Genomic DNA, 52,847 nt, shown 5'->3' on the forward strand with positions numbered 1-52,847 from the left:
CTACGGAGAACGGATTCGGCTCTGACTCGTCGGTAAATCACACTTCAGCGCCGGTTAGCTGAGACTGATTTGTGAGGTACTGAGACTGGCAGTTACCGTCCGTCGAACTCCGGCTCCCGGTCCTCGCCGAACGCGGCCGCTCCCTCCTCGTGGTCCTCCGTCGCGAGCAGCCTCGAGAACAGTTCCCGATCGTGGCGAATGCCTTCCTCGAGCCCGGTCTGGACGGCCATCTGCGCGGATTCCTTGATTGCCTGGACGGCGAGCGGGGCCTGTCCGGCGAGCTCCGTGACGAACTCGTCGACTTCGTCCTCGAACTCCGGGGCGGGGTAGACGCGGTTGACGATGCCCTCCTCTGCGGCGCGTTCGGCCGAGATGTGCTCGCCGGTCATCGCCAGTTCCTTCGCGACGGCGGGACCGGCCAGCTTCGAAACGTACTGGACGCCGCCGGCCCCGGGAAGGAGTCCCAGGTTGACCTCGGGGAAGCCGAAGGCGCTGTCGTCGCTCGCCAGCCGGAGATCACAGGCGAGGGCCGTCTCGAGGCCGCCGCCCAGACAGTAGCCGTCGATCTTCGCGATGACCGGCGTTGGGAAGTCCTTGATGACCTCGTAGTGAGAGCGATCGCCGGAGCCGCCGGCGGAGTCGTCCGAAAAGCCGCCGACGTCCGCGCCAGCACAGAAGGCCTTGTCGCCCGCCCCCTCGAGCACGACGGCTCGCAGCGCGACGCCGTCCGCGTCCTCGTTTTCGGCCTCGAGTCGCTGTAGTCCCGCGATGATGTCGTCCCTGAGTTGTCCGTTGAGCGCGTTGAGCGCATCGGGACGGTTCATCGTGATCGTCCCGATACCGGTCTCGCTATCGAACGTCACCAGGGCCGTTTCGAACGCTTCGTCCATGGCTGTGGATTACTATCGACCACCAAATAAGTACACGCATCGGATCGACGGCCGGCTCGAGGACGGCGCATTACCGGTCTCGTCGTCCCGTTTTCCAGGTGCTGAAACTGATCGCGGTCGGGATCGTCGTGGGTCGTCACGGTCGAATCGATCGACGACAAGGGCGAGCGACCGCCTACCGGGCGGAAATCCTATCACGCTCGTGGTGCTAGTACCGGGAACGCATGCACAACGCAGTTATCGTCGACGCGGTCCGGACGCCCTTCGGTAAACGGGACGGCTCGTTCCGGGACACGCACCCGCAGGATCTGGCGGCGAAACCGCTCGAGGCGCTCGAAGAGCGAAACGGGTTCGAGCCCGAGACGATCGAGGACGTCGTCTACGGCTGCGTCACGCCCATCGACGAGCAGGGACTCAACATCGGCCGCATCGCGCCGATGGTCGCCGGCTGGGGCGACGTCGTTCCCGGCGTTCAGCTCAACCGAATGTGCGGCTCCGGCCAGCAGGCGGTCAACTTCGCGACGGCGAACGTCATGGCCGGCCAACACGACGTGCTGGTCGCCGGCGGCGTCGAGCACATGACCCGCGTCCCGATGGGGTCGGACGGCGCCGACGGCGTCTCGGGGGCCGACGCCGTCACCGACACCTACTTCGAACACTTCGACGAGCTAACCCACCAGGGCGAGGGCGCAGAACGGATCGCCGAGGAGTACGACTTCACGCGCGAGGAACTCGACGAACTCGTCGTCGACTCCCAGCAGCGCTGGGGCGAAGCGTGGGAGGAGGGACGCTACGACGACCAGATCGTGCCCGTCGAGACGGAGTTAGATGACGAACCGGTCACCGTCGAACAGGACGAGCATCCCCGGCCCAAAACCGACCTCGAGACCCTGTCGAACCTGCCGCTGTCCTTCCGCGAGGAGGGCGAGGGCGTCCACCATCCCGGTAACGCCTCGGGCATCGTCGACGGCTCGTCGGCTCTGCTGATCGCCAGCGAGGACGTGGCACGGGAACGCGGCTGGGAGCCCATGGCCCGGATCGTCCAGACGGAAGTCGTCGGCGTCGATCCCGTGACGATGCTCACCGGCCCGATACCGGCGACGGAGCAGGTACTCGAGAAGACCGACCTCGAACTCGCGGACATCGACCTGTTCGAGGTCAACGAGGCGTTCGCGTCGGTTGTCGCCGCCTGGCTCGAGGAGACCGGCGTCTCCTGGGAGAACGTCAACGTCAACGGCGGCGCCATCGCACACGGCCACCCGCTGGGGGCGACCGGCGCGGCGCTGCTGACGAAGTTAGCGCACGAACTCGAGCGCACGGGTCAAGAGCGGGCGCTCTCGACGATGTGTATCGGCTTCGGGCAGGGCGTCGCGACGATCATCGAGCGGGTTTGAGTCGTCTTCGGGCGGTTTCGCAGCTGGACGGAGACGAGATTTCGATCTTTGATCACCGATTTCGGGAGTCGAATGACGAGAACGTGCGCTGCTAGAAAAACCCCTAACACGGACGACAGCAGTTACTCGTCTAACGCGTCGATACGCAGGTCCTCGTCGAACTGCAGGGCGTTCTCGATCTCCGCGTCGTTGACGTCCTCGAACGCCCAGCGGGCGATCGACCGGCGGTGGACCTCGTCGGCCCCGTCGACGATGCGGAACGCACGGACGTTCTCGTAGAAGTGGGCGATCGGCAGGTCCTTTCCGATCCCGTTGCCGCCACAGCACTGCAGCGCGAGGTCGATGGTCTCGTTCGTCACGTTCGCGGTGAACATTTTCGACATCGCGACCTCGATACGGGCGTCGCTGCGGTCGAGTTCGCGGGCGGCGTGACGGACCATACAGCGCGCGGCGTGCAGTCGCGTCTCGGCATCGGCGATCCGGTGGCGCAGGGCCTGTTTCTCCTCGAGTGTGGTGCCGAAGGCCTCGCGCTCCTGGAGGTAGGCCTTCGCGATCTCGAGCGACCGTTGGGCCATCCCGGAGTAGCGCATACAGTGGGTGAGTCGGCCGCCGCCGAGGCGCATCTGGGCGATGCGGAACCCTTCGTTCTCCTCGCCGATCGTGTTCTCGACGGGCACGCGAACGTTGTCGAACTTCATCTCGGCGTGACCACCCTCGCGTTCGGTGATCCCGTGGCCGCCGAGGTGGGGAACGTTTCGCACGACTTCGACGCCGTCGGCGTCGGCGGGGACGAGGATGATCGACGTTCCTTCGTAGGGGTGGGCGTCCAGATCGGTCCGGGCCATCACCAGATAGAAGTCCGCGTCGAGTCCGTCCGAGGTCCACCACTTGTGGGCGTTGACGACCCACTCGTCGCCGTCCTTGACGGCGGTGCTCTGGAGCATCTTGGGGTCCGAGCCGCCGCCCTGTTTCGGTTCGGTCATCGCGAAGGCCGACGAGATCTCACCCTGTACGAGCGGCCGGAGCCACTCCTCTTTCTGGTCTTCGGTGCCGACCATCTCTAGGGTGTGCATGTTCCCTTCCTGGGGTGCGTTCGCACGGATCGCGTGGGCGCCGATGAGCGACCGACCGACCTGCTCGAAGGACGGCAGCATGTCGCTGAAGTCGAGCCCCTGCCCGCCGTACTCCTCGGGAACCTGCGGGGCGAACAGATCGCGCTCTTTGGCCTGCTCCCAGAAGTCCTCGAGTTCGTCCGTCGTGATCTGCTCGCCCGTCGCGAGTGCCTCGCGCTCGCGGGGGAGGACGACGTCCTCCATGAACGCCGCTACCCGCCCGGCGATCTCGTTCGCTTTCTCGGAGTCGTGGTACTCCATAGCGGGCTATTCACACACAACATTGTAAATGTACAACAAAGCGGTCAGATACAACGTTGTGAAATAAATTGTTTGGCTGTGGTCCGAGTCAACAACACGCAGTCGAAAAACCTGTCTTGGAGTAGGGTACTGGATGGATTGCCCAGATCCGCTATATTACTCGAGATAGATAGAGACAAACCGAAATTGGCTGTTGGCCCGGTATAAAGACCGCTCTTGAGCAATTTGACCCAAACACGATAATACGAGTAGAATAGTCAAGATAACTCGCTACATACGCTTTCAGTGCCGCAGAAGATAGCTCTACCGCGATGACGAGTATACTCGCACAACGTAGTATAGGTATTATAAGTATTATAGCGAACCGGTAGTTCCTGGAATTGCCTTCGGTCGATGGTCGACTTCGAACCACTGAGAAGCAATTGGTGGCCCTCGACCGACGGCACTGCTCCTCGACTCGCGTGTCACGAATACCGCAAGTACACACGTAGTCAGAAACCTATCTTCCGTTTACTACTGTTTCAAAACCTGAGGTCCGAATTACTGATCCTCGTCATCGGATCACATGTCGCACACTTTTGTATAATCAGGAAGAATCGTGACGTATGCGAGCTGCCGTAATCGAGGAACACGGAGAACCGCTCGAGATCGAAGACGTCGAGTATCCGGAACCGCGGCCGGATCAGGTGATCGTCGAGACGGAAGCCTGCGGCGTCTGCCGCAGCGACTGGCACGCCTGGCAGGGGGACTGGAGCTGGATCGGGGCCGGGGTCCCCGAAGGGCAGATTCTCGGCCACGAACCCGCCGGCATCGTCTCCGAAGTCGGCGACGACGTCGAGACGCTCGAGGCGGGCGACCGGGTCGCCGTTCCGTTCCACCTCGGTGACGGCACCTGTCCCCACTGTCGCGAAGGGCGGGCGAACAACTGCGACTCGGTGCTCCCGCTCGGACTCTCGGAGTACTCCCAGGGCGCGTTCGCGGAGGCGTTTGCGGTCCGCGAAGCCGACTTCAACTGCGTGAAGCTGCCCGAGGAAGTCGATTTCACCGAGATGGCCGGTCTCGGCTGCCGGTTCATGACGGCCTACCACGCGCTAGCCGACCGAGCGAATCTCCGGCCCGGCGACTGGGTCGCCGTCCACGGCTGTGGCGGCGTCGGACTCTCGGCGATCCACATCGCCCAGGCCCTGGGTGCCCACCCGATCGTGATCGACGTGCTCGACGCCAAACTCGAGCGAGCGGCGGAACTCGGCGCCGTCGAAACGATCAACGGAGCCGACGTCGACAGCGCGCCACGGGAGGTCAAGGAACGCACCGGCGGCGGCGCCGACGTCTCGATCGACGCGCTCGGAATCGCCGAGACCTGCCAGAACTCGGTCAACAGCCTCGGAACCCGGGGAAGCCACGTGCAGGTCGGGCTGACGACCGGCGAAGAACAGGGCCAGATCGATCTCCCCGTCGACGTCATGACGATGCAGGAGATCGACTTCCACGGCTCCTTCGGCATGCCGCTGGTCCGCTACGAGGAACTGTTCCGTCTGATCGCACAGGGGACCCTCGAGCCGAGCAAGATCATCGGCGAAACGCTCTCGCTCGACGAGTTACCGGAGACGCTGTCGTCGATGGACGACTACGAGACGGTCGGCATTCCGGTCGTCACCGAGTTCTGATCGCAATGCGGCGTCTCTCGTACGGACCGCCGTCTCGATGTACCGGTGCAACCGCTGTACGGTGGAGAGTTGTACGGCACTGACTACAGCGGTACGTCGTACCCGGTGTCGTCGCCACTGGGGAGTACTGGAAACGCGTCGTCTCCGAAGCCTGACTCGGGTGACAGGGTTCGCAGTTGCCGTCGCCGTTCGACGGGAGTCAGGGTCGGAAACCTGGGCGGGGGCGGGAACCCGCCCTGGCGTGAGAGACATGAGCTTACTCGAAGCGGGGGCGAGTCCACTTCCGAGCGATCCGGGCAGGAACGCACGCAATCAACTGGTCAGCGCGTCGTGTTTGGTGGAGCGTGTACCCGGCGGGGTCATCATCCCCGCATCCGGGACAATGCAAGTGCCACCCATTGTTATGCAGACACTTGGGCGACGGTAGCATCAGCAAACCCTCGACAGGCACCGAATAACCGGACTACAGCAACGCGCTGTGAAACAGTTGGCACTTACTAACGGCCGGCGAGACGGGTGAGAACGACCGTTTCACCCCCAGAAAGATGAGACTGTAGCTCGTCACCCGGTGCATGCGCGACGCCAACGAGCAGCCGCTTCGGATCGGCATCGTCGGACTCGGCTATATCGGAACCACCGTCGGGGGGCAGTTTCACCGGCATTCGGACGCGACCGTTCGGGCCCTCTGTGACCTCGATTCGGATCGGCTCCTCGAGACGGGCGCCGAGTTCGACGTCCCAGCCGACCGGCGGTACACGGAGTACGCGACGATGCTCGAGGACGCGACCCTGGACGCCGTCCTCGTCGGAACGCCCCACACCCTCCACTACGAACAGGTCGTCGCGGCGCTGGAACGAGAGTGTCACGTGTACTGTGACAAGCCGCTCGCGACCGACCTCGAGCACGCACGCGATCTGACGGAACGGGCGGAGCGAAGCCAGCAGACGCTGATGGTCGGCTACCAGCGCCACCTGCAGACGGCGTTTCGAACCGCCAGAGAACGGTTCGCCGAGACGGAGCCGGAGTGGATAACCGCCTCGATTACGCAGGGGTGGATCGACGACTCGATGGACACCTGGCGGCTCGATCCCGAACTCTCCGGCGGTGGCTTCCTTTACGATACCGGGAGTCACGTCCTCGACGGCGTGCTCTGGACGACCGGCCTCGAACCCGAGTCGGTGACGGCAAGTATGGACTTTCACGACGACGATGAGCGGGTGGACAGCCGGACTCACCTCGACGTACGCTTCGAAAACGGAGCGAGCGGAACGTTCTCGTTACACGGTGATGCCCCCGCGGTTCGCGAACACATCCACTGCTGGGACGACGACGGTGCCGTCTACATCGAGGGGACGCAGTGGGGACCCCGAGACGTCGTCCAGATCGATTCCGACGCCGGCGAGTACGAGCCCTACATCGACTTCCGAACCGAACAGTCTCGAGCCGACGCCTTCCTCGAGAGCGTTCGATCGGGGGCCGAGCCACCGGCGACGGCTCGAGACGCCCTCCGAGTGACGGCGTTGACGGAGGCGGCCTACGAGGCCTCCCGGACCGGCGATCGGGTGGAGATCGATCCCGACGGGTGACGGATAGGGGTAAGGGCGATCCCGGGTTTCACCCGACCCGTGATACCGGACGCTCTCGACCCGCGATGCCGGACGCTTTCGGACCGCGAAACCGCTCTTGAACAGAGTTCATCGGTGGTCCCCGATCGGCGCTCGGTCCCGCCTCCGGCCACGGCCGAATCGGCCTCGAGAAGGAGCCGAATAATCTCGATGAAACGCGAATCGCGGGCGGTTTGTCGGTCGCTAATCCATCGCTCCTGTCACGAGACTGTCCCGCTTACGTCGTGCGGTTATGTGGTGTTTACCCTCGCGACGAACGCCGTGAAACGACCCGAATCGGACCGGATGGAGTCCGGCCATTGCTCCCCGGTTGAATCGTCGGTAAGAAACGCATAGCCGGCCGCGCCTTTCGGTTACAAGCCGGATAACTACAACCGGTCCCGGCTTTCGGTCAGGTATGATCACCTGCAGTAACTGCGAGACCGCCCAATTCCTGCAGATCACCCAGAGCCGCGTCTACTTCGAAGACGGGGAGATGATCAACGAGATCTCCGAAACGTACGAGTGTACGCTCTGTGGGGCTTCAGGTCAGTACGTCTACGACGAAGACCGAGATACGGAGACCGTCAACGGCGACGTCGAACTCAACACGGAACGGCCGAAGTTCGCCTGACCGGCCCCGTAACCGGATCGCCGACGGCCGCCGATATCGCCCCACAGTCGCTCACTTTCTGGAGTGTCTGTGTGCTTTGTCTCGGTTTTCGACGCGACCCGCTCGAGTCGGCGACTCGCTGCTCACCCGGCCGACTTGCCGATCTCCCGGCCGACTCGAGTCGCGGTCTGTCCCGTCCTCACGTCGAACCGTTTCCCCCTTCGGCTCGAGACTGGTCCTGTTCCTGTTCTTCATCCTGGTCCCGGTCCCGTTCCTGCGTCTCTCCGACTGAAATCCGCTCGAGTTCCGCTAATTCTTCGTCTCGGTCGATATGGGCTCGGTGTCGATCCCGGCCCTGACGCTGCCCTTTCCCTTGCCCTTGACGACGGGTAACCGCCGAGCGTCGGCGCTCGACGTCCCACTGCTCGAAGAGACCGTACTCCGTCATCGTCTCCATGCCGGCGATGGCCGCCGTGAGTTTGATCCCGACGAGCGGAATCTCCGCGACCGAGACGATCACGTCCGCTCGCAGGATCGCCCCGTCTCTGAGCAGCACGTCGAGAACGTCGACGAGCGTCTCCTCGTTCTTTTGCGGTCTCATGGGTGTGTCTGTGCGTTCGAATCGTCGTCGCCCCCCAGTTCCGGTGCGAACGTGTACGGCGGCCACGGCCCCGTGAATTTAACCGTGAGCCCGTCGTGTGCCGCCACGTCGTCGAGGACCGAGCCGACGGCCGCCTCGTCGTCCTCGTGAGCAAGCAGCGTGAGCCGAGACAGGGTTTCGCCGTCCCCCGCCGCGTCGTCCGCCAGTTCGTCCGAAAGCGACGCGCTCGGCGACCGCTCGAGCGAGTGGACCTCCCGTGCGTGCTCGGCGAGTCGATCCTGGAGATCGGCGGTGATCGACTCGCGACGGGCCGCTCGCAACTCCGTCAACCGCTGGTCGAACTTCTTCTCGAGCAGGAACGCCGTTCCCTCTTCGGAGTCGCCGATCTGTGCGTCGAGTTCGCGCAGTCGCTCGTCGCGGTCGATCAGCGCGTCGTCGCTTATCGGATCGGTTTCGATGACCTCGACGCGGTACTCCCAGTGACCCGCGAGTCCTGATAGCGCCCGCTCGAGCATATCGTACTCCTCCCGGAGCCACTCGCGGACGCCGGCGTCGTCGCTGCGGAGAATCGTATCGAACTGGAACGGGATCGGCGTGCCGAACGCCTCGCCGGCCTCGTCAACGACCGTCTGGTGGCGGACGAGCCAGCGTCTGACCTCCGTGAGATCCGCCGAATCGTAGATCTCGTCGCACTCGTGGACGACCGCACCGATGCCGTTTTCGGCCACGACGAAGACGGGTTCGCCGTCGACGCCGGTCGTCTCGAGCGTCTCGTCGTCTTCGGCCCGAACGATACAGTAGAGGTATCGACCGTCGTCGATTTCGGGAACCTCCGCCTGATCGACCGCGTCTTCGACGTCCTCGAGATCCCCGATTTCCTCGAGACCTTCGACGTCCTCGATGTCGTCGAGCTGATCGGAACTCATTCCTCTTCACCTCCGAACACGGAGTAGCCCGGGGCGTGCGTGACGCTCGGCTCGCCGTGGAGCTGTTCGATCGCGTCGTTGACCAGCCCGTCGAGGTCCCCCCGAAGGTCGTCGACGCCCTCCTCGATCCCCTCGTCGTCTTTCAGCTGTTCGATCTCGTCTTCGATCGTCGCGAGCTGTCGGCCGAGCCGTTCGATCTCCTCATCCGAGAGATTCCCCGACTCCATGCGACGAACCGCTTCGCGCTCCAGGGCGTCGATCAGGATTTCGACGACGGTGATGACGAGGGTGACCAGCCCCTGCCGTGCGTCCTCACCGTCGCCGACGTCGATCTGGCTCATCCGTCCTCGGCCTCCGCGTTCGCCGTTTCCTCGGTTTTGTCTTCGGCGCTGTCCGCGTTGCCGCCTTCGGACTCCGCTTCACCTTCATCGTCGGTATCGTCGCTGAGCAGGTCGAACCCACCGCTCGTCGGCCGCTCCGGATCCGGCCGCGCGCCGATGTGTTCGCTCACTCGGTCGGGTTGTTCATCGCTTTCGCCGTCGCTCGACTCGCTGCGTTCACCCTCGCCACCACCCGTAAACTCCTCGCGAGTCTCGTCGACGTACCGTTCGTCGGGAGTCACGTTGACGCCGCTCGTCGGATCGATCGGCGGCTTCGGCCGGTCCATCTCCGCGATCTCTGGATCGTCGACCGCCGCAGCGACGCGTCGCATATCGGTTCCCTCGGGGAACTCGAGGCCGTACTTGGCCGCGGTCTCGAAGGAGGCGATGGCGGCCCGGACCTGCACGCCGAGCAGCTGCGTGTCGCCGATCGAGACGGCGATGTCGGCGTTGATGACGATCCCCTTGTCCAGCAACATCTCGACGACTTCGGCGAGGTCGGCCTTCTGCCGGCTCGGCTGGAAGTCATCGACCATGCATCTCACCTCCGGGTCGGCTCGTCGCGCTCGGCGGGCCGCGAGCTGTCGTCGCGGGTCGGTTCTCGAGTCGTCTTCGGATCGGCTGTGCTGGGTTAGTCATTGTTGGCTCTCCGTTTTTTCTCGCGCTCGATTTCGAACCGCCGACCGTAGATCCGCTTTCGGCTGGGTGCCGTCGAGAGTTTGACCTGCTGGGGGACCGTCGAGTGACGGGCCCCGCCGCCGAGGTCGCGGCGCTCGGTCGGGATCGTCGCCGCCGCAGTCGGGTTCCGCGAGTTCGTACTGGTATCCTGCCGGCGCATCTTCTCGCGGTTGAACTCGTAGAGCTGTTCGAACTTTTCGTGGGTCTCGAGCAACGCCTCGCGGAAGGCGTCGATCCCTTTCATCGCCTGTTGCTGGATCGCGACCTGGTAGGCTTCGGGATCCTCCGCGACGTCGATTTCGCCCAGCAGTTCCGAGGGATCGGCATCAATCTCTTCGAGTTTGTCGACCAGATCGGCCTCAAGGAGGTCGTCGTCACCGGCGACGAGTCCGTCTTCGCCGCCGACCATGCTGTCGTCGCCGCCGATTACGCCGTCCCCATCCTCGCCGCCGAGCAGCGCTTCGTCGTCGTCGGTCACTGCCGAGGCGGCCTCCTCAAGCATGCCATCGTCGTCTTCGTCGCCCGCGAGATCGTCGACGGCATCGTCTAACGCTCGCTTCTGTTGCCACAGGCTCCCAAGGTCCGTCGCGTCCCACGCGTTGAGCAGGTCAATGGCCGAGAACAGTTGCGTGAAGTCGACGAGATCCGTTGCGCCTGCGTCTTCGTCCGCGATAACCTCGGGAATCTCGCCGGTCTCGATCGCTGCGAGGAGTTCGTCGCCGTCGACGGCCTCGGGCAACTCGCTGAAATCGATCGTCTCGAGCAGCGTCTGGGTCTCCGACGCGACGGTAGTGAGCTTCTCGACGTCACCCAGCAGCTCCTCGATCTTGCTGTCCTCGAGTTCGTCGATCGCTTCGACGTCACCGAGGGAGTTCTCGAGGTTTTCGAGGCTCTCCGTGGCATCCTCGAGCAGGGTCTCGAAGTCGTCCTCGCCGTCGAGTAGCTGTTCGTCGCTCATCGATCGTTCTCCTCGTCTGTGCTTGTACTCCCCTCGCTCGGCTCGATCTGGACGGTGAGCACACCGTTCTTGATCGTCGCCCGGGCCGTTCGATCGCCCCAGGGCACGTCGACTCGCTCGAGTTCGCTCCCCGAGACGGCGACGACGAGCGTCGAGCCGTCGAAGCCGACGGTGACGTCGTCCGGATCGGTGCCGGCCACATCGGCCGTGACGAGCAGTTCGTCCTCGGTCGCTCGCGTCGTCAGGTGGTGGTCGTTCGATGGGGTCGACCGACGTCGCCGGGTTCGCGATCGATCCGACCCGGAGCCGGCGTGTCGGCGACGGTCGTCGGAGCCCTCCCGACCGACCGGATCGCGTTCGAACCGCGACTCGTCGGCGAGGCCGTCGCCCGAGCCGATCGAGATGTCGTAATCGAGTACCGTCCGATCGGACCGTCGCCGTCCCGACGTCGAGCCGCTTTCGAGGGACTCGAGTGCGGACAGCAGACTCGAGAGCCAGTGTTGGCCCTCGTCTTGTTCTTGTCCTTGTTCGTCGGCGTCACCGGCACCGCCACCAGCGCCGGCTCCGGCGTCCCCACCGGACGCCGAGACGCTGATGCGCGAATCGGTGTCGCCCCGGTCGTCCGACCGTCGATCGGTCGATTCCGAGTCGGAGCCAGAGTGGTTCGCCCCGCCCTCGTCCGACGGCGTTTCGGATCGTCGGCTGTCGTCGTCCTGATCCGCCGCTGAGTCGTCGATCGGAACGTCGGTCGACTCGTCGTCGTGGTCGTGGTCGTCGGCCGATTCGTCGCGTCGGTCGTCCGGATCTGAATCGTCTACTGTCATTTAGGATTTCACCTCCACGCGGCCGCTCGCCAACTTCTCGTGGACTTCGCGAGCGATCTCGATCTCCGCCTCGAGTTCGTCTTTCCGTCGCTGATACTCCTCCTCGGAGCGCTCGCCGAGTTCGTACAGCAACTGATTCTCCTTCAGCTCGTCCTCGAGGGCGTCGATGTCGTACATCTCGCTGAGCGCCATCGTGTGGAGCGTGTCTACGATGCCGACGAACGGCCGAATCAGGAGGTCGTCGAGGACGAACATGGGTAGATTACTGTTGAGCGCCGATCTTGACGTCGACGAAGCTGTACGGTGCGAACGGTCCCGTGTACCGGAACATGAGGTCGTCGTACTCCGCTTCTAACCGGGCGACCGCGTCGTCGAACGCCTCGCGTTCGTCGCGCTCGACGAGGTACGACCGGTTGAGCACGAGTCGATCGCTAAACAGGTCGTTCGGCACCGACTGGGCGGCGACGGGCTCGAGTTCGTCGGCGACGGCCTCCTCGAGCGCGTCCGCGTCGACGTCGGCGTCCTCCTCGCGGACGATTTTGAGGCCGAGTTCGATCCGGCCTTCGATGTCGTTTATCGCGCGTCGGAACGCCGGTCTGGCCCCGCGGAGGACGTTTTTCAGCGCTCGATCGCCTTCGAAGGCCATCCCGAACTGCATCGGGACGATCGTCCGTCCGCCGTCGCGCTCCATGATCTCCCGGAGCACGTCGTCGTGTCGCTGGGCGTCCTCGTCGGTCTCCTCGGGATCGGTGGTGTCGATGTCGGAAACGACGGCGTTGAGCCGGCGGTGGGAGACCGTGTAGACGCGCTCTGCGCCGCCGACGGCGTCGGTCTCGAACTCGACCGGTTCGTCGTTCATGACGCCGTAGACGTACCGATTGGTCATCGGTCGATCACCCTCACCCGGACGACGCCCGTCTTCGCCGCTACTCGTGCCCGCGAGCGCGGGCTCGGTTCGTCACCGGCCTCGAAAGGTATCGATCGGGATATCATGGGGAAACGGAAGTCGACTACCCGGGGTCGCTCCGGCGCGCTGTACCGTGTTCCGCGCCACGGCGCGACTCGCGCGGGCATCACCCGCGGGTACTCGAGGAACTCGTCACGGAACCTTCCACGGGACGAGGGGTTATCGTGATGCTTGCAGTCGCAGCCCGCGATACCCGTCCCGAACGTGGCGAGCCGGCTTGCAGTAGCAGTGCAAGCCGTGTTACGAAGTCGGGACAAAGCTATCGGCGTATCATGGCAGCATCATCAGGCCGAAGACCCGATTCCTCGAGTCTCGCGGAAGTACTGGACCGCATCCTCGACAAAGGCGTCGTCATCGACGTCTGGGCGCGCATCTCGGTCGTCGGGATCGAACTACTGACGATCGAGGCTCGCGTCGTGGTCGCCTCGGTCGACACCTTCCTCCACTACGCGGAGGAGATCGCAAAAATTGAGCAAGCCACCGCAGAGGGCGACCTCGAAGAACTCGAAGAGCTCGAGGTCGAACCACGTCCGGAATCGTCACCACAATCCGCCAGCGAATAACACTCCATGGCCGACGATTCTTCGCGCAAGCGCAAGGTCAGAGGCAGAAAGATCGCGAGCGACCGCTCGGACAAACAGCGGCGGAAAGCGAAGAAGAAACTCGCTCGCAAGTCGTCGGGTTCGAACGCGGGCAACGGCGACAGCCCCCTCTCCGACCCCGAGGAAGTTGCTCCCGAACCGTTCGTCGAGACCGACGCCGTGGCGTCGCTGCGCAGCAGAATCAACGGCTGGCTCGAGGCGGATCAGCCGGTCCACCTGATCGGCCCGACGGGCTGCGGGAAGACGGCGCTTGCGCTGTCGGCGGCCGCGGAGCGCGGCCGACCGGTCGTCTGGCTCAACGGTGACGAGTCCGTCGATACGGCCGCACTCGTCGGCGACCACGCCGGCGGGGAGCGCTACAAGGAGGACGACCGGTTCGTCAGCGGCGTGAGCAAGCAGACGGAGATCGTTCGCGAACGCTGGGTCGACAACCCGCTCTCGGTCGCGGTGCGAGAGGGCGCGACGCTCGTCTATAACGAGTTCTCGCGAAGCGACCCCTCGGCTCACAACGTCCTGCTCTCGGTGTTCGAGGAAGGCGTCCTCGAGCGACCGGGCAAGAAAGGGGACGATCGATCGATCGACGTCCACCCCGAGTTCCGGGCGATCCTGACCTCGAACGACGTCGAGTACGCGGGCGTCCACCGGCAACAGGACGCGCTGCTCGATCGGTTCGTCGGCGTTCACGTCGACTACTACGACGGCGAGACCGAGCGAGAGATCGTTCGCTCTCACGTCTCGATGTCCGACGAAGACGTCGAGACGATCGTCGACACGACCCGAGCGCTCCGCGACGAACTCGATATCGTCGTCGGCACGCGAGCGGCGATTACGGCCGCGAAGGGGCTCGCGGTCTTCGACGGGAGTCAGAACCAGAACGGCCACAGCGAGAACGGACAGTTCGACGACGAACTGCTGACGGACGTCTTTACGGACGTGCTCGCGCCGAAGATCGCGGGCGAAGGCCCCGACGACGTGTCGCAGCTCCGGACGACGATCGCCGAGTCGCTCTGACCGGTCTCGAGCGACCGAGATCACCACAGGGGGTACCAACACGAATTCGAACGCCAGACGCGAAGCCACCAGAGTTAGCACAAACCAATGGCCGAAGCCGACACACAGCAATCGACGACGCAGTGCAAAGCCCTCACCGAGGACGGTGAGCGGTGTTCACGGCCGGCCCGGGACGACGACTTCTGCTATCAACATGACGAGAGTGATCCAACCGTGAGCGACAGTCAAGCAGTCGAAGAGGAACAAGAGCAAGAAGAACAAACCGAGAGCCAAAGCCAGGAACTCGGCTCGGCCGACATGACCGCCGAGGAGAAGACGGATCCCGACGAGGTCGACGCCGAGGTCGAGACCGACCACGACGAAATTGCGGGCGTCCTCGCCGTTCGCCGGCGGGTCCAGTCGACGGCGGGCGAACTCATCGGCAGGGAGTTCGACGCCGTCAGCGAGATCGCCCCGACCGACGACGGCTGGCGCGCGGTCGTCGAAGTCGTCGAACGACGCGCCGTCCCCGACACCCAGGACATCATCGGTCGCTACGAGATCGAACTCGACGACGACGCCACCGTCCACGGCTACCGGCGACTGGATCGGTACCGACGCGGGGACACGGCGGCGTTCGAGTAGCCCCGTGATCGCGTCCCGCCCGATCGGTCCGCGCCACCTCGAGCCGTAGCTGTCCCCACGGCCCGCTCACGGTGTCCGGACTGCCGCTGTCGCTGGCTCTCGCGTCGACCGCGCCCGAAAGCGCAACCTCGAAGTCCCGGCCGGCCGTCACCTCGGCCAACTCGTGTCTGGAACGCCCGTTCGCGGCGTCGACGTCGGCCCCGAAACGCGGTGTGACCACTACCGCACCGATCGCGACGTCGTCGCCTTCAAGTTCGCCTGCTGCGAGGCGTACTACCCCTGTTTTCGCTGTCACGAAGCCGTGACCGATCACGACGCCGCGCCGTGGCCCCGCGGCCGCTTCGACGAGCCGTCGGTGCTCTGTGGCGTCTGCGAAACCGAACTCACCGTTCCGCAGTACCTTGAGTCGGACTATCGCTGCCCCTCCTGTGACGCCGCGTTCAATCCCGGCTGCGCCGCCCACGCCGATCTGTACTTCGAGACGGACGAGTGAGCGGTCTTACAGCGTTTCGGCCGCGGCGGCGGTGACCTCGTCCATCGCGGTTTCGGCGCGGTCGACCGCCTCGGTGAGACTCAGGAACCCGTGGGCCAGCGACGGATAGTGGCAGTGGCGGGTCTCGACCCCGACCGCCTGCAGTCGATCGGCGTAGGCCACGCCTTCGGATCGGAGCACGTCGTGGCCCGCGGTCGCGATTACGGCCGGCGGCGCACCCGCCACCGTCTCGGCTCGCAACGGAGCCGCGCGCGGATCGTCGGCGTCGGAGGGCTCCGCGAGATACTGCTCCCAGAACCACTCCATGTCCCCGCGGGAGAGCAGCGACGCGTCGGCGTGCTCCCGATAGGATCGCGTCTCGAAATCCCGCTCGAGGATCGGATAGCAGAGCAACTGCGCGGCCGGCGAGACGTCGCACTCGCGCGTCTCGAGTGCCACCGCGGCGGCCAGCCCCGCCCCGGCGCTGGACCCCGCGACGCCGAGACGATCGGGATCGACCTCGAGCGAGGCGGCGTTGTCGTGGGCCCACTCGAAGGCGGCCCGAACGTCCTCGACGGCCGCGGGGAACGGGTGCTCGGGTGCCAGCCGGTAGTCGACCGAGATCACCGCGGCCCCAATGTGCGTCGCGAACGCCCGACAGAGGTCGTCGGCGGAGTCGAGCGTTCCGAGCACCCAGCCGCCGCCGTGGGCGAAGACCAGTGCCGGTAGCTCCTCGTCCGTCCCTTCGGGCGTCGGCCAGTAGATTCGCACCGGAAGGTCGCCGCCGGGACCATCGATGCGCCGATGGTCCACCCTGTCGACCGCCGGGCCGTCACCGGCGGAGAAGACCTCGTCTTCGACGCGTCGCGCGTCCGCGACGGACATGCTGTGCCACGCCGGAAGATCGGCCGCCCTGCCGTTCCAGAGCACGTCGGCGAACTGCGGGTCCAACTCGTCGGTCGCCTCGTCCGGGCTGTCCATACGCGCTTCAGTGCTGACAGCTAATTAGCAGTACCGGCCTCGCGGCGGCAGCCACCCCGGTGCGTGCCCGATCGGGATCGACGACAGCCGGGTCGCCTCGAGAGCAACCCGCCGAAACGTTTCAGTACGTCCTGACCAACTGTAGCGCATGGACCCCGGTTTCGACGGCGACCGAACGCACGGCGACGGTGTGGCGTACGCTCGCGAACGCGACGCTGACGATCCGCTCGCGAGGTTCCGAGACCGATTCGACGTGCCCGGCGAGATCTACCTGGACGGCAACTCGTTAGGGCCGATCTCGGACGCCGCCGAACGGTCGCTCGACCGGGCGGTCGAGGAGTGGCGAACGCTCGGCATCAAGGGGTGGACCGACGCGGAACGTCCCTGGTTCCGGTACGGCGAGTCGCTGGGCGAGGACCTCGCACCGCTGGTCGGTGCCGATCCCGACGAGGTGGTCGTCGCGAACTCGACCACGGTCAACATCCACACGCTCATCGGGACGTTTCTGGACGCGATGGAGGACCGCCCGCCGGGGATTCTGGCCAACGAACTCGACTTCCCGACGGATCACTACGCGATCCGGGCGCAGTTGCGCCAGCGCGGGTACGACCCGGACGACCACTTCCACCTCGTCGAGAGCCGGGACGGCCGAACGATCGCCGAAGCGGACGTCATCGACGCGCTGGAGGAGCGCGAGATCGGTCTCGTATTCATGCCGTCGGTGCTCTACCGGAGCGGTCAGTTACTCGACGTCGAACGCATCGCCGAAGCGGCCCACGAACACGACGCTCTCGTCGGATTCGACCTCGCTCACTCGGTTGGCGTCGTGCCCCACGACCTCTCGAGCCACGGCGTCGACTTCGCGGTCTGGTGTAGCTACAAGTACCTCAACGCCGGCCCCGGTGCGATCGCCGGCCTCTACGTCGACGAACGCCACCACGGCAAGACGCCGGCGCTTTCGGGCTGGTGGGGCCACGAGAAGGAGACTCAGTTCGAACTCCGGGAGACGTACACCCCGGCCGACTCCGCCGGCGCGTGGCAGATCGGCACGGTACCGGTCATGAGCGCCGCACCCCTCGCCGGGGCGCTCGAGATCGTCCACGAGGCCGGCATCGAGACGATCCGGGCGAAGTCGCTCGCGCTGACCTCGTATCTCATCTCGCTGGTCGACGACAAACTCGCGGATCTGCAGTGTTCGGTCGCCACGCCGCGGACGCCGGAAGAGCGCGGCGGCCACGTGGCCATCACTCATCCCGACGCCGAACGCGTCAGCAAAACGCTTCGCGACCGCGGTCTCGTGGTCGACTTCCGTCCGCCGAACGTCATCCGGGTCTGTCCGGCACCGTTGTACACCCGCTTCGAGGACGTCTGGGAGTTTGCGGAACAGCTACGGGAGATTCTCGCCGATCGCGAGTACGAGTCCGTCGAGACCGACGACACGGTCAGTTAATCGTCCGCCGGTACCGAGGCCGACGATTCGGTCGACTCATTCTCGAGCGACGCCTCGTCACCGCACAGCGTCGCCTCGACGCCGGGCGCGAGTTCGTTGCTGACCGACCGACCGTCTTTCTCGCGAACGACCAGGTTGTCGTCCTCGAGCGCCGAGAGGTGGTGGGAGACGGTGCTTGGATCGCGCTCGAGTTCGTCCGCGAGTCTGCCGTTCGGAGCCGACCCGAACGCTGCGAGCGCCTCCAGAACCTCGCGTTTGGCCGGCTCCTCGAGCGCGGCGTGAAGTTCCGCGTTCTCGAGTTCGGGGCCCGCTCCATCGGCCGCCGTTTCGCCGCCGGAATCGAGATAGTACCGACGCTTGCCGTTGATCTTGGTCCCCGCCACCAGATCCTCGTCCTCGAGCACGCGGACGTGGTGGCGGACTGTCGAGAGCGAGACGCCGCTTCGCTCGCTCACCTGCGACAGATAGCAGCCCGGATCGGCTTGGATCGTCTCGTAGACCGTTCGTCGGCGGTCGTTCTCGAGCGGATCGGAATCATCGTATCGACTGTACTTGAAGATCGGGACGAGTTCCCAGGGAAGGATCGAACCGGCACGCCGGAGGTACCGAAGGCCGGCGGGCCGAGTCTGGCCCAGCCAACTCGCCGCGAGACCGCTGCCGCTGGCACCGGATGCTCCAGCCCCAGCGCCGGCACCGGCACCAGCACCGCCACCCCCCGCTGCAGCCCCGGAAGCGGTGATCGCCCCCAGCAGGCCGACAAGCGCGGCGTCGATCGCTGTCGACGTCTCGGCGGACGCGGACGTATCGCCGTCACCCGTTGCCGTCTCGTTACCGCCCCCCTCGTCCGATCCGGCGGTCGAGACGTCGGCCGCCACCTCGAGCGCAGCGCCGTTCGCTTCGAGGTCGGCTCCGACCGTTCCGGGCAGCATCCGGATCGACTGAAGCGGCTCGAAAACGATGTCCTCGAGCGAAGCGACCGACTCATTCGTCGTCGCGTCGACGGCGTCCGCGGCGTCAGTCGTCGATTCGGTCGCGTCCGTCGTTCCGTCGGTGGGTTCCTCGAGTTCGTCGCTGGGTTCGTCGGCCGTTTCCTCGAGTTCGTCGGTCCCGTTTTCGATATTGTCGGTCGTCTCGTTCGTCGCGTTCTCGAGGTCATCAGCGGTCTCGACCGTCGTTTCCACCGACGAACTGACTTCGACCGACTCGTCGGGACTCGTCTCGAACGAGTCCGTGTCTTCCTCCGCGTCCGAATCTATCAGCACCGCTTCGCCGGCCGGCGTCGCCGCTGTCACGACGCCGGCCGCGCCGGCGCCGATGAGCAAGCCAGTGACGAGACAGACGAAAACGCGACTCGCGATCGACGAACGGGCACTCATGGCACTTACGTTCCTTTGCGACGGCGACCGTAATACGTGTTATCCGTGTCGTGACAGTCGCGCAATCGGAACTGTCGCCGAGTGCGACCGATCCAGGTCGATCCAGCAAGCTATTTCCGCGTTCGAAGCCGGATTGCGGGTATGGATCCGGCGCTTGGCCCGCCCGAGGCGATGGCCGAGAAACGCGACGAGCTGACGCCCATGATGGCGCAGTACCACGACCTCTGTGCGCGATACGACGACGCGATCGTCCTCTTTCAGGTGGGCGACTTCTACGAAACTTTCTGTGGAGCCGCCGAACGCACCGCACGACTGCTCGAGATCGCCCTGACCAGCCGCGAGGACAGCACCGGCGAGTACCCGATGGCCGGCATTCCGATCGACAACGCCGAATCGTACATCGAGACGTTGCTCGAGGCCGGCTACCGGGTCGCCGTTGCGGATCAGGTCGAAGAACCCGGGGAAACGCCCGGCGTCGTCGAGCGGGCGGTCACGCGCGTGATCACTCCCGGGACGCTCACGGAGGACGAACTGCTCGCGAGCGACGACAACAACTTCGTGGCGGCGGTGGCTCGCGAGGGTGGGAGCGATGCGGGAACTAAAACCAAAACTACGACTCAACCCGCAACCGGAACCGAGACCGGCCGAGAACTCGCCCTCGCCCTCCTCGACGTCTCCACGGGCGATTTCCTCGCCACGAGTTCGACCTCGAGCGAGGCCATCGCGGACGAGGTGAGTCGGTTCGATCCCCCGGAGGCGGTCGTCGGCCCGAACGCCCCCGACGATCTCTTTCCAGGGGACTGTATGGTCACGCCGTTCGACGCGGCGGCGTTCGACCGCGACCGCGCCGGCGAGACGGTCTCGCGGTACTTCCGCAATCCCGACGCCTTGCTCGCCAGTGACGCCGAGATTCGGGCCTGCGGCGCCTTGCTCTCCTACGCGGAGTACGTCCGCGGCGGGGACCACGAGGGCGAGCGCGATACGACGCTCGAGGGCGGTTCGGACGGCGACGAAGAAGGAGCAGCCGACGACGCCGAGACCGACCCGAACGATAACCGCCTCGAGTACATCACCCACCTCACCCGCTACGATCCCCGTGAGTACCTCCTGCTCGACGCCGTCGCTCTGCGGAGCCTCGAACTGTTCGAGCCGCGAGCCGTCGACGCTCACGAGGCCGCGACGCTCGTCGGCGTCGTGGACGAGACGGCGTGTGCGCTGGGGGGGCGCAAACTCAGGGACTGGATTCGACGGCCGCTGCTCGAGCCGGCGCGGATCGAGGCTCGTCTCGACGCCGTCGAGGAACTGACGGCCGCGGTCCAGAACCGCGAGACGCTTCACGAACTGCTGCGAGACGTCTACGATCTGGAGCGGCTGATCGGCCGCATCTCTCGCGAGCGGGCGAACGCGCGCGATCTGCGCTCGCTTCGGGAGACGCTGGCCGTCGTTCCAGACATTCGAGACCAACTCGCCGACGCCGAGTGCAGCCGATTGCAGGACCTCCGCGAGAATCTCGACCCGCTCGTCGACGTTCGCGAACTGATCGACGATGCCGTCGTAACCGACCCGCCGATCGAGATCACCGAGGGCGACATCATCGCGGCGGGGTACGACGCGGATCTGGACGACCTTCGCGCGACCGCCCGCGACGGAAAACAGTGGATCGACGACCTCGAGGAGCGCGAACGCGAGCGCACCGGCGTCGACTCGCTGAAGGTCGGCTACAACTCGGTCCACGGCTACTACATCGAGGTGACGAACCCGAATCTAGACGCGGTTCCGGAGAACTACGAGCGTCGGCAGACGCTCAAAAACTCCGAACGGTTCGTCACGCCGGCACTCAAGGAGCGCGAGGACGAGATCGTCGGTGCCGAGGAACGGGCCGACGACCGCGAGTACGAACTCTTCTGTGACGTTCGCCGGGAGATCGCCGCGGAGGTCGAACGAGTACAGGACCTGGCCGAGGCACTCGCGACCCTCGACGCGCTCGTCTCGCTGGCGACCGTCGCCGCACAGTACGATTACTGTCGGCCCGAGATCGTCGACCCCGAGGGCCAAGACGGCCTCGAGATCGATATCGAGGGGGGCCGCCACCCCGTCGTCGAGCGGACTCAGGAGTCGTTCGTTCCCAACGACGCCCGGTTCACGAATGATCAGCGGCTGGCGGTCATTACGGGCCCCAACATGTCGGGGAAGTCGACGTACATGCGGCAGGTGGCCCAGATCGTCCTGCTGGCTCAGGTCGGGAGCTTCGTTCCCGCTAGATCGGCCCGGTTGACGCCCGCCGATCGGATCTTCACCCGCGTCGGCGCGAGCGACGACATCGCCGGCGGCCGCTCGACGTTCATGGTCGAGATGGACGAACTCGCAACCATCCTTCGCGAGGCCGACGACCGCTCGCTGGTGCTCCTCGACGAGGTCGGTCGCGGCACCTCGACCGCGGACGGCCTCGCCATCGCGCAGGCGATCACCGAGCACGTCCACGACGCGGTCGGCGCGACGACGCTCTTCGCGACGCACCACCACCCGCTCACTGAACTGGCCGACGACCTCGAGACCGCCTTCACGCTCCACTTCGAGGTCGAGCAGGTCGACGGTGAGGTCGTCTTTCACCACGAGATCGCTCCGGGTGCGGCGACGGGCTCCTACGGCGTCGAAGTTGCCACGGCCGCGGGGGTTCCCGAGGACGTCGTCGATCGTTCGAGGGAGCTGGTCGCGGAGGCGGACGACGACCCGGAACCGACTGTCGGCGGAGAGACCGGCGAACACGAGGCCGGATCGGGTGCTCGAGCCGGCGAAACTGACGACCCGGGGGCCGCGGCGACGGCCACTGCCGACGGTGGGGACGTCCCCACCGACGTCGCCGCCGAACTCCGAGCGCTCGATCTCGGCCACCTTACGCCCGTCGAGGCGCTGACGGAACTCGATCGACTGAAGCGGCTGCTCGAGGAGTAGGACCGACTGATACGGACTGCTATACGTCGGTATCGGAACGACTGCGGGCAGTCTTGCGATCGCTCCGGCACACCGTTACGCCAGCCCGTACGAAACAATACCCAGGACGCGACTGCGGGTGCGCGCTCGAGTCGGCTGTGCCATACCCGTTATTCGCTCCCATCTACATTCGATCGACCACTCTCCAGACGTCAACTCCTCGCTCCTCGCCCTTCTCACCCCTCGTTCCTCACTCGCCCGTCGGCTCGAGCGAAACGAACTCGAGACCGTGATCGACCAGCAGTCGATCGGCGCGGCCGGTCACTGACGGGGCGACCAGAATCCCGCGGACATCGGCGTCGGCGTGGAGGTCGCGCTCCAAGGCGTCGACGTACCGCCGAAGCTGACTCACCGCGTCCGGTCCGACGCGGCGGCGCTTGAGTTCGACGACGACCGTTCGGTTCGCGGCGTCCGTGCCGTATATGTCGACCGCGCCGGCGGAGGTCTCGCGTTCCGTCGCGAGCGGGGTGAAGCCGGCCTCGAGGAGCGCGGGTTCCTCGAGAATCCGCTGTCGGAGGTCCTCCTCGGTTCCGGAGAGGGTGAGTTCGTTCTCGTCGGTGCCGGAGAACGTCGAGACCTGCAGCACGCGCTGAAATCGGACGCGCAGACGTTCTTCGGGCGTCGACCGAACGCTCTCGAGGACGAGTGCGTCTGCGTTTGCGTCCCTATCCGAATCCACATCCGTGTCATCATCCGTCTCCGACCCCTTCGCACGGTCGCAGTAAACCTCGTGCTCGCAGCCCGGCGGCTGCCAGTTGACCGGCTGCTGGCCCTCGTCGGTGTGGACCAGCGCCGCGCCGTCGGGTTTGAGCATGACGTGGCGATCGCCCGCCTCGATCGTGCTCGAGGCTCGCCCCTCGTAGTCGACGGTACAGCGGCCGAAAACGGTCACGAGCGCCTCGCGCTCGATGCCGTCGGCGATGGCCTCGCAGGCGTCCTCGAGTCCCGGCTGCTCGAGGGTCACCGCCTGTGCGGACGCGGCCGTCGGTGTTCCGGACGTCACTGGGACGACGTACTCTGCGGGCGGATAAAAGGGGCCCGGACGACGATCGGGAGCGACCGAAACGGGCCGATCCGGACTGGCACAACAGGTCAACAACGCTTTTCACGCTCCGACCCCGCGTTCGAACACGAAATGACGAACGCACACAATCGCCGTAGATTCCTCCAACTCACCGGTACAGGCGCTGCGGCCTCTCTTGCGGGCTGTTCATCGCTCAACCCGATGAGCGAAGATGCGGAGGACGGCCTCTTAACCGTCGCCGTCGGACCGGACGAGGACGATATCGAGGATCTTCAGGAAGCCCTCGAATCGGGAGAGATGGACCCGATGGAGGCCCAACAGGAGCAACAGGAACTGATCGAGGATGCGGTTGCGGATTTCGAGGACCGGGCGGACGACGAGTCCGAACTCACGATCGAGGAGTCCACCGAGGAGATGGGGCTCTTTCAGGTCGATGCTGCGGGCGACTCGCTCATCGAGGCGCTCAAAGACGGCGAAGTCAGCTCGATCCATACCGGCAGCGCCTACGATCGGTTCCTCGAGCAACAGCAACAGCAGCAACAGCCGCCGGCAGAAGAACCGCCCGAAGACGGCGACTCCGAGGAAGGCGACGAAGAGGGCGAAAGTGAGGAAGATGGGGACGACGACGCGGACGAGGGCTCCGAAGACGACGGCGACGACGGCGACGACGGCGACGACGAGTAACCAATCGGGAGCGCCGTCCGCCGCGAACCCCGTTCTACGATCGTCCCTTCTCATACGGATTGCTGTAACTATGTACCGCCGATCACCGACCCCGTCCCTGGTGATCGGCGGTAATTGACTACAGGAAACCGTATCAGTTGGCACTGATACACGCTCTTCGATCTTCTCACTCGACGCCGAACGGACTCTCGCGCTCGGTCCAGTTCCAGCCCGGAATTCGTTCCTGGAAGCCGGCCGCGAGTGCTGCCTCGCAGTCGTCGACGCCCGCGTTTTCGCCGGCGTCACCGTGGGCCTGCAGATCGGCGTAGTGAAACGTCGCCTCGCCGAGCGTCCGCAGCGGCTGGGTGCCGCTGATCGTCGCCGCAAGCTCGCGGCCGAGGATTTCGTCGACGACGAAGCCGGGATAATCGCCCTCGACGTCGAGGTCGCGGAGGATCGCGACCAGAGCTGCGACGTTGACCGCCAGATCGCCGTCGGCGAAGACGGCGTCGACCGCGTCGAGGTACTGGGCTTCGGTTACGTGATCGACCTCCGTTTCGAAGACGTCGCCGAGATCGTCGCGCACGCCGTTGATGATCGGAACCACGGTGGCTGCGCGGTCGGCAACCCAATTTCGCTCCGTCACGACCCGCTCTGGAGTCAGTTCCATACCCCGAGTTCGTGCCGAACGGCCCTGGGTTTTGCGAAGGCTTATATACGACGCAAAGAATAGCGTCGGATAAGCGGGTTCTCCCTGGAATCTTCCCGCACGAACCAGGACACCGACCTGGGAGCGTGTGCGTTACAGCACTGTACAACGCGATGATCCGGGATACTGGACCGAATACGACCGACGTTGTGTTACGAACCCAGCGTCTGTTCACCTCGAGATTGGCACGTGGCGACCGTCGCCGTCCCGACCTCGAAGCCCAGTTCCTGGCCGTTTGCAGCCGGCTGGATACCTTCGCTCCCCGGCGGCGAGTTCACGCAAGCCAAATTGGCGACCTATGAGTACTGTAGAGCAGCAACTCGACGACTTGAAAGCACAGATCACGAGCGAGTTACCGAGCGATATCTCGGTCTCCTCGGTGAAATACGAAGGCCCGGAGCTGGTGGTCTACACGCGCGATCCGAAGGAGTTCGCCCAACAGGGTGACCTCATCCGGAAGCTCGCGAGCAAACTCCGGAAGCGGATCACCGTCCGTCCCGACCCGAGCGTCCTCTCGCGGCCCGAAGAGGCCCGCGAGCAGATCATGAACGTCATCCCCGAAGAAGCGGGGGTCACGGATCTGGACTTCCACGCCGACACCGGCGAGGTCGTTATCGAAGCCCAGAAACCCGGCATGGTTATCGGCCGCCACGGATCGACGCTCCGCGAGATCACCAAGAACGTCGGCTGGACGCCGGAAGTCGTCCGCACGCCGCCGATCGAGTCCTCGACGGTCTCGAACGTCCGGAGCTTCCTCAAACAGGAACGCGACGAGCGACGGGACATCCTGGAGAAGGTCGGTCGACAGATCCACCGCGAGGAGATGTCCGACGACGAGTACGTCCGCATTACGACCCTCGGCTGCTGTCGCGAGGTCGGACGCGCGTCCTTTATCCTCTCGACGCCCGAAACGCGCATCCTCATCGACTGCGGCGACAAGCCCGGCGCGGAGGGAGAGGTGCCGTACCTCCACGCGCCCGAAGCCCTCGGCGCGGGTCCGCAGACGATCGACGCGGTCGTCCTCACCCACGCCCACCTCGACCACTCCGCACTGATCCCGCTCCTGTTCAAGTACGGCTACGACGGTCCGATTTACTGCACCGAACCGACTCGAGACCTGATGGGACTGCTCACGCTCGACTACCTCGACGTCGCCGCCAAGGAAGGGCGCGCGCCGCCGTACGAAAGCGAGCAGGTCCGCGAAGCGATCAAACATTGCATTCCCCTCGAGTACGGCGACGTCACGGATATCGCGCCCGACGTCAAACTCACCTTCCACAACGCGGGTCACATCCTCGGCTCGGCCGTGAGCCACTTCCACATCGGTGACGGCCTCTACAACGTCTGCTTCTCCGGTGACATTCACTACGACGACACCCGCCTGTTCAACGGCGCGGTTAACGACTTCCCGCGGGTCGAAACGCTCGTTCTCGAGTCGACCTACGGCGGTCGCAACGACTACCAGACCGATCAGGAAGACTCCGAACGGAACCTGAAGAAGGTCATTCAGGACACCTACGATCGAGGCGGAAAGGTAGTCATTCCTGCCTTCGCAGTCGGGCGATCACAGGAGATCATGCTCGTCCTAGAGGAGGCGATGCGCAGCGGCGACATCCCCGAGATGCCGGTGCACTTAGACGGGATGATCTGGGAGGCGACCGCGATCCACACGACCTATCCCGAATACCTTCGAGACGACCTTCGCGACCGGATTTTCCACGACAACGAGAACCCGTTCCTCGCCGAGGAGTTCAACCACATCGACGGCGGCGAGGAGGAACGACAGGACGTCGCCGACGGCGACCCCTGTATTATCCTTTCGACCTCGGGTATGGTTACCGGCGGACCGATCATGTCCTGGCTCTCCCACATCGGCCCCGATCCGGACTCGACGCTGATGTTCGTCGGCTACCAGGCTCAGGGAACCCTCGGCCGACGCATCCAGAACGGCTGGGACGAAATTCCGACCAGCGAGGTCGGCGCCATGGGCAACGGCGGCGGCCGCGGCACCCTCTCGCTGAATATGAACGTCGAAACCGTCGACGGCTTCTCCGGCCACGCCGACCGCGCCGGCCTCGAGAACTTCGTCAAAACGATGAACCCCCGACCCGAGAAGGTTCTCTGTGTCCACGGCGACGAACGCTCGACCCAGGACCTCTCGAGCGCACTGTACCACGATTACGACATGCGGACGTTCGCGCCGAAGAACCTCGAGACCTTCCGGTTCCTCTAACGTCCGTCGGGCTTGTTTCGGTAGTTTCGATAGCGTTGGTGACGTCGATAGCGTACTGACACGCCACGAACGCACTCGCTAAAACGCAGCGGAAACTCTAGCAGTAGATCGTAGCGCGATTTCGTTATTTAGTCTCGGACCTGAAACTGAAACAGGCGATTCGGTAACTGCGTGTGCACAACGAACTTTTTCCGTGTCGGATTCGCTTCGCTCATCCTCGCGCAGAAACTTCGATGAAAAAGGCCGACTGCTCGGCCTTTGGCCTCGCGTCGGTGAACCGAACTCGCTTCACTCGTTCGGATGCTACAGCGGTAACGCCTCCGCTTATACTGAGCCCGATTTTCACAACCCGCACTGAACAAAGAAGTCGTATACCAACTACTGCTAGATATCTTCGTCCGACTTTTCCGCCTCGAGCGGTTCCGTCGGCAGGGATGGACGGTGATAATATCCGACTGTGTCTCACGTCCGAGGCGCACGAGTATCCGCGATTCGAACGCCAGTGTGCGGTGATCGCTGCGTGACATCGATCTGGCTGGGCTACGCGCTGCTGACCGCGGTCGTCTACGCAGGTATCGCCTTGCTCTCGAAAGTCGTTAGCGGCACCGAGATCGACGACCCGATCCGGCTGACCGTCTTCACCTGTGTGCCGTTCTATGCGGTCTACGTCGTCGCCGGGGCCGCTCTCGAGTGGCCGTCGCTCACCGGCGGTGAACGCGGCGTGACGGCGAGTCTCCTGTCGACGCCGGTACTGGCGGCACTGCTCTTCGGCGTCGTCTCGACGGTCGCCTACGGCGTCTATTACTGGGGGCTGATCAACGGCGACGTCTCGCGGTTCGTGCCGGCGCTGGCCCTGGAGATCATTTTCGTCTTGCTACTCGGATACCTGTTGCTCGGAGAGGCGTTTCCGCCCGGTGTCTACGCCGGCGTCGGCCTCGTCGTCTTCGGCGCGCTCTTTATCTCCTACGAGCGCGGCGAGGGCTCGTTCCGCGAGCGACTCAGCCTCCCGACCGTCGCGGTCGCCGCTGCGGCGGCCGTCGCCTTCGCCATCCTCAACACGGGCATGAAGGCGCTAACCGATAACTTCGGAACCGTCGAACTCCTCTTCTGGATCAGCCTCGGTGGGCTGCTGTCGGTCGGTGCACTCGCGCCGCTGCACGCCGGGTCGCGGTTTCGAGTCGGCGGTTCACAGTTCTCGAGCGTGAGCGACAACTCGAGCGCTGCCGGCTTCCAACTGACGAGCGGCGAGCGATTGCTGCTCGTGGGCGGCCTGTTGAACGCCGTTGGGCTCTTTACGTTTCTCAGGGCACTCGAGCACGGCCCCGTGTCGCTGGCGACGGCGATCACCAAACTGGACGTCCTGCTGGTGTTTGTCGGGGCGCTCGCGCTGTCGAAACTCGCACCGACGCTGTTGTCCGAGCAGTTCGATCCGTTCACCCTGGCTCAGAAGGGGTCGGCCTCGGTCATTATCCTCGCCGGGACCGTGGTGATCCAGTTCAGCTACGCCTGACACGGTCTGCTGTGTCGATCTACCGGTATCATCGCTGCCGTACTTCGCGGTTGCACCGGCAACGACGGACAGCAGCCCGTCTGAGCGGACCGAAATGGCGGCGAAAATGGACGGCATCGGCAACGGCAACGACAACGGCGGGCGTCCCCTCAGGACAGTTGCTTCGAAACCCACTCGAGGTTCGTCGCGATCACGGCGAGGACGAGCGCGCCGAGCGAGATGAGGATGAGAAACGTCGAGACGACGCTCACCATCGGATCCAGCGCCTGCCGGATTTCGGTCCAGGCCAACACCGGGATCGTCTGCGTGCTCGCGGTCGAGAGGAACAGCGCCATCACGAACTCCTGGAGGCTGATGATGAACGCCAGGAGCGCGCCGACGAAGACGCCGTGTTTGACGTTCGGCAAGACGACGTGGACGAACGACTGGATCGGGCCGGCCCCGAGATCGTGTGCGGCGTCTAGCTGTTGCCAGTCGAACCGGCTGAACACCGATCGCATCACGAAGTAAACCAGCGGCGTCGCCCAGAGCGTGTGTGCGAGGATGATCGTCCAGTAGCTGCCGCGCAGGCCGACCTCGTTGAAGTACATCAACAGCGTGATCCCGAGGATAACGGGCGGAATCAACAGCGGGACGAGGACGAGCGGTGCGAGGATCGTCCCGAGCGAGCCGTCGTCGAGTTCCTGGCCGAACGCACCCATCACGCCGAGCCCCGTCGCGACGACGGCCGTTCCGACGCCGACGACGAGACTGTTCGTGAACGCCTCGAGCCAGCGGCGGCTCTGGAAGAACTCGCCGTACCAGACGAGCGAGAGCCCGTCGGGCGGGAAGGCGATCCGGCTGCCCGCCGAGAACGAGGTCGCGATGACGACCAGCAGCGGGAGCAACATGAGCGCGAACAGGGTCAGGTAGCCGGCGCGGAACGCGACGGCTTCGACGGTCTCTCTATGCAAGTTCGAAGTCACCTCCGAAGCGGTTGAGGACGGTGAAGATCCCGGCGATACAGACGCCCATTAGCCCGAGCATGACGACCGCCAGCGCGGCTGCCTCGGGATAGCGCATGTCCGAGAGCATCAGCCCTTCGACGTGCATGGCGAACGTGATATCGTTCGAGAGCAACTCCGGCGCGGCGTAGGCGCCGACGCTCCAGGCGAAGGAAACCACCGCGGCGACGATGATCCCCGGCATCACCTGCGGGACGACGACCTCGAGGACCGACCGCGGGCGGCTCGCGCCGAGGTCGCGTGCGGCCTCGACGACGTCCCAGTCGGTCGTCGCCATGACGCTGTAGATCGCCAGCACGGCGTAGGGAAGGACGATATAGAGCTGTGCGACGACGACACCGACCGTTCCGGGGACGAGCCCGGCGGGAACCAGCAGTGGGTCGAACGCGTACGTTCTGATGACGAGCGTCGTCAACAGCGGTAGCACGACCGAGAACAGCAATAGCGACTTGAGCAGTCCGGTCGAACGCCAGATCGCGTACGCGTAGAACAGGCCGATCACGACGGCCAGAACCGTCACGATCGCTCCTAACTGGAACGAGTAGCCGATGATACTCCAGAGTAAGTCGCTGGTCAGCACTTCCCGATAGGCTTCGAGCGACCACGTTCCCTCGGCGAAGACGTGATCGGTTGAACTCCCGGCGACGCTGATTCGCAATAGGATGAAAAATGGAATCACAAAGATCAGCAGTTCGAACGCGATCAGCGGGGCCATCAGCAACAATGCCCGATTCGAGCTGGACTGGTCGAGGAGTGATTCCCGGATCGATCCGAGCGAGCCTGAAAGCGAGGCTGTGTTCGTCAGCAGAGCCATGAGCGATCAGAAAGTCACCCGTTCCCCGTCGGCGTGGAAGGCGAGGACGTCCGCGCCGTTCCACTCGATTCGAATTTCGTCGCCGGCGGTTAGCGTCTCGGTGTTCCCAGCCGACCGTTCGACGAACACGGATTCGCCGCCGACGGAGACGGAGCAGCGAACGGTCGAACCGCGGTAGAGGACGTTCTCGACCGTACCGACGACGGCGTTCATCGCGCTCCCGTCGGCCATCATCGGCCGTTCGTGCTCGCTGCCGGACGTCGTCGATCCGTCGATCGAGAGGGTTTCGGGACGCAACGACAGCGTCAGCTCGGTCCCTTCGGTAACGGCTGGCTCCCGTTCGGCCGGAAGCACGATTTCGGATCCGAGCCCCGTCTCGACGTGGACGGCGTCCTCGGACGCGCGTGCGACCTCGCCGTCGATGAAGTTCGTGTCCCCGAGGAAGCCTTCGATGAAGCGGTTCTTCGGGTTCTCGTAGACCTCGTCCGGTTCGCCGACCTGGATCAACTCGCCCTCGTTCATGATCCCAATCCGATCGGCCAGCGTAAACGCCTCGTCCTGGTCGTGGGTCACGTGGACGAACGTCTCCTCGAGATCCTCGTGGATCTCGCGGAGTTCGATCTGCATGTCCTCGCGGAGTCGCTTGTCGAGGTTCGACAGCGGCTCGTCGAGCAACAGGACGTCCGGATTGACCGCGAGCGACCGAGCGAGCGCGACGCGTTGTTTCTGGCCCCCGCTCAGGTTCGTCGGGTCGTCCTCTTCGTGGCTAGCCATTTGAACCCGCTCGAGCATCGCTCGAGCGCGTTCGTGGCGTTCGTCCGTCGAGACGCCGCGCATCTTGAGCCCGAAGGCGACGTTCTCGAGGACCGTTTTGTGGGGGAACAGCGCCCAGTCCTGAAACACCGTCGAGGTGTTCCGCTCGTAGGCCGGCTGGTCGGTGACATCTGTGTTGCCGATGCGGATCTCGCCTTCGGTGGGCGTTTCGAGGCCCGCGAGCATCCGCAGCGTCGTCGACTTCCCGCTGCCGCTGGGTCCGAGCAGACACAGCAGTTCGCCGTCGTCGATGTCGATCGACACCTCCTCGACGGCGGTCGTCTCTCCGTAGCGCTTCTCGAGTCCCTGAAGCGTGATTTCAGACATTAGTTTCTCAGAATTCGGTCTACGACGACTGTTGCATGCTCGTGAACGCGTCGGAGAGATCGCTGTCGTGGTTCGAGAGGTACTCCCAGTCGGGGAATGCGATGTCCCGAGCCTCCTCGTCGGTCGTCGGGAGGTCGTCCTCGAGTTCCGCCGGATACTCGATGTTCTCGTTGCTGAACATCATTGGGTGGCTTTCGGCCCACTCCGACTGGACCTCGCTGTCGAGCAGGAAGTCGATGAACGATTCGGCCTCGTCCTGCATATCGGTTCCACGCACGACACACCAGTTGTTGATCCAGCCGGTCGTCCGCTCAGGCATGGTGTGAGTCAGGCCCTCGTAATCGTCGATGTCGTAGGCCGTCTGGTCGTAGTACCACTGGGCGACGTCGATGGTTTCGTTGTCGAACGCCTGCCAGATATCCTCTCCGGAACTGGCCCACTCGTCGACGTCCCAGTCCTCGATTTGCGCGAGGACGTCCTCGTGGAGGGCTTCATCGTACATCTCGCCGGCACCGTCTTCGTCGTCCATGCCGATCGCCGCGGCGTACATCGGGTACCACCAGAAGCCGGTGTCGATGCCGACGCCCTCGCTATCGCCGACTGCACTCGAGGAGAGGTCGTCCCAGCGCTCGGGATCGACGTCGGCGTCCTCGCGGTGAATGATCGTACAGGGAGCCCCGTCGACTGGCATCCCGTACTCCGGATCGCGAATCTCCGTAAAGAAGTCCATGATCTCGTCGTCGTTCGAAAGGGCGTCGCGATCGATCGGTTCGAAGAGGTCGTCCTGCCGCCCGTAGTAGTAGAAGTTCCCCTCCGCGACGGTGACGTCGAACGGCGGGTCGTCCTCGGGCGCGTTCCGGATCTGCTCGAGAACGCCGTCCCAGCCGCGGTGGAGTTCGATCTCGGTGTCGTGTTCCGATTCCCACTGTGAGACGACGCCGTCCTCGAAGCGGTCCGCGTAGTTTCCGCTCCAGACCATCACGCGCAATCCCTGCTCGCCGCCGAGCAGTTCGGCACAGCCCGCAAGCGCAGTGGCGGAGCCGACCGCCGTCGCCGATAGCAACCGGCGACGTGAGACGGTCGACGACGTCCCGGACGATTCAGACTCTGTCTCGCTCGTCTCTGCAACCCGTGCAGGGTCTGCAGCCATTGGTACGCCGGGTCTACATTGATTGCGACATATAACCGTTGTGAAGTCCAAAAACACCTCATAAACCAGTAACATTTCCCAGAACCGGTGCGCTTGTGGCTTCTTTCTGCCATGAACGGAACATTGTCACATCTCGATTGTGAGACAGTCTCACCCGCGAGACGGGGTTCGAATGTGGTCTGGAAGCACGCTCATTTCCGGCGTCATCGACTGCCGATGACGGTTCGATCTGATCGCTCCGACCGTTGCCGTTCATACGGTTTCCTGTACGTCATTTCCGGCGCAACCGCGACCCGGGCGGCGGTTGCGCCGGTAAATCGTTACAGCAGTCCGTATCAGTCAACCACGTCCGCCGGATCGACGACCTCGTCGGTCTCCGGATAGACGCCCACCTGATCGCACAGGTCCGCCATCGGACAGGCCTCCGGATCGTCCAGACAGGCTGGTTTGCGCGCCGTACAGTACTCGCGGCCGAACTGGATCGTCGCCGTGTGTGCAAAGCCGCACTTCGCGGCGGGGACGTCGCGCTCGAGGACGGCCCGGACGTCCTCGTGGTCCGCGTCCGGCGAGGCGATTCCCATCCGACGGTAGATCCGATGAACGTGCGTATCGACCGGAAAAACGCCGCCGCGACCGCCCGCGAAGAGGAGCACGCAGTCGGCCGTCTTCGGACCGACGCCGCGGACAGAGAGGAGCGTTTCGCGGACCTCGGACGGCTCCTCGTCCTTGACGAACGCGTCGAACGCCGCCGCGGAGCCGAACGCCTCGAGGACCCACTCGGCGGTTTCGATGAGGATCTCCGATTTCTGATTATAGAGCCCCGCGGAGCTGATCGTCTCGGCGAGCTCGGACTGTTCCGCGGCGGCGAGCGACTCGGCGAGATCGGTCTCGTCGGCCCGCGGCCGACCGCTCACGGCTTCGCCGTTCGCATCGTCGAGGTCTTCACGTTGTTCGCGCCTCGCACCGCTTGCACCGTCTGCATCGCGGTGAGTCTCGCTCCCACCGGCTCCGTATCGCGCTATCAGCGCATCGTGGGCGGGCTGACTTGCCTTGTCGCTCGTATTCTGGCTCAGAATCGTCCGGACGAGGCAGGTGAAGGCGTCCTGTCCGCCGTACTGTTTCTGCCAGTAGCGTTCCCCCAGCCGGTCGACGACTTCCTCTGCGCGGGTTTCTGCAGTCGCCGGATCGAATTCGACCGCGACGCCACCGCCGTCCGCGCCGCCGCTGATGTTGACGGCGGGTTCGGGATCGTCGCTCATGTGTCTCTTCGATACTCGTCGTTCGACGAACATTGCCGTGTTGGTCTCGAGCGACCGCCGTCCGTGGCCCGTGACGTTGCTCGAGCAGTCGACCGGTCACAAGAAGTCAGGTAATCGATCGAACAACATCGGGTAGGTGAACGACCGATACGCGTCGCCGCTCGATCGAGACGGTACGCGCGGTTCAGCACCCCTCTCGAACTGAGAACCAAGAACCGAGATCTACCACTTCGTCTTGCAACTGAACCGCTCATCGCAGGCGGAACACGTCGCCGATTTAGCGAACCCGTCGGCCAGCGATCCGACCGCTGCACTCGTTCTGGTCACTTTCATGTCGATCTCAACGTTCGTCCGCTCGGAACAGTGCGGACAGACAACTCGTTGGGACATAGCTCTCGGTAGCGTTGCACTGGCAGTTACCTTTTCGGGCCGATCGAGCCGTGAACATCGCAGCAGGCAGGGTGATGCCGAGGTCGCTACGACCCCAGATCGACCCTCGAAACTCACTCGACGGTAATCGTCACCGTCGCGTCGGCCCCGTCGGCCAGCGCCGCGACGAGCTCTCGGTCGAACCCCTCGGCCGCGAACGGTGCGCCGTTCATGATCGTCCGGTCGTCCACGTAGTCGCTCGTCCGACCGACCGCACTGCGCTCGTTCGTCAATTCCAGCTCCGGATCGCCCCGGCCCGTTACCGAGTCGGTGTGGCCGCCGGCCTCGATCGTGAACGTGATCGTCGACTCCGGGTCCTGACAGGCCTCGACGAACGCCGGATCGAACGCGGCGGGCGCTCGGTCGGCCTCGATCGCCAGAATGCAGTCCCCGGCCGGGGTCAGGTAGTCGTCGGTCGTCACTTCGAACGTACTCGCGTGCTCGGCGGTGACGTTCTCGTGTCCGCGAGCGTGGATAACTTCCTCCATAGCCGGCGGTTGGGTGCCGGGCGGAAAACGGACTCGAATTCGACCGCTTCGGCCGGTGCTCTCTTTTCGGACACGGCTATAACGGTCGGCTTATTCTGCTGAGGACATCGAGAGCGGTCGCTGTGCACGTTCGTGTTCCCGTCCGCGGGCCTGGAGATCGGAGCGGTTTTCCCGTACCGCCGCTCGCGATCGGTTCCCGGCTCGAGATCCGGCACGCGATCAGCTTTCGGTTCGATAGCCGGCACGGAACTCCCGAACGATCGCCCCGAGGACGCTGCCGAAGACGACGACGAACAGCAGAACGTGGCCGACGCCGGTTTCCGCGGTCGCCGAGCCGAGCGCAAGACTCCCCAGCATCGCGAGGACGCCGCCGGCGACCGAGAGCGTTGCCAGCCCGAGTTGGGTGGGGTCGCCGGTCTCCCGTGAGAGATAGTACTGCGGCAGGCCGACCCCGATGACGAGATAAACGGCGATTCCGATCGGCGTACCGCCGAAAACCGTCGCAGTGCTTCCGAGCAGCAGGCCCACAGCCCCGGCGGTCAGTATCGCCAGTCCCAGACTGCCCCCGATGACGGTGGCTTCTTTCATACGCCAGATTGTCAATCGGATGTAAAAGGCGTTCCGGTGGGGCGCGGATCAGACCAGACTTGCGCCGTCGAAGTCGCCGCGGCTGTACTCGACGTCGAGCAAGTCGAGGATCGTCGGCGTGATGTCGAACAGATCGGCATCCCCGATCGTCGCGTCGGGGTGGTCGATGTACAGCGAGGTGTCGTCGAAACTGTGCATCCCGTTTCGCGGTCCGGTGTCGAACACGTCGGAGTCGGCCTTGAAGCCGGACTTAAGGTCGAAGCCCTTGTTCGGGATCGCGACCAGATCCGGCGCGATATCGTCGTGGTCGCCGCGGAACGCCGCTTCCTTTTCGACCACTCGGTCGACGACCGCGTTCCCGTCCGGCCCTTCGAGGGCTTCGAGATCGGCTTTGAGTTCGTCGCGAACTTCGTCGTACTCTGATTCGGGAACGGAGCCCCGCGGTTCGCGATCCTCGAGGTTGATGTAGAACCGACCCGGGATGAACGAGTAGGCTCTCGTGTCGTCGGCGATGTCGCCCAATTCCTCCGGCTCGTCGTCCTGGAAGGTCAGCCATCCTTCCTCCCGGAGCCACTCGTTGAAGTGGACCTCGTAGTCGAGGCTGGTAAACCCGTGATCGGAGGCGACGATCATGGTGACGTCGTCCGGCAGCGCGTCGCGAAGTCGACCGATGTAGTCGTCGACTTTCTGGTAAAACTCGATGAAGTCGTCCTTGTACTGGCCGTCGCGTTCGTAGTCTTTGAACAGGAAGTGGTTGACCCGGTCGGTCGTCATGAAGACGCCGAAGAACAGATCCCAGTCGTCTTCCTCGATGTAGTGTTCGAACGCCTCGAAGCGGGCGTCGATGGTAGCGTGGGCGTCCTCGATGAACTCCTCTTTCTCCTCCTGGTGGCCGAGTTTCGGATTGACGTCGATCCGGTAATCGAGCGTCTCGAGGTAGTCACGGACGTCGTCGGGGTAGGCGGCCTTCTCGAGTCCCGGTGAGAGAAAGCCCGAGACCATCCGCTGGACGTTTCGCTGTGGCGGGAAGGTAACGGGGACGTTCATGACGGTCGCCCGTCGGCCGTCCTCCTGAACGCGGTCCCAGACGCGATCCGCCTGTACCTCACGCCCCATCGGCACGTAGGTGTCGTAGGTGCCGACCTCACGGTCCTGGAAGCCGTAGACCCCCGTTTCCCCGGGGTTCATTCCGGTCGTCAGCGACGGCCAGCAGGCGCTGGATTCCGGTGGCACGATACTCGAGATTTCGCCCGCCGTCCCCTCGTCGGCGATCGCGGCGAAGTTCGGAAACAGTTCCTCGTTCTCCGATAGGAGACTGTACGGCACGCCATCGACCCCAATAAATGCGACTCGGGGAGCTCCGTCGCCCCGCAATCGATCGAACAGACCCATGGACGGACGTAGTCCGACCGCATACAAGAAGGTTCGTTTCGAGACACTATCTTGAGAAGGTTCACCGACAATCCACTTTCGCTCAGATCGGTGTGGGCCTAGCTGACGTTTCCAGAATTGTACTTGAACGAAACGACGTCTCCACAGAAATAATTATGTGTCACCAAAACGACCCATGGAGCATGCATCCAGCGGAGGGATTTTTTGACGAGTGGGCCGGGCTCTACGACGAGTATTACGACGAACAGCGGATCGGAGACGCCGACTTCTACGTCGAACTGGCTCGCGAGACGAACGGGACCGTACTGGAAGTCGGCTGTGGAACGGGACGAGTTTACCTCGATCTCCTGCGGGCGGGCGTCGACGCCTACGGAATCGATATCTCGCGAGCGATGCTCACCGAACTCGAGCGCAACGCCGCGGAAGACGACCTGAAACCGTGCGTTCGGCGAGCCGATATGACCGCCTTCGAACCGAAGCGGACCTACGACCTCATCATCGTCCCGTTTCGAACGTTCCTCCACAATACGACGCTCGCAGATCGGCAGGCTGCGCTTCGGAACATCTATGACGCACTCGAGTCCGGTGGACGACTCGTGTTCAACGTCTTCGTTCCAAACTTCGATATCATCTGTGAGACGTACGGAACGCCCGAGACGCAGGTCATCGAATACGATGGTGAGGAGTACACCGTAACCGAGATTTCGAGAGTCGTGGACGAAATCGAACAGGTGATCGAAACCGAACGGACTCTCAAGCGGGACGGCACCGTCATCAGTGAGTCTGCCTTCCGACTCGCACTCGTCTCGAAAGCCGAATTTGAACTTCTCTTCGAAACCACGGGCTGGAGCGACTGGACGGTGTACGGTGGATTCGACAGTGAGCCGCTCGACGAGAGCTCACAAGAGATGGTCTGGATCGCCGAAAAGTGAGCGCTGAGACCAGCTCTGGACAGTTTCAGCTGTCCGACGTACTCGAGTGAGAACCGCAGAGCTGAGACGTGGCGATATCGATCGACGACTGATCAGTCGTCGCTCCCGTCCCGTTCGGTTGACTCGAAGTTCGCGGGGACGACCGTCAGATGAGCCATCCCGGCTCCGGATTCGGCCGCGTCATCTGCCGAGGACGAGGAGGACGTTCGTGCGGACGGGTTGGTTGCTGCCATAACGAGTACACGTAGCACGCCATCCCGGATAAAATTACCCATGCTCATAATGCATGAGCCACGTGGCGGAGAATAACTCCGGTGAATCCGGTGGTCGCGAGGGGGCCAGAACGGAACGGTCTCTGTCGTCGAAAACGGAAAAGCGCGGCGTGAGACGGCTGATTCGCTATTCGAAGTGTTCCTCGTAGAGCTCCTGGGCGTGCTCGATCGCGTCGTAGGCGGCCTGTTTGTCCTCCCAGCCCTGGGTCTCGACTTCCTTGTCCGCTTCGAGGTTCTTGTAGGTCGCGAAGAACTCGTCGATCTCGTCGAGTTGCTGCTGTGGAATGTCCTCGAGGTCCTCGATGTGGTCGTAGCGCGGGTCCTCGCTTGGCACCGCGATAACCTTGTCATCCTGTTCGCCGTCGTCGTCCATCTTCATCAGAGCGACGGGTCGCGCTTCGATGACACAGCCAGGGAACGTCTGGTCCGCTACGAGGACGAGCACGTCGAAGGGGTCCTCGTCGTCGTAGTACGACTGCGGGATGAAGCCGTAGTCGCTCGGATAGTGGACGTTGCTGTGAAGCACGCGATCGAGGACGACTCCCGGGACGTCCTTATCGTACTCGTACTTGTTACGTTCGCCTTTGAGACACTCGACGACGGCATAGATCTCTTCGGGCGGATTCGGTCCAGTTTCGAGGTCTTCCCAGAGGTTGACCATGTACCGGACACTCCACGGTCGATCAAAAAGTACTTTCGTAATCGAGTGTCATCTTTCAAACGAGGGTTACCAGACAGCCACGAGACGTGATCCGGACAACTCCCACCAGTATCCGGCTTCGAAGCAACCAAGCGGCTCTCAACCGGGCAGTTGCGTCGGGGAAATAGTTGGTAAGTCTTAAATAGTCTGGTGACATTTACACAGGTATGTCAGAGGCACAATCAATCACCGGCGAACAGAGTATTGCACGCGAGCTTACCGCGTTCCAGAACAACATCCTCGTTATCCTCGCCAAGGAACCGATGTACGGCCTGGCGATCAAGCGCGAACTCGAGGACTACTACGGAACGGAAGTCAACCACGGGCGACTCTACCCGAACCTCGACGAACTCGTCGAACTCGGCCTGGTCGAGAAGAGCGAACTCGACAAGCGGACCAACCAGTACTCGCTGACCGACGACGGCTACGATGCCGTCCTCGACGGCATCCAGTGGACGCTCTCGAAGGTCGTCACGGGCGACGACCGCGCGGACGAGATCAACGAGATCATCGAGAACAGCTACTGATCGGCTCCAACTCCACCAGAATTAGCGTTTACCGGTCCTGTAATTCGGGAACCGGTTTTTCGGCCGCCTCGAAGATGAGCGTGATCGATTCGTTGATCACATCCTGCTGCTCGTCGGACGGCCACGCATTCCGCACGAAGTACTCCGAGCGAAACTCCGCGAGTTCCTCGCTTGTCAGTTCTGGGATTTGTTTGGCATAGTGATTGCCGACGAAATCGGCGAGTAAGGCGGCGTTGTCGCCGTGGACGTCACCGTGGCGCTCTCTGACCCGCGCGACGAGGTCGCGATTGTGCGAATCGACTGCCTCCCAGTCGTCCGGATCGCCCGCCCCCTCGAGCGGAATTTCGACCGCGCGCGAGATATCGTCGATACGATCGGTTCGGATGACGCCCGCCGCTTCGTCGTGCCACTCCTCGGGGTGGAGGACGAGGACGTCGTCACCGTCGTCGCGGATCCGAGCGGTAAAGTCGTGGGCCTCGAGCAGCGCCGCTCGTCGCTCCAGATGTGCTTTTGCCTCCGCGTCCTCGGGTGCGGTGCGCTCGAGTCGGGTGAGCCGTTCGGCCTCGTCGACGACGTCGTCGGGCAGATCCGCAGATGCAGCGTCGTCTACACCGTTCCCGGAGCCGTCTGCCTCGTGGTCGGAACCGGCACGCGGGTCGTTCGAATCGGACATATCGACCCGTACGGACTCGAGGGCTTTTCCCTTGCTGATCCGCGGTTGGGTCGACTCTTCGGTGCCGTTCGGTCGACGGTCAGCCCTGATCCAGCGCCTCGTTCGCGAGATCGTCCGCGCGGTCGTTGACCTCGCGGGGAACGTGCTCGAGCGTCCACTCGTCGAAGGCAGAAAGCAGTTCGTGGACGGTAACACGCTTCTCTCGCAGTTCGGGGTTGTTGGTGTCGTACTCGCCGCGGACCTGTTTGACGATAAGTTCTGAGTCACCGCGCACGTGTAGCTCGTCGAAGTCGTAGTCGCGAGCGGCCTCGAGAGCCGCGATCAACGCCGCGTACTCGGCCTGATTGTTCGTTGCGGTACCGATCCGTTCGCCGCCCTCGGCGACGATGCCGTCGCCGCTGACGATCACCCAGCCGGTGGCTGCGGGGCCGGGGTTCCCTCGACACGCGCCGTCGAAGTAGGCATGGGCGCGTCCGCCGCCCTCTCGCAGCAGCGCTTCGAGATCCTGTGGACTCCCACCCTGGATCACGACCTTGTCGTCGTAGGCGACGGCCGTCGCGCCGCCGCGGCTCGCACGCCAGCGTTCGTGATCCGTATTTCCGGATTCGACGGTCACACCTGTCTCCTCGAGTCGCTCTCGAGCCGTCTCGACGTCGCACTCGATGACCGGCATTCGTGGCTGATGTCGGCCAGAGTCGGATAAAGTCTTTCCGGTTCCGGATCGTAAACCTTGCGATTGAGACGCTGTAACGACCGATATCCGTACATTAGCGTCAACATCCGAAAACGCACCCCAAGGGTTTATATACCTTGGTGATACTACTATAAAAGTGCGATGACACGGTCCACCCGCCAGCGGGAGCGAACACGTGAGACGGACGAGACCGAGGATCAGGAAGGGGTTCGTGCGTGCCCCGAGTGTGAATCGGACAATCTCGTGAAAGACTCTGACCGGGGTGAGCTCATCTGTGAAGACTGTGGGCTCGTCGTGGAAGAAGAAAAAATCGATCCCGGTCCTGAGTGGCGGGCGTTTAACCACCAGGAACGGCAGGAGAAGTCCCGGGTCGGCGCACCGACGACCCAGACGATGCACGATAAGGGACTGACCACGACGATCGACTGGAAGGACAAAGACGCCTACGGCCGCTCTATTTCATCCAAAAAGCGAAGTCAGATGCATCGACTTCGCAAGTGGCAGGAACGCATCCGTACGAAAGACGCCGGCGAGCGCAACCTGCAGTTCGCACTCAGCGAGATCGACCGAATGGCGTCCGCACTGGGTGTACCACGGTCCGTCCGCGAGGTCGCGTCCGTGATCTACCGACGTGCACTCAAGGAAGACCTCATTCGCGGTCGGTCGATCGAAGGCGTCGCCACCTCGGCGCTGTACGCTGCCTGTCGGAAGGAAGGCATCCCACGCAGTCTCGAGGAGATTTCGGAAGTCTCACGCGTCGAACGCAAAGAGATCGGGCGTACGTATCGGTACATCTCGCAGGAACTCGGTCTCGAGATGCGCCCCGTCGACCCGAAAAAGTACGTTCCTCGCTTCTGTTCCGAACTCGAACTCTCCGAAGAGGTCCAGACCAAGGCCAACGAGATCATCGAAAAGACGGCCGAGGAAGGGCTCCTCTCGGGCAAGTCACCGACCGGGTACGCCGCCGCCGCGATTTACGCCGCATCGCTGCTGTGTAACGAAAAGAAGACCCAGCGCGAAGTCGCAGACGTCGCACAGGTGACCGAAGTGACGATCCGGAATCGGTATCAGGAGCAGATCGAAGCGATGGGAATCCACGGTTAAGCCGTCCGCTCACCGGTTCATCATTTTTTGCGCCGTCGCTCGTTGTGACTGACGAGTATCCTCACCAGGGTGGCGATATCCCCGTTACGTACTGCAAGTTCACCGCGTCCGAGTATCACTCGTCACCGTTATCGCCGCCGTCGCCGTTTTCGTCGTCGTCCTCATCGACGCCGTTTACGTCCGCATCATCCTCGTCATCCTCGTCCGCTGCCTCGTCTTCGTCTTCCACGACTTCGATCGTGATCTCGTCGGTCATATCGAAGGCGTTGTGCTGGGCGTCGCTCGCCTGGGCACAGATCCGGTGCTCGCCGGTCTCGAGTTCGAGTTCCGTCTCGAGTTCGCCTTCGCCCAGATGGTGGTAGCCCTCTTCGAACGGGATCCCGTCACCCGGTTCGACACACTCCTGACCGACGATGATGTGCAGGTGTCCGGCATCGTCTTCGGGAACGCCGTCCTCGGTCACGGCTTCGACCTCGAAGTCTTTGACTTCCATCTCGAACGTAACCGGGCTGGCAACTTCGTCGCCGTCGCTCGGTTGGAGGAGTTCGAGTTCACCCGCCGGATCTTCGTAGTCGACGTCTTCGACCGCCTGTTGGTCCTCGTCGCCGTTCTCTTCTCCCGGCTCTTCACCGCCGTTTTCTTCTTCGGATTCTTCGTCTTCGTCGTCGATCAGATCACTACAGCCAGCGAGTGCTGCGATACCGGCCACAGCGCTGGCAGTGAGGTATCGTCGTCGTGTCGATGAACGTGTCATGATATCTTGGGAGTCGCGTCTGTTGTGTTCGCAATCGGTCGACTCGCCGACAGATCACGATTTCGCAGTGAGCGTCGACGAGCCGATCGTCTGCCCGCTCCGAACTCCGACCGCTTTCGGAAACTCGCGCCACCGCTCGAGTGTGGCCGCAGTACTGTCAGCTGTCTCGTGAGACGGCAGTGAAAGGCTGTTCTGTGACGCTAGCTGGCGGCTTCGGAGCGAAAAAGTCACGCCCTGCCCTTGCTACGGCTTCGACGCATCGGTCGATTGCCCTCGAGGACGCGGTGATCTCCGAGTGATACGGTTTACTGTAGTCAATTACCACCGATCACCGACCTCGTCCCTGGTGATCGGCGGTACATAGTTACAGCAATCCGTATGAGAGCACAGGTGAAGCGGGTTCGTCTCTGCCGAGGATACCGCTACTCAGCATCGATACTGGGAACAAGAAGCACGCTGTTTCCGGTAGACGCGGGCGCTGTCGTGCTTCTCGAGCAGTGTTATTCGTCTTCGTCCTCTTCGTCGTCGTCCATCCCGTTCTCGTCGTCTTCGTCCTCTTCGTCGTCGTCCATCCCGTTCTCGTCATCATCTACGCCGTTTTCGTCTTCGTCGTCCATCCCGTTCTCGTCGTCTGTAGCGGGATCTTCCTCTTCGATCTCGTCGTCCTCGCCGTTGTCATTACAACCCGCGAGTGCAGTGAGACCGACTGCACCGCTTACTGCAATCATTCGTCGGCGTGTAAGTCGCTTGGTCATTGGTTACCTCACTCGAAGACGGGAACCTGACCGTTAAGAGAATTCACAGCCTAGCATCAGCACGGCGCCGACAACGTACTGTTACGCCGACCCCTTCTGCAGTCGATAGCAACCCGGCTCTCGAGTCGGGATATGTCGATTCTGCGACAGGTGAATCAGATCGATCGTTTCACTCGAAACCCACTGCATACACATCCCGATATCGTGTCTGGAAAAACACAGTTACCCGCCGCCGATCGTCCTCGAGTCACATGACCGATCGCAACTCACGCGACACGTCGATATTGACCCTGCGTATGCGTGTATCCGTGACCACACGGCCGGTCGATCGATTCATTCCTCTTTTCCAACGCTGATGACCTGCAGGAGCGAGTAGACCGGGACACCCTCGACCTCCTCGAGACCCTGTTTATCCGCGAGAACTACGCAGGCGAGCGGTTCGCCGCCCTCGGTACGGATCGCATCGATGGTCTCGCGCATCGTGGTTCCGCTGGTGATGGTGTCGTCGACCACGTAACACTCGCGGTCGCGGATTCCGGCGAAGTTCCGCGAGAAGGTACCGCCGAGATCCTCGATATCGCCCTCCTCCCACTGGTGTTTCGCGGGCGTGTACGTCCCCAGATCGGTCTCGAGTTCTCGCGCGATGAGCGTCGCGATCGGACCGCCGGCCTTCTCGATACCGATCGTCAGATCGACGTCCTCGCCGTGTTTGGCGAGCAGATCGGCCATCGCTTCCGCGATCGAACCCATGCGTTTGCTGTCCCGGCCGATCGCCGACCAATCGACGTGGATGTCCTGGGGCCCGCTTCGGGCGGCAGCAGTCGTTTCCTGAGTCGGTTGGTCGTTCGGCTGCGTCGTCGCGTCGCTTCGCTCGACGAGCCAGCTCGCGGTCTCTCGGGAGACGTTCAGTTCGTCCGCAATCTCCCCCTTCGAGAGACCCCGGGTCGCGAGTTCGGCTGCGCTCTCGATCAGGTCGTCGACGTTTTTCATATGGTTGCGAGTTCGGGCGCCGTTTTTATAGTCGTATCGTCGTCCGTCGGACGCAATCGCCACTACCGGCGACAAACGGAGTCGATTGCCACCGCTCCGATACTGAAAACGGTTATCCCCCTGCCCCTGTCTGTAGCTGACATGGAACGATACGATCTCGTCTATCAGTTGTACGATGAGTACGATACGGAGACGCTGCGAGAGTATCAGGCGTTCGTCGACGTCTTTCCGGCGGTCGACTCCCGGGTCGCCCTGGAACACTGGCAGGGAGCCAACGAGGAACTCGAGCGCCGGAAAGACGAGATCCGCTCCGGGTTCGCGGCCGGCGAGACGTTCGCGGAGGTCGCCTCGCGGGCCACCCGCGAGCAGGCCTTTACCGCGTTAGACCTCGAGGCCAAGTACGGCCGTGCGGTGAACGTCCTCGTGCTCGACGTCGACGAAACGTTGCGATCGGCCGGCGGAACCGACAACGAGATTCCCCGGGATACCCTGCACGTGCTGACGGAGTTCCACGAGGCCGGTGTTCCCATCGTCATCTGTACCGGTCAGACGCTGGAGAACGTCAAGGGGTTCGCGATTCAGGGACTGGGCAGCGAAATCGTCCACTCGGGCAATCTGTCGATCGTTTACGAGGCCGGGACGGGCGTGTTCACCCCGGGTCACGGCGCGGAGACGAAGCAATTACTGTACGAGGACCTGGGCGAGGAGATCCGAGACGTCTTCGACGACGTACGCTCGCGCGTGCTCCCCGACGCTCCCGAGGACCTTCGACGGGGCTGTCACCTGCAGGGCAACGAGTTCAACATCACGATGAAGCCCAACTACGAGACCGGGTCAACGAAGGCCCGTGAGACCATCGACACGGCGCTAATCTACCTGATCGACCTGCTCGCCGACGCCGTTGGCACCCAACTCGAGTTGACCGGCGACAGCTCCGGTGACGCCGGTCCCGACGGCGCTGGCGGCAACGACAGCGAAGGCGACGTCGAGGTCGACAAGGACGACAGCAACGGCAATGACAACGACAACAACAGCGGCAACGGTACCACCGAGATCAACGACGAACCGATCGTCGACTGGACCCGCGCATTCTACGCCGATCAGGACCCCGAAATCAGGGCGGTCCTCGAGGGCGAAGGGGCGTACCCCGACCTCGACTCCGAGTCGGTTCCCGACGCGCTCGCGGCCGTCCTGGACCGCATCGACGTCGCCTACTACGAGGCCGATGCGGCCGAGATCGGGAGCCTCGAGTTGAACAAAGTCGTCGGCGTCGAGCGCGCCCTCGACGTGTTGGGCGTCGACGATCCGTTTTCGCTGGTGATGGGCGACTCCAAGAGCGATCTGCGCGTGATGCGGTGGGTCGACGAAACGGGATCCGGCATCGCGGCCGCACCCGAACACGCCTCGCAGGACACCTTAGAGCACGTCCTCGAGACGGACGAACTCGTCTTCGACCGCGGAAAAAGCGTGGACGTTCTGCGGACCGTCTACGCGCTGAACCGGCTGGCGCGACTCGAGTAAGAGCGAGAGGAAACCCCCTCATCGGGATTTCAGCGTCGATAGCTACAGTTTGCTGACCGTCACCAGCGGCAAGATACTGTCTTAAACGGCTGGAATACAAAGGCCTGCTCATCAATCGAGTTCGTGTCCTACCGCGTAGTAGCACGATCCGAGCGAGAGTGCCGCGTCAGAACGATGACGACCATGACATATACTGCTTCGACGGGCGCTCTCGCCACCCCAGAGAGTGGATCGGCTAGGTAATTATGAGACGATTCGGGTCCCAACACCACTATGATAGCGGCATTGTTCGTCAACTGGACTCGAGCGTACCCCACGGGGTGATCGGTCGATGACGACGATCGCAGAACTCACGGTTTCGACCGACAGTTTCGCACTCGCAGAAACGTTTCAACGACTGCCCGACCTCGAGGTGCGCGTCGAAAGTGTCGTGGCCGAAGGGCCGGTTCGGACGATGCCTCTGGTCTGGTTCTCGAACGTCGATCCCGACGAGTTGAGACGGGCACTCGCCGAGGACTCCACCGTCGACGAACACCTCAAACTGCTCGAAAACGCCGACGACGACGAATGGTTTTATCGTCTGCAGTACAGCGAAGATATCGGCTCGATCTGCTGTGCAGTCTACACCCACGGCGGCACGGTTCTCGGTGCGCACGTCACCGACGGGCAGTGGACGCTTCGACTGCTCTTTCCTGAACGTGAGGAGCTTTCGGACGCCGTCTCGGCTATCGAAGACCACGACGTCCGAGTCGACGTTCGACGGATGGTCGAGGCCGGCCAGGACGAAGACCTCGAGACGACGGCCGCCCTGACCGAACCACAGCAGGAGGCCATCGCCGAAGCCTACCGGCAGGGCTACTACGACGTCCCTCGAGAAATCTCGCTCGAGGAACTGGCGAACGAACTCGATATCTCGCATCAGGCGCTCTCCGAGCGACTCCGGCGGGCCAATCGCGTCCTCGCGAGCGAGCAGTTAGACGAGCCGACGGGCGAGCTCGCGACGGAGTAGCGGTTCACGCGGATCGGGCGGGTCGGCGCTCGAGGCGCCGGCACTGTACCCGTCTCGAACGGGCGACGGTGATCGCGCGCTCGCCCGACCGTCGAGTGCGAGACGGTTCCGAGGCGTCGGTCGAGTTCGGACGGCGAACGATATATTCTCCCGCCGCTCGTATCGGTACGCGTGACCGATTACGACGCCATCGTCTACGACCTGGACGGAACGCTCGTCGATCTCGACGTCGACTGGAACGCCGTCGCCGCCGACGTCCTGGAGGTTTACGAGACGGCGAACGTCGACCCGCCGAGCCGGGAACTGTGGGACCTCCTCGGGAGCGCCAGCGACGCCGGACTGGCCGCCGAAGTCGAGTCGACGATCGCCGCCCACGAACGCGACGGGGCCGAAACCGCGCCGCGGCTGGCCCACGCCGACGACCTGCTCGAGCGGTCGGTACCCGTCGGCGTCTGCTCGCTCAACTGCGAGGAAGCCTGTCGGATCGCACTCGAGGAACACGACCTCGGCCACGCGGTCGAGACGGTCGTCGGCCGGGACACGGTCGCAACGCGAAAACCCGACCCCGAACCGTTGCTCGAGACGGTTCGCGGTCTCGACGTCGACCCCGAGCGGGCGCTGTTCGTCGGGGACTCCTCGCGGGATCAACTGACGGCAGAGCGGGCCGGCGTCGCGTTCGAATACGTCGGGAACGGGCCGTCGGGTGTCTAAGGAATTCGGAAGAGAAACGGCCTCTCGGGGTCCAACGCTCTCTCAGGTCTCCGGTACCCGCTGGAGTATCGATCGGAGCGGTATGGGACAGTAACAACTGGAACTGTATACACGCTGATCGCACTGTCCGCAGTTCTCACCTTTCGAGCTCCGAACTGCGCTCCCGTCGTGCGATCAGGTGTGCACTGACTTCCAGTGGCTACTATAGGATATCACGTCTGGTTTCGCTTCGCGTACGCGAAGACGACGATGGCCGTCAGAAACCAGATCGGCGCGCCGACGCGGATCGCGAACTCGGCTCGAGCGCCCCAGCTCGACAGATCGAGGCTGAGCGTCAGCGAGAGCAGGGCGACGACCGGCGCACCGACGAGGATCGTGGCCACGAAGGTGACTTGCATCACCCAGCCGTAATCGACCCCCTCGGGAGTGGTCGTTTCGACGGGTTCTGGCACGGCTGACAGTGGCGGGCCAGCCCTCTTAACTATCGTGGATACCGATTTCACTTCGATCGGCGTACCGAGGTTCGTCGTCTTCGACGCAAGATCGACCGCCGTCGAAGAACGGAGCCATTTAATCACTGACGACTAACCTGTGGGTATGCCTACCGTGCGGGATGTCAAGGCGAAAGCAGGCGAGGAACCGATCACGATGCTCACGGCCTACGACGCACCGACGGCCGCGATCGTCGACGACGCCGGCGTCGACATGATTCTCGTTGGCGACAGCGTCGGCAACGTGGCGCTCGGCCACGAGACGACGGTTCCCGTCACCGTCGACGGAATCGCCCACCACGTCGGCGCGGTCTCGCGAGCGGCCGAGGACGCGCTGGTCGTCGCCGATATGCCCTTCCTCTCCTTCGGCGTCGACGAGAAAGACAGCATCGAGAACGCCGGACGGATGCTCAAAGAGGAGGGTGCACAGGCGGTCAAACTCGAGAGCGGCCCCCACACCGTCGATATCACCGAGCAAATGACCCAGCTGGGGATTCCGGTGATGGCCCACCTCGGACTCACTCCCCAACACGTCAACCAGTACGGCGGCTACCCCCGGCAGGGAACCGATCGGGAGGCCGCCGAACGAATCCTGAACCTCGCGATCGAACACGAGGAGGCGGGCGCGTTCTCGCTCGTCCTCGAGCACGTGCCGTCGAATCTGGCGGCCGAAATCACCGAGACGCTGGACATTCCGACGATCGGGATCGGTGCCGGTCCCGACTGCGACGGACAGGTACTCGTGGTCAACGACGCCGTCGGCCTGAGCGAGTGGTCGCCCTCGTTCTCGAAGCAGTTCGGAGCCGTCCGCGAGGAGATGGCGTCGGCCGTCGACGACTACGTCTCGGCCGTCGAATCCGAGGAGTTCCCCGCCGAGGAACACAGCCACGAAGAGGCCGACCTCGAGGATCTGTACTGATACGGCCTGCTGTACCGATTCACCGGTGGGGCCGCGACCCGTCCTGCGGTCCCACCGGAAATGACTTCCAGCAGTCCGTATGAGGGGCCGCTACTGCAGCCATCTTCGAGACGAGGGACTCGAACGCTCGAGGTGCGTGGAGACGGACAGCAGTTGCCGTGTACGGTGCATACGGTAGCGCTTTTGCTGGAATTGCCCCTCCGACCCCGACCACGACACCGACCGCAACCTCGCCCGCAACGACTCATACGGATTGCTGTAACTATGTACCGCCGATCACCAGGGACGGGGTCGGTAATCGGCGGTAATTGACTACAGTAAACCGTATCACACCTCACTCCGGTGTCCGTTGGCTCCGAACGATCTCCAGAAACTCGGTGAGCGCGGCGTTGAACGCGGTCGGCTGTTCGACCATCGCCAGATGCGCCGCGTCTTCGAACTCGGCGAGCCAGGCGTCGTCGATCTTCTCGGCGAGGTACTCGTGGTACCGCGGCGGCGTCAACTGATCGTGTTCGCCACACGCCGCGAGTACGGGGGTGTCGATCGCCGAGAGCCGGTCTCGAACGTCGAACTCGTGGCAGGTCAGGAAATCCCGGCGAGTAACCGCCTGCCCGGTCTCGTGGAGCTGTTTTATCGACTCGTCGCGGAGTTCGGGGTCGGGATCGTGAAAGAGCCGATCCGGTCCGTGGAGAAACTCGACGGCGCGCTCGAAGTCGCTCGCGAGCCAGTCCAGGAGATCCTCGAGTACGCCGAGTCGCGCACCGGTACCCGTCAGGACCGCCGCGTCGGGATCGAACCCGCGCTCGAGCAGGACGTGCATGACGACGGCACCGCCGAGGGAGTTGCCCACGAGAATTCGACTCTCGGTCTCTTCGACGACGGCGAGGACGTCGTCCGCGTAGGCCGATAGCGTCGTATATCCAGGGCGTGCGTCGATGTCCTCGGAATCGCCGTGGCCGCTCAGATCGAGCGTGACCACCGGATTCTCGTCGCTCAGCCGATGCTGGGACGACCAGACGTCGCGCGAGCCGCCGCTCCCGTGGACGAAACAGATTGGCGGGCCGTCGCCGCCGCGATCGGCGATTTCGTAGGCCGTTTTCCGGCCGTGGTGTGTAACCGTCTCCATAGAAGTGCGAACGAGCGGAACGGGCTTAAATTCCCGATTCGGTTCTCATCGACGCGTCCATCGTCTTTCGCAGTCGGCAGGCCCCTCCGTTACCGTTCGCTCCGACTGTGAACTACGAACAGCTATCTTCCCCCTTACCCCGACGCCGTCCCCGATTCAATTAGCGAAAAGCATATATACTTTGACTGCTTACTTTGGGTTAGTAACACCATGACACTCGAACAATTCACCCGGAACGAGGGGCAGTTAACCCGCCAGTACGAGTACGATGAGTGCTCGGTGCTGGCCGTCGACTTCGGGGCCGACGAAACGGATGCCTCGGTCGATCTCGTCGACGATACGGTCATCGTCATCGTTGACGACGAACAGTACGAACTCGAGCTCCCCGACGGTGCAGACGACGCGCACACGTTTATCAAAAATGGCGTCCTGACTGTCGAGATGGAGGGCGATCTATGAAACTCACCGTCAAACCACTGAAACAGAAGGATGCAGGGCGTGGACTGGCCGCGATCGACCGCGTCTCGATGCGCGAACTCGACCTCGAGAACGGCGATTACATCGTCATCGAGGGTAAGGGCGACAGCCAGGCCGTCGCGCGCGTCTGGCCCGGCTATCCCGAAGACGAAGGTCGCGGGATCGTCCGGATCGACGGTCGGCTTCGACAGGAGGCCGACGTCGGTATCGACGACCGCGTCACCATCGAACCCGCGGACGTCAACCCGGCCAAATCGGTCACGGTCGCGCTTCCGCAGAATCTCCGTATTCGCGGGGACATCGGTCCGCTTGTCCGCGATAAGCTGAGCGGACAGGCCGTCACCGAAGGCCAGACAGTTCCGTTCTCGCTATCGTTCGGGCCGATGGCCAGCTCCGGCCAGTCGGTCCCGCTGAAGATCGCGAGCACGTCGCCGTCGGGCACGGTCGTCATCACGGACTCGACGAACATCGAAATCTCCGAGACGCCGGCCGAGCAGGTCAGCTCCAGCGGCCCCGGCGCGTCCGCCGAGGGCGTTCCGAACGTCACCTACGAGGACATCGGCGGCCTGGACGACGAACTCGACCAGGTTCGCGAGATGATCGAACTGCCGATGCGCCACCCGGAGCTGTTCCAGCAGCTCGGCATCGAGCCGCCCAAGGGCGTGCTGCTCCACGGTCCCCCGGGCACCGGGAAGACCTTGATGGCCAAGGCCGTCGCCAACGAGATCGACGCCCACTTCGAGACGATCTCCGGTCCGGAGATCATGTCGAAGTACTACGGTGAAAGCGAGGAGCAACTCCGCGAGGTCTTCGAAGAGGCCGAGGAGAACGCCCCCGCGATCATCTTCATCGACGAACTCGACTCCATCGCGGCCAAGCGCGAAGAAGCCGGCGGCGACGTCGAACGACGCGTGGTCGCCCAGCTGTTGAGCCTGATGGACGGGCTCGAAGAACGCGGCCGCGTCACCGTCATCGCGGCGACCAACCGCATCGACGACATCGACCCCGCGCTCCGGCGCGGCGGCCGATTCGACCGCGAGATCGAGATCGGCGTTCCGGACAAGAGCGGCCGCAAGGAGATCCTGCAGGTTCACACCCGCGGGATGCCCCTCGAGGAAACCGTCGATCTGGACAGCTACGCGTCCAACACGCACGGCTTCGTCGGGGCCGACTTAGAGAGCCTCGCTCGCGAGGGTGCGATGAACGCCCTCCGTCGCATCCGTCCTGACCTCGATCTGGAAGAAGACGAGATCGACGCCGAGGTACTCGAGTCGCTGCAGGTCACTGAAAGCGACTTCAAGGACGCGCTCAAGGGCATCCAGCCGTCCGCGATGCGCGAGGTCTTCGTCGAAGTCCCCGACGTCACCTGGAACGACGTCGGCGGGCTCGGCGACACCAAAGAACGGCTGCGCGAGACCATCCAGTGGCCCCTCGACTACCCCGAGGTGTTCGAAGCGATGGACATGGAGGCCGCAAAGGGCGTCATGATGTTCGGTCCGCCGGGGACCGGGAAGACGCTGCTCGCCAAGGCCGTCGCCAACGAGGCCCAGTCGAATTTCATCTCGATCAAGGGTCCCGAACTGCTCAACAAGTACGTCGGCGAGTCCGAGAAGGGCGTCCGCGAGATCTTCGAGAAGGCGCGGTCGAACGCACCGACCGTGATCTTCTTCGACGAGATCGACTCCATTGCCGGCGAACGCGGCCAGCGACAGGGTGACTCCGGCGTCGGCGAGCGCGTCGTCTCCCAGCTGCTGACCGAACTCGACGGGCTCGAGGAACTCGAGGACGTCGTCGTGATCGCGACGACCAACCGTCCCGATCTAATCGACTCGGCGCTGCTCCGTCCGGGACGCCTCGACAGGCACGTCCACGTGCCCGTCCCCGACGAGGACGGTCGCAAGAAGATCTTCGAGGTCCACACCCGCGACAAGCCGCTGGCCGACGCGGTCGACCTCGAGTGGCTGGCAAGCGAGACGGAGGGCTACGTCGGTGCCGACATCGAAGCGGTCACTCGCGAGGCCTCGATGGCCGCCAGCCGCGAGTTCATCAACTCGGTCGATCCCGAGGAGATGGCGGACACCATCGGCAACGTCCGCATCAGCAAGGAACACTTCGAGCACGCGCTCGAGGAAGTCGCGCCGAGCGTGACTCCCGAGACGCGCGAGCGCTACGAGGAGATCGAAGAGGAGTTCCAGCAGGCCGAACCGGCCCAGGAAGGCGATCAACTCGGACGCACCTTCCAGTAAGACCGGAAGCCCAATTTCTGGCACTTCGTATCGGCCCGGCGAACGGCTGCGCTGGCGCGTACAGCGTCTCAATTTTATGCTCTGTTGAATAGCGATCTAATCCGCCGATATCACTAGCTTAGAAGGATGAAGCCGAGGAATTCGATTCTGTCTATGGAAAT

Annotated in this window: 53 protein-coding genes; 22 read left to right on the plus strand and 31 right to left on the minus strand. The window is 63.6% G+C overall.

What is annotated here, in order from left to right; genetic code table 11:
* Positions 1 to 92: 92 nt before the first annotated feature.
* Positions 93 to 890, minus strand: coding sequence for an enoyl-CoA hydratase/isomerase family protein (locus GS429_RS05000; protein ID WP_160063314.1), 798 nt, complete (start codon positions 888 to 890; stop codon positions 93 to 95).
* A 224-nt stretch (positions 891 to 1,114) separates the two neighbouring features.
* Here GS429_RS05000 and GS429_RS05005 point away from each other — a divergent pair, with 224 nt between their 5' ends.
* The gene (locus GS429_RS05005) at positions 1,115 to 2,284 is read left to right on the plus strand and encodes a thiolase family protein (protein WP_160063315.1); all 1,170 of its coding nucleotides are present in this window, start codon (positions 1,115 to 1,117) and stop codon (positions 2,282 to 2,284) included.
* 122 nt (positions 2,285 to 2,406) lie between these two features.
* Here the strand turns inward: GS429_RS05005 and GS429_RS05010 are convergent, their stop codons facing one another.
* Positions 2,407 to 3,657 carry an acyl-CoA dehydrogenase family protein gene (locus GS429_RS05010; RefSeq protein WP_160063317.1) on the minus strand — a complete coding sequence of 417 codons (1,251 nt, stop codon included), beginning with the start codon at positions 3,655 to 3,657 and terminating at the stop codon, positions 2,407 to 2,409.
* A 605-nt stretch (positions 3,658 to 4,262) separates the two neighbouring features.
* Here GS429_RS05010 and GS429_RS05015 point away from each other — a divergent pair.
* The 3 genes from GS429_RS05015 to GS429_RS05025 all read left to right on the plus strand — a co-directional run bounded on the left by GS429_RS05015 (position 4,263) and on the right by GS429_RS05025 (position 7,562).
* A complete protein-coding gene (locus tag GS429_RS05015) occupies positions 4,263 to 5,324 on the plus strand; it encodes a zinc-dependent alcohol dehydrogenase family protein (RefSeq protein WP_160063319.1) in 1,062 nt (353 codons plus the stop codon).
* Between the two features lie 572 nt (positions 5,325 to 5,896).
* Positions 5,897 to 6,910, plus strand: coding sequence for a Gfo/Idh/MocA family protein (locus GS429_RS05020; RefSeq protein ID WP_160063321.1), 1,014 nt, complete (start codon positions 5,897 to 5,899; stop codon positions 6,908 to 6,910).
* A gap of 436 nt (positions 6,911 to 7,346) precedes the next feature.
* Positions 7,347 to 7,562: a hypothetical protein gene (locus GS429_RS05025; RefSeq protein ID WP_160063323.1), complete on the plus strand. Its 216-nt coding sequence runs from the start codon at positions 7,347 to 7,349 to the stop codon at positions 7,560 to 7,562.
* 178 nt (positions 7,563 to 7,740) lie between these two features.
* Here GS429_RS05025 and gvpM read toward each other — a convergent pair whose 3' ends face one another.
* From gvpM to GS429_RS05065, 8 genes are all read right to left on the minus strand, one after another.
* Positions 7,741 to 8,142 carry a gas vesicle protein GvpM gene (gvpM, locus tag GS429_RS05030; RefSeq protein ID WP_160063325.1) on the minus strand — a complete coding sequence of 134 codons (402 nt, stop codon included), beginning with the start codon at positions 8,140 to 8,142 and terminating at the stop codon, positions 7,741 to 7,743.
* On the minus strand, positions 8,139 to 9,068 hold the full coding sequence (gvpL, locus tag GS429_RS05035; protein WP_160063327.1) for a gas vesicle protein GvpL: 930 nt from the start codon (positions 9,066 to 9,068) through the stop codon (positions 8,139 to 8,141). Before gvpL ends, gvpM begins: the two co-directional genes overlap by 4 nt.
* Complete coding sequence (locus GS429_RS05040) at positions 9,065 to 9,409, minus strand: gas vesicle protein K (RefSeq protein WP_160063329.1); 345 nt, start codon at positions 9,407 to 9,409, stop codon at positions 9,065 to 9,067. The genes gvpL and GS429_RS05040 overlap by 4 nt, the downstream gene beginning before the upstream one ends.
* A complete protein-coding gene (gene gvpJ / locus GS429_RS05045; protein ID WP_160063331.1) occupies positions 9,406 to 9,984 on the minus strand; it encodes a gas vesicle protein GvpJ in 579 nt (192 codons plus the stop codon). The genes GS429_RS05040 and gvpJ overlap by 4 nt, the downstream gene beginning before the upstream one ends.
* 95 nt (positions 9,985 to 10,079) lie before the next feature.
* Positions 10,080 to 11,084, minus strand: a complete 1,005-nt coding sequence (locus GS429_RS05050; protein WP_160063333.1) for a hypothetical protein — start codon at positions 11,082 to 11,084, stop codon at positions 10,080 to 10,082.
* Positions 11,081 to 11,908 carry an Hsp20/alpha crystallin family protein gene (locus GS429_RS22575; RefSeq protein ID WP_425438178.1) on the minus strand — a complete coding sequence of 276 codons (828 nt, stop codon included), beginning with the start codon at positions 11,906 to 11,908 and terminating at the stop codon, positions 11,081 to 11,083. The genes GS429_RS05050 and GS429_RS22575 overlap by 4 nt, the downstream gene beginning before the upstream one ends.
* Positions 11,909 to 12,163, minus strand: a complete 255-nt coding sequence (gvpF, locus tag GS429_RS05060) for a gas vesicle protein GvpF (protein ID WP_160063335.1) — start codon at positions 12,161 to 12,163, stop codon at positions 11,909 to 11,911.
* Between the two features lie 7 nt (positions 12,164 to 12,170).
* Positions 12,171 to 12,794, minus strand: a complete 624-nt coding sequence (locus GS429_RS05065; RefSeq protein WP_160063337.1) for a GvpL/GvpF family gas vesicle protein — start codon at positions 12,792 to 12,794, stop codon at positions 12,171 to 12,173.
* Between the two features lie 353 nt (positions 12,795 to 13,147).
* Between GS429_RS05065 and gvpA the strand changes: the two genes are divergently transcribed.
* From gvpA to GS429_RS05085, 4 genes are all read left to right on the plus strand, one after another.
* On the plus strand, positions 13,148 to 13,438 hold the full coding sequence (gene gvpA / locus GS429_RS05070) for a gas vesicle protein GvpA (protein WP_160063339.1): 291 nt from the start codon (positions 13,148 to 13,150) through the stop codon (positions 13,436 to 13,438).
* A 6-nt stretch (positions 13,439 to 13,444) separates the two neighbouring features.
* A complete protein-coding gene (gene gvpN, locus GS429_RS05075; protein ID WP_160063341.1) occupies positions 13,445 to 14,488 on the plus strand; it encodes a gas vesicle protein GvpN in 1,044 nt (347 codons plus the stop codon).
* An 87-nt stretch (positions 14,489 to 14,575) separates the two neighbouring features.
* Positions 14,576 to 15,112: a gas vesicle protein GvpO, halophile-type gene (gene gvpO / locus GS429_RS22085; RefSeq protein ID WP_160063343.1), complete on the plus strand. Its 537-nt coding sequence runs from the start codon at positions 14,576 to 14,578 to the stop codon at positions 15,110 to 15,112.
* A gap of 163 nt (positions 15,113 to 15,275) precedes the next feature.
* Positions 15,276 to 15,605 (plus strand): CHY zinc finger protein, encoded by a 330-nt coding sequence (locus GS429_RS05085; RefSeq protein WP_328821247.1) that lies wholly within the window; start codon positions 15,276 to 15,278, stop codon positions 15,603 to 15,605.
* 6 nt (positions 15,606 to 15,611) lie between these two features.
* On the opposite strand, the gene GS429_RS05090 is transcribed toward GS429_RS05085, so the two are convergent.
* Positions 15,612 to 16,565 (minus strand): alpha/beta hydrolase, encoded by a 954-nt coding sequence (locus GS429_RS05090; protein WP_160063345.1) that lies wholly within the window; start codon positions 16,563 to 16,565, stop codon positions 15,612 to 15,614.
* A gap of 148 nt (positions 16,566 to 16,713) precedes the next feature.
* Here GS429_RS05090 and kynU point away from each other — a divergent pair, with 148 nt between their 5' ends.
* Positions 16,714 to 18,015: a kynureninase gene (kynU, locus tag GS429_RS05095; protein WP_160063347.1), complete on the plus strand. Its 1,302-nt coding sequence runs from the start codon at positions 16,714 to 16,716 to the stop codon at positions 18,013 to 18,015.
* On the opposite strand, the gene GS429_RS05100 is transcribed toward kynU, so the two are convergent.
* Positions 18,012 to 19,391 (minus strand): winged helix-turn-helix transcriptional regulator, encoded by a 1,380-nt coding sequence (locus tag GS429_RS05100; RefSeq protein WP_160063349.1) that lies wholly within the window; start codon positions 19,389 to 19,391, stop codon positions 18,012 to 18,014. The genes kynU and GS429_RS05100 overlap by 4 nt on opposite strands.
* Before the next feature lie 141 nt (positions 19,392 to 19,532).
* Here GS429_RS05100 and mutS point away from each other — a divergent pair, with 141 nt between their 5' ends.
* Positions 19,533 to 22,343 carry a DNA mismatch repair protein MutS gene (gene mutS, locus GS429_RS05105; RefSeq protein ID WP_160063351.1) on the plus strand — a complete coding sequence of 937 codons (2,811 nt, stop codon included), beginning with the start codon at positions 19,533 to 19,535 and terminating at the stop codon, positions 22,341 to 22,343.
* A gap of 229 nt (positions 22,344 to 22,572) precedes the next feature.
* Here mutS and nucS read toward each other — a convergent pair whose 3' ends face one another.
* Entirely contained in the window at positions 22,573 to 23,385 is an 813-nt protein-coding gene (gene nucS, locus GS429_RS05110; RefSeq protein ID WP_328821248.1) for an endonuclease NucS, read from the minus strand.
* A 222-nt stretch (positions 23,386 to 23,607) separates the two neighbouring features.
* On the opposite strand from nucS, the gene GS429_RS05115 reads away from it, so the two are divergent.
* Positions 23,608 to 24,090: a hypothetical protein gene (locus tag GS429_RS05115; protein ID WP_160063355.1), complete on the plus strand. Its 483-nt coding sequence runs from the start codon at positions 23,608 to 23,610 to the stop codon at positions 24,088 to 24,090.
* A gap of 166 nt (positions 24,091 to 24,256) precedes the next feature.
* On the opposite strand, the gene GS429_RS05120 is transcribed toward GS429_RS05115, so the two are convergent.
* Entirely contained in the window at positions 24,257 to 24,739 is a 483-nt protein-coding gene (locus GS429_RS05120) for a DUF7984 family protein (protein ID WP_160063357.1), read from the minus strand.
* 337 nt (positions 24,740 to 25,076) lie between these two features.
* Between GS429_RS05120 and GS429_RS05125 the strand changes: the two genes are divergently transcribed.
* Complete coding sequence (locus tag GS429_RS05125; RefSeq protein ID WP_160063359.1) at positions 25,077 to 27,011, plus strand: beta-CASP ribonuclease aCPSF1; 1,935 nt, start codon at positions 25,077 to 25,079, stop codon at positions 27,009 to 27,011.
* Between the two features lie 520 nt (positions 27,012 to 27,531).
* On the plus strand, positions 27,532 to 28,521 hold the full coding sequence (locus GS429_RS05130) for an EamA family transporter (RefSeq protein WP_328821249.1): 990 nt from the start codon (positions 27,532 to 27,534) through the stop codon (positions 28,519 to 28,521).
* A 149-nt stretch (positions 28,522 to 28,670) separates the two neighbouring features.
* Here the strand turns inward: GS429_RS05130 and GS429_RS05135 are convergent, their stop codons facing one another.
* The 8 genes from GS429_RS05135 to GS429_RS05175 all read right to left on the minus strand — a co-directional run bounded on the left by GS429_RS05135 (position 28,671) and on the right by GS429_RS05175 (position 36,785).
* Positions 28,671 to 29,474 carry an ABC transporter permease gene (locus GS429_RS05135; RefSeq protein WP_160063361.1) on the minus strand — a complete coding sequence of 268 codons (804 nt, stop codon included), beginning with the start codon at positions 29,472 to 29,474 and terminating at the stop codon, positions 28,671 to 28,673.
* Positions 29,467 to 30,339: an ABC transporter permease gene (locus tag GS429_RS05140; protein ID WP_160063363.1), complete on the minus strand. Its 873-nt coding sequence runs from the start codon at positions 30,337 to 30,339 to the stop codon at positions 29,467 to 29,469. Before GS429_RS05140 ends, GS429_RS05135 begins: the two co-directional genes overlap by 8 nt.
* A gap of 6 nt (positions 30,340 to 30,345) precedes the next feature.
* Positions 30,346 to 31,479, minus strand: a complete 1,134-nt coding sequence (locus GS429_RS05145; RefSeq protein WP_160063365.1) for an ABC transporter ATP-binding protein — start codon at positions 31,477 to 31,479, stop codon at positions 30,346 to 30,348.
* Between the two features lie 19 nt (positions 31,480 to 31,498).
* Positions 31,499 to 32,629, minus strand: a complete 1,131-nt coding sequence (locus tag GS429_RS05150) for an ABC transporter substrate-binding protein (protein ID WP_160063367.1) — start codon at positions 32,627 to 32,629, stop codon at positions 31,499 to 31,501.
* Between the two features lie 335 nt (positions 32,630 to 32,964).
* A complete protein-coding gene (locus tag GS429_RS05160) occupies positions 32,965 to 33,888 on the minus strand; it encodes an endonuclease III domain-containing protein (protein WP_160063369.1) in 924 nt (307 codons plus the stop codon).
* 503 nt (positions 33,889 to 34,391) lie between these two features.
* The gene (locus tag GS429_RS05165; protein WP_160063371.1) at positions 34,392 to 34,805 is read right to left on the minus strand and encodes a DUF371 domain-containing protein; all 414 of its coding nucleotides are present in this window, start codon (positions 34,803 to 34,805) and stop codon (positions 34,392 to 34,394) included.
* 219 nt (positions 34,806 to 35,024) lie between these two features.
* Positions 35,025 to 35,393, minus strand: a complete 369-nt coding sequence (locus GS429_RS05170) for a hypothetical protein (RefSeq protein ID WP_160063373.1) — start codon at positions 35,391 to 35,393, stop codon at positions 35,025 to 35,027.
* A gap of 48 nt (positions 35,394 to 35,441) precedes the next feature.
* Entirely contained in the window at positions 35,442 to 36,785 is a 1,344-nt protein-coding gene (locus GS429_RS05175) for an alkaline phosphatase family protein (protein ID WP_160063375.1), read from the minus strand.
* A 182-nt stretch (positions 36,786 to 36,967) separates the two neighbouring features.
* Here GS429_RS05175 and GS429_RS05180 point away from each other — a divergent pair, with 182 nt between their 5' ends.
* A complete protein-coding gene (locus tag GS429_RS05180) occupies positions 36,968 to 37,717 on the plus strand; it encodes a class I SAM-dependent methyltransferase (RefSeq protein WP_160063377.1) in 750 nt (249 codons plus the stop codon).
* Between the two features lie 92 nt (positions 37,718 to 37,809).
* Here GS429_RS05180 and GS429_RS21745 read toward each other — a convergent pair whose 3' ends face one another.
* A complete protein-coding gene (locus tag GS429_RS21745) occupies positions 37,810 to 37,950 on the minus strand; it encodes a hypothetical protein (protein ID WP_201293959.1) in 141 nt (46 codons plus the stop codon).
* 166 nt (positions 37,951 to 38,116) lie between these two features.
* Positions 38,117 to 38,650, minus strand: a complete 534-nt coding sequence (locus tag GS429_RS05185; protein ID WP_160063379.1) for an inorganic diphosphatase — start codon at positions 38,648 to 38,650, stop codon at positions 38,117 to 38,119.
* Positions 38,651 to 38,856: 206 nt separating this feature from the next.
* Here GS429_RS05185 and GS429_RS05190 point away from each other — a divergent pair, with 206 nt between their 5' ends.
* Complete coding sequence (locus GS429_RS05190) at positions 38,857 to 39,216, plus strand: PadR family transcriptional regulator (protein WP_160063381.1); 360 nt, start codon at positions 38,857 to 38,859, stop codon at positions 39,214 to 39,216.
* Positions 39,217 to 39,244: 28 nt separating this feature from the next.
* Here the strand turns inward: GS429_RS05190 and GS429_RS05195 are convergent, their stop codons facing one another.
* On the minus strand, positions 39,245 to 39,889 hold the full coding sequence (locus GS429_RS05195; RefSeq protein ID WP_160063383.1) for a DUF7108 family protein: 645 nt from the start codon (positions 39,887 to 39,889) through the stop codon (positions 39,245 to 39,247).
* Positions 39,890 to 39,968: 79 nt separating this feature from the next.
* On the minus strand, positions 39,969 to 40,562 hold the full coding sequence (gene rnhA / locus GS429_RS05200) for a ribonuclease HI (protein WP_160063385.1): 594 nt from the start codon (positions 40,560 to 40,562) through the stop codon (positions 39,969 to 39,971).
* Positions 40,563 to 40,724: 162 nt separating this feature from the next.
* On the opposite strand from rnhA, the gene GS429_RS05205 reads away from it, so the two are divergent.
* Entirely contained in the window at positions 40,725 to 41,687 is a 963-nt protein-coding gene (locus tag GS429_RS05205; protein ID WP_006108914.1) for a transcription initiation factor IIB, read from the plus strand.
* Positions 41,688 to 41,802: 115 nt separating this feature from the next.
* On the opposite strand, the gene GS429_RS05210 is transcribed toward GS429_RS05205, so the two are convergent.
* The 3 genes from GS429_RS05210 to gfcR all read right to left on the minus strand — a co-directional run bounded on the left by GS429_RS05210 (position 41,803) and on the right by gfcR (position 44,186).
* Positions 41,803 to 42,441: a DUF4399 domain-containing protein gene (locus GS429_RS05210; protein WP_160063387.1), complete on the minus strand. Its 639-nt coding sequence runs from the start codon at positions 42,439 to 42,441 to the stop codon at positions 41,803 to 41,805.
* Positions 42,442 to 42,941: 500 nt separating this feature from the next.
* A complete protein-coding gene (locus GS429_RS05215; protein ID WP_160063389.1) occupies positions 42,942 to 43,196 on the minus strand; it encodes a hypothetical protein in 255 nt (84 codons plus the stop codon).
* Between the two features lie 333 nt (positions 43,197 to 43,529).
* Positions 43,530 to 44,186, minus strand: a complete 657-nt coding sequence (gfcR, locus tag GS429_RS05220; protein WP_160063391.1) for a transcriptional regulator GfcR — start codon at positions 44,184 to 44,186, stop codon at positions 43,530 to 43,532.
* 141 nt (positions 44,187 to 44,327) lie between these two features.
* Between gfcR and GS429_RS05225 the strand changes: the two genes are divergently transcribed.
* The 3 genes from GS429_RS05225 to GS429_RS05235 all read left to right on the plus strand — a co-directional run bounded on the left by GS429_RS05225 (position 44,328) and on the right by GS429_RS05235 (position 47,427).
* Complete coding sequence (locus tag GS429_RS05225) at positions 44,328 to 45,707, plus strand: HAD family hydrolase (protein WP_160063393.1); 1,380 nt, start codon at positions 44,328 to 44,330, stop codon at positions 45,705 to 45,707.
* A 331-nt stretch (positions 45,708 to 46,038) separates the two neighbouring features.
* Positions 46,039 to 46,716 carry a helix-turn-helix domain-containing protein gene (locus tag GS429_RS05230; RefSeq protein WP_160063395.1) on the plus strand — a complete coding sequence of 226 codons (678 nt, stop codon included), beginning with the start codon at positions 46,039 to 46,041 and terminating at the stop codon, positions 46,714 to 46,716.
* Between the two features lie 171 nt (positions 46,717 to 46,887).
* Positions 46,888 to 47,427 (plus strand): HAD family hydrolase, encoded by a 540-nt coding sequence (locus GS429_RS05235; protein ID WP_328821250.1) that lies wholly within the window; start codon positions 46,888 to 46,890, stop codon positions 47,425 to 47,427.
* Between the two features lie 212 nt (positions 47,428 to 47,639).
* Here GS429_RS05235 and GS429_RS05240 read toward each other — a convergent pair whose 3' ends face one another.
* Positions 47,640 to 47,879, minus strand: a complete 240-nt coding sequence (locus GS429_RS05240) for a DUF5822 domain-containing protein (RefSeq protein WP_328821251.1) — start codon at positions 47,877 to 47,879, stop codon at positions 47,640 to 47,642.
* Between the two features lie 145 nt (positions 47,880 to 48,024).
* Between GS429_RS05240 and panB the strand changes: the two genes are divergently transcribed.
* Positions 48,025 to 48,837 (plus strand): 3-methyl-2-oxobutanoate hydroxymethyltransferase, encoded by an 813-nt coding sequence (gene panB, locus GS429_RS05245; RefSeq protein ID WP_160063397.1) that lies wholly within the window; start codon positions 48,025 to 48,027, stop codon positions 48,835 to 48,837.
* A gap of 334 nt (positions 48,838 to 49,171) precedes the next feature.
* On the opposite strand, the gene GS429_RS05250 is transcribed toward panB, so the two are convergent.
* Positions 49,172 to 49,963 carry an alpha/beta fold hydrolase gene (locus GS429_RS05250; RefSeq protein WP_160063399.1) on the minus strand — a complete coding sequence of 264 codons (792 nt, stop codon included), beginning with the start codon at positions 49,961 to 49,963 and terminating at the stop codon, positions 49,172 to 49,174.
* A 210-nt stretch (positions 49,964 to 50,173) separates the two neighbouring features.
* Here GS429_RS05250 and GS429_RS05255 point away from each other — a divergent pair, with 210 nt between their 5' ends.
* Together GS429_RS05255 and GS429_RS05260 are read left to right on the plus strand one after the other, a co-directional pair.
* Positions 50,174 to 50,422, plus strand: coding sequence for a DUF7127 family protein (locus GS429_RS05255; RefSeq protein WP_160063401.1), 249 nt, complete (start codon positions 50,174 to 50,176; stop codon positions 50,420 to 50,422).
* The gene (locus tag GS429_RS05260; RefSeq protein WP_160063403.1) at positions 50,419 to 52,686 is read left to right on the plus strand and encodes a CDC48 family AAA ATPase; all 2,268 of its coding nucleotides are present in this window, start codon (positions 50,419 to 50,421) and stop codon (positions 52,684 to 52,686) included. The genes GS429_RS05255 and GS429_RS05260 overlap by 4 nt, the downstream gene beginning before the upstream one ends.
* Positions 52,687 to 52,847 lie beyond the last annotated feature (161 nt).

Origin of the sequence: Natronorubrum halalkaliphilum (assembly GCF_009834785.1) — an archaeon.
Classification (GTDB): Archaea; Halobacteriota; Halobacteria; order Halobacteriales; family Natrialbaceae; genus Natronorubrum; species Natronorubrum halalkaliphilum.

What these genes read in the sequence shown, in the direction of transcription:
- GS429_RS05000 (WP_160063314.1), bottom strand. Translation starts at nt 890, where the DNA reads ATGGACGAAGCGTTCGAAACGGCCCTGGTGACGTTCGATAGCGAGACC.
- GS429_RS05005 (WP_160063315.1), top strand. Translation starts at nt 1,115, where the DNA reads ATGCACAACGCAGTTATCGTCGACGCGGTCCGGACGCCCTTCGGTAAA.
- GS429_RS05010 (WP_160063317.1), bottom strand. Translation starts at nt 3,657, where the DNA reads ATGGAGTACCACGACTCCGAGAAAGCGAACGAGATCGCCGGGCGGGTA.
- GS429_RS05015 (WP_160063319.1), top strand. Translation starts at nt 4,263, where the DNA reads ATGCGAGCTGCCGTAATCGAGGAACACGGAGAACCGCTCGAGATCGAA.
- GS429_RS05020 (WP_160063321.1), top strand. Translation starts at nt 5,897, where the DNA reads ATGCGCGACGCCAACGAGCAGCCGCTTCGGATCGGCATCGTCGGACTC.
- GS429_RS05025 (WP_160063323.1), top strand. Translation starts at nt 7,347, where the DNA reads ATGATCACCTGCAGTAACTGCGAGACCGCCCAATTCCTGCAGATCACC.
- gvpM (WP_160063325.1), bottom strand. Translation starts at nt 8,142, where the DNA reads ATGAGACCGCAAAAGAACGAGGAGACGCTCGTCGACGTTCTCGACGTG.
- gvpL (WP_160063327.1), bottom strand. Translation starts at nt 9,068, where the DNA reads ATGAGTTCCGATCAGCTCGACGACATCGAGGACGTCGAAGGTCTCGAG.
- GS429_RS05040 (WP_160063329.1), bottom strand. Translation starts at nt 9,409, where the DNA reads ATGAGCCAGATCGACGTCGGCGACGGTGAGGACGCACGGCAGGGGCTG.
- gvpJ (WP_160063331.1), bottom strand. Translation starts at nt 9,984, where the DNA reads ATGGTCGATGACTTCCAGCCGAGCCGGCAGAAGGCCGACCTCGCCGAA.
- GS429_RS05050 (WP_160063333.1), bottom strand. Translation starts at nt 11,084, where the DNA reads ATGAGCGACGAACAGCTACTCGACGGCGAGGACGACTTCGAGACCCTG.
- GS429_RS22575 (WP_425438178.1), bottom strand. Translation starts at nt 11,908, where the DNA reads ATGACAGTAGACGATTCAGATCCGGACGACCGACGCGACGAATCGGCC.
- gvpF (WP_160063335.1), bottom strand. Translation starts at nt 12,163, where the DNA reads ATGTTCGTCCTCGACGACCTCCTGATTCGGCCGTTCGTCGGCATCGTA.
- GS429_RS05065 (WP_160063337.1), bottom strand. Translation starts at nt 12,794, where the DNA reads ATGACCAATCGGTACGTCTACGGCGTCATGAACGACGAACCGGTCGAG.
- gvpA (WP_160063339.1), top strand. Translation starts at nt 13,148, where the DNA reads ATGGCAGCATCATCAGGCCGAAGACCCGATTCCTCGAGTCTCGCGGAA.
- gvpN (WP_160063341.1), top strand. Translation starts at nt 13,445, where the DNA reads ATGGCCGACGATTCTTCGCGCAAGCGCAAGGTCAGAGGCAGAAAGATC.
- gvpO (WP_160063343.1), top strand. Translation starts at nt 14,576, where the DNA reads ATGGCCGAAGCCGACACACAGCAATCGACGACGCAGTGCAAAGCCCTC.
- GS429_RS05090 (WP_160063345.1), bottom strand. Translation starts at nt 16,565, where the DNA reads ATGGACAGCCCGGACGAGGCGACCGACGAGTTGGACCCGCAGTTCGCC.
- kynU (WP_160063347.1), top strand. Translation starts at nt 16,714, where the DNA reads ATGGACCCCGGTTTCGACGGCGACCGAACGCACGGCGACGGTGTGGCG.
- GS429_RS05100 (WP_160063349.1), bottom strand. Translation starts at nt 19,391, where the DNA reads ATGAGTGCCCGTTCGTCGATCGCGAGTCGCGTTTTCGTCTGTCTCGTC.
- mutS (WP_160063351.1), top strand. Translation starts at nt 19,533, where the DNA reads ATGGATCCGGCGCTTGGCCCGCCCGAGGCGATGGCCGAGAAACGCGAC.
- GS429_RS05115 (WP_160063355.1), top strand. Translation starts at nt 23,608, where the DNA reads ATGAGCGAAGATGCGGAGGACGGCCTCTTAACCGTCGCCGTCGGACCG.
- GS429_RS05120 (WP_160063357.1), bottom strand. Translation starts at nt 24,739, where the DNA reads ATGGAACTGACTCCAGAGCGGGTCGTGACGGAGCGAAATTGGGTTGCC.
- GS429_RS05125 (WP_160063359.1), top strand. Translation starts at nt 25,077, where the DNA reads ATGAGTACTGTAGAGCAGCAACTCGACGACTTGAAAGCACAGATCACG.
- GS429_RS05140 (WP_160063363.1), bottom strand. Translation starts at nt 30,339, where the DNA reads ATGGCTCTGCTGACGAACACAGCCTCGCTTTCAGGCTCGCTCGGATCG.
- GS429_RS05145 (WP_160063365.1), bottom strand. Translation starts at nt 31,479, where the DNA reads ATGTCTGAAATCACGCTTCAGGGACTCGAGAAGCGCTACGGAGAGACG.
- GS429_RS05150 (WP_160063367.1), bottom strand. Translation starts at nt 32,629, where the DNA reads ATGGCTGCAGACCCTGCACGGGTTGCAGAGACGAGCGAGACAGAGTCT.
- GS429_RS05160 (WP_160063369.1), bottom strand. Translation starts at nt 33,888, where the DNA reads ATGAGCGACGATCCCGAACCCGCCGTCAACATCAGCGGCGGCGCGGAC.
- GS429_RS05165 (WP_160063371.1), bottom strand. Translation starts at nt 34,805, where the DNA reads ATGGAGGAAGTTATCCACGCTCGCGGACACGAGAACGTCACCGCCGAG.
- GS429_RS05170 (WP_160063373.1), bottom strand. Translation starts at nt 35,393, where the DNA reads ATGAAAGAAGCCACCGTCATCGGGGGCAGTCTGGGACTGGCGATACTG.
- GS429_RS05175 (WP_160063375.1), bottom strand. Translation starts at nt 36,785, where the DNA reads ATGGGTCTGTTCGATCGATTGCGGGGCGACGGAGCTCCCCGAGTCGCA.
- GS429_RS05180 (WP_160063377.1), top strand. Translation starts at nt 36,968, where the DNA reads ATGCATCCAGCGGAGGGATTTTTTGACGAGTGGGCCGGGCTCTACGAC.
- GS429_RS21745 (WP_201293959.1), bottom strand. Translation starts at nt 37,950, where the DNA reads ATGGCAGCAACCAACCCGTCCGCACGAACGTCCTCCTCGTCCTCGGCA.
- GS429_RS05185 (WP_160063379.1), bottom strand. Translation starts at nt 38,650, where the DNA reads ATGGTCAACCTCTGGGAAGACCTCGAAACTGGACCGAATCCGCCCGAA.
- GS429_RS05190 (WP_160063381.1), top strand. Translation starts at nt 38,857, where the DNA reads ATGTCAGAGGCACAATCAATCACCGGCGAACAGAGTATTGCACGCGAG.
- GS429_RS05195 (WP_160063383.1), bottom strand. Translation starts at nt 39,889, where the DNA reads ATGTCCGATTCGAACGACCCGCGTGCCGGTTCCGACCACGAGGCAGAC.
- rnhA (WP_160063385.1), bottom strand. Translation starts at nt 40,562, where the DNA reads ATGCCGGTCATCGAGTGCGACGTCGAGACGGCTCGAGAGCGACTCGAG.
- GS429_RS05205 (WP_006108914.1), top strand. Translation starts at nt 40,725, where the DNA reads ATGACACGGTCCACCCGCCAGCGGGAGCGAACACGTGAGACGGACGAG.
- GS429_RS05210 (WP_160063387.1), bottom strand. Translation starts at nt 42,441, where the DNA reads ATGACACGTTCATCGACACGACGACGATACCTCACTGCCAGCGCTGTG.
- GS429_RS05215 (WP_160063389.1), bottom strand. Translation starts at nt 43,196, where the DNA reads ATGACCAAGCGACTTACACGCCGACGAATGATTGCAGTAAGCGGTGCA.
- gfcR (WP_160063391.1), bottom strand. Translation starts at nt 44,186, where the DNA reads ATGAAAAACGTCGACGACCTGATCGAGAGCGCAGCCGAACTCGCGACC.
- GS429_RS05225 (WP_160063393.1), top strand. Translation starts at nt 44,328, where the DNA reads ATGGAACGATACGATCTCGTCTATCAGTTGTACGATGAGTACGATACG.
- GS429_RS05230 (WP_160063395.1), top strand. Translation starts at nt 46,039, where the DNA reads ATGACGACGATCGCAGAACTCACGGTTTCGACCGACAGTTTCGCACTC.
- panB (WP_160063397.1), top strand. Translation starts at nt 48,025, where the DNA reads ATGCCTACCGTGCGGGATGTCAAGGCGAAAGCAGGCGAGGAACCGATC.
- GS429_RS05250 (WP_160063399.1), bottom strand. Translation starts at nt 49,963, where the DNA reads ATGGAGACGGTTACACACCACGGCCGGAAAACGGCCTACGAAATCGCC.
- GS429_RS05255 (WP_160063401.1), top strand. Translation starts at nt 50,174, where the DNA reads ATGACACTCGAACAATTCACCCGGAACGAGGGGCAGTTAACCCGCCAG.
- GS429_RS05260 (WP_160063403.1), top strand. Translation starts at nt 50,419, where the DNA reads ATGAAACTCACCGTCAAACCACTGAAACAGAAGGATGCAGGGCGTGGA.